This window comes from Aphanothece microscopica RSMan92, assembly GCF_046613545.2.
Classification (GTDB): domain Bacteria; phylum Cyanobacteriota; class Cyanobacteriia; order PCC-6307; family Cyanobiaceae; genus NIES-981.
Map to the genome: position 1 here is coordinate 1 of NZ_JBKKKY020000014.1, position 53,097 is coordinate 53,097.

Annotated in this window: 60 protein-coding genes, 1 other RNA gene and 3 pseudogenes (1 of these 64 only partly in view); 43 read left to right on the plus strand and 21 right to left on the minus strand. The window is 69.4% G+C overall.

The window, feature by feature from the left end:
- Both ACLD7X_RS05800 and ACLD7X_RS05805 read left to right on the plus strand, forming a co-directional pair.
- Positions 1-632 (plus strand): DUF3376 domain-containing protein (locus tag ACLD7X_RS05800; protein WP_411422563.1); only part of this gene is annotated, 632 nt, incomplete at its 5' end.
- A 147-nt stretch (positions 633-779) separates the two neighbouring features.
- Positions 780-1,298: an HPP family protein gene (locus ACLD7X_RS05805; protein ID WP_412007016.1), complete on the plus strand. Its 519-nt coding sequence runs from the start codon at positions 780-782 to the stop codon at positions 1,296-1,298.
- 17 nt (positions 1,299-1,315) lie between these two features.
- Here ACLD7X_RS05805 and ACLD7X_RS05810 read toward each other — a convergent pair whose 3' ends face one another.
- Positions 1,316-2,362, minus strand: a complete 1,047-nt coding sequence (locus ACLD7X_RS05810) for a ligase-associated DNA damage response exonuclease (protein ID WP_412007017.1) — start codon at positions 2,360-2,362, stop codon at positions 1,316-1,318.
- 113 nt (positions 2,363-2,475) lie between these two features.
- On the opposite strand from ACLD7X_RS05810, the gene ACLD7X_RS05815 reads away from it, so the two are divergent.
- The 10 genes and pseudogenes from ACLD7X_RS05815 (at position 2,476) to ACLD7X_RS05860 (ending at position 8,162) form a co-directional block, all read left to right on the plus strand.
- Positions 2,476-3,558, plus strand: a complete 1,083-nt coding sequence (locus ACLD7X_RS05815; protein ID WP_412007018.1) for a class I fructose-bisphosphate aldolase — start codon at positions 2,476-2,478, stop codon at positions 3,556-3,558.
- Positions 3,559-3,783: 225 nt separating this feature from the next.
- Positions 3,784-4,338 (plus strand): manganese efflux pump MntP, encoded by a 555-nt coding sequence (locus ACLD7X_RS05820; protein WP_411422565.1) that lies wholly within the window; start codon positions 3,784-3,786, stop codon positions 4,336-4,338.
- Positions 4,339-4,786: 448 nt separating this feature from the next.
- The gene (locus ACLD7X_RS05825; protein WP_411422566.1) at positions 4,787-5,680 is read left to right on the plus strand and encodes a Tim44 domain-containing protein; all 894 of its coding nucleotides are present in this window, start codon (positions 4,787-4,789) and stop codon (positions 5,678-5,680) included.
- Between the two features lie 217 nt (positions 5,681-5,897).
- Positions 5,898-6,068 carry a nucleotidyltransferase domain-containing protein gene (locus ACLD7X_RS05830; RefSeq protein WP_411422568.1) on the plus strand — a complete coding sequence of 57 codons (171 nt, stop codon included), beginning with the start codon at positions 5,898-5,900 and terminating at the stop codon, positions 6,066-6,068.
- Between the two features lie 166 nt (positions 6,069-6,234).
- On the plus strand, positions 6,235-6,474 hold the full coding sequence (locus ACLD7X_RS05835; protein ID WP_411422569.1) for a HEPN domain-containing protein: 240 nt from the start codon (positions 6,235-6,237) through the stop codon (positions 6,472-6,474).
- Positions 6,465-6,779 (plus strand): annotated as a pseudogene (locus ACLD7X_RS05840) (DUF4145 domain-containing protein); the annotation flags it as partial. The gene ACLD7X_RS05835 and the pseudogene ACLD7X_RS05840, both read left to right, overlap by 10 nt.
- Positions 6,780-6,852: 73 nt before the next feature.
- Positions 6,853-7,050: a hypothetical protein gene (locus tag ACLD7X_RS05845; protein ID WP_412007387.1), complete on the plus strand. Its 198-nt coding sequence runs from the start codon at positions 6,853-6,855 to the stop codon at positions 7,048-7,050.
- Positions 7,051-7,096: 46 nt separating this feature from the next.
- Entirely contained in the window at positions 7,097-7,249 is a 153-nt protein-coding gene (locus tag ACLD7X_RS05850; protein WP_412007383.1) for a DEAD/DEAH box helicase family protein, read from the plus strand.
- On the plus strand, positions 7,246-7,371 hold the full coding sequence (locus ACLD7X_RS05855; RefSeq protein ID WP_411422571.1) for a DEAD/DEAH box helicase family protein: 126 nt from the start codon (positions 7,246-7,248) through the stop codon (positions 7,369-7,371). The genes ACLD7X_RS05850 and ACLD7X_RS05855 overlap by 4 nt, the downstream gene beginning before the upstream one ends.
- Before the next feature lie 110 nt (positions 7,372-7,481).
- The gene (locus ACLD7X_RS05860) at positions 7,482-8,162 is read left to right on the plus strand and encodes a hypothetical protein (protein ID WP_412007384.1); all 681 of its coding nucleotides are present in this window, start codon (positions 7,482-7,484) and stop codon (positions 8,160-8,162) included.
- Between the two features lie 84 nt (positions 8,163-8,246).
- Here ACLD7X_RS05860 and nadA read toward each other — a convergent pair whose 3' ends face one another.
- Positions 8,247-9,185, minus strand: a complete 939-nt coding sequence (nadA, locus tag ACLD7X_RS05865; RefSeq protein WP_411422630.1) for a quinolinate synthase NadA — start codon at positions 9,183-9,185, stop codon at positions 8,247-8,249.
- Between the two features lie 99 nt (positions 9,186-9,284).
- Between nadA and ACLD7X_RS05870 the strand changes: the two genes are divergently transcribed.
- From ACLD7X_RS05870 to ACLD7X_RS05880, 3 genes are all read left to right on the plus strand, one after another.
- Positions 9,285-10,172: a TIGR04168 family protein gene (locus ACLD7X_RS05870; protein ID WP_411422573.1), complete on the plus strand. Its 888-nt coding sequence runs from the start codon at positions 9,285-9,287 to the stop codon at positions 10,170-10,172.
- A 39-nt stretch (positions 10,173-10,211) separates the two neighbouring features.
- Positions 10,212-11,288: a hypothetical protein gene (locus ACLD7X_RS05875; protein WP_411422574.1), complete on the plus strand. Its 1,077-nt coding sequence runs from the start codon at positions 10,212-10,214 to the stop codon at positions 11,286-11,288.
- A 199-nt stretch (positions 11,289-11,487) separates the two neighbouring features.
- Complete coding sequence (locus ACLD7X_RS05880; RefSeq protein ID WP_412007385.1) at positions 11,488-12,363, plus strand: hypothetical protein; 876 nt, start codon at positions 11,488-11,490, stop codon at positions 12,361-12,363.
- 19 nt (positions 12,364-12,382) lie between these two features.
- Here ACLD7X_RS05880 and ACLD7X_RS05885 read toward each other — a convergent pair whose 3' ends face one another.
- Positions 12,383-13,201: a TPM domain-containing protein gene (locus tag ACLD7X_RS05885; RefSeq protein WP_411422576.1), complete on the minus strand. Its 819-nt coding sequence runs from the start codon at positions 13,199-13,201 to the stop codon at positions 12,383-12,385.
- Between the two features lie 95 nt (positions 13,202-13,296).
- Between ACLD7X_RS05885 and ACLD7X_RS05890 the strand changes: the two genes are divergently transcribed.
- Complete coding sequence (locus ACLD7X_RS05890) at positions 13,297-14,535, plus strand: class I SAM-dependent methyltransferase (protein WP_411422577.1); 1,239 nt, start codon at positions 13,297-13,299, stop codon at positions 14,533-14,535.
- Here the strand turns inward: ACLD7X_RS05890 and ACLD7X_RS05895 are convergent.
- Entirely contained in the window at positions 14,477-16,084 is a 1,608-nt protein-coding gene (locus ACLD7X_RS05895) for a glycosyltransferase family 39 protein (protein ID WP_412007386.1), read from the minus strand. The two genes, ACLD7X_RS05890 and ACLD7X_RS05895, sit on opposite strands and share 59 nt — an antisense overlap.
- 184 nt (positions 16,085-16,268) lie before the next feature.
- Between ACLD7X_RS05895 and ACLD7X_RS05900 the strand changes: the two genes are divergently transcribed.
- From ACLD7X_RS05900 to ACLD7X_RS05930, 7 genes are read left to right on the plus strand one after another with little or no spacing between them, the layout of a single operon-like run.
- Complete coding sequence (locus ACLD7X_RS05900) at positions 16,269-16,688, plus strand: cation:proton antiporter subunit C (protein ID WP_411422579.1); 420 nt, start codon at positions 16,269-16,271, stop codon at positions 16,686-16,688.
- 10 nt (positions 16,689-16,698) lie between these two features.
- On the plus strand, positions 16,699-18,198 hold the full coding sequence (locus ACLD7X_RS05905) for a proton-conducting transporter transmembrane domain-containing protein (RefSeq protein WP_411422580.1): 1,500 nt from the start codon (positions 16,699-16,701) through the stop codon (positions 18,196-18,198).
- Positions 18,186-18,614: a Na+/H+ antiporter subunit E gene (locus ACLD7X_RS05910; RefSeq protein WP_411422581.1), complete on the plus strand. Its 429-nt coding sequence runs from the start codon at positions 18,186-18,188 to the stop codon at positions 18,612-18,614. The genes ACLD7X_RS05905 and ACLD7X_RS05910 overlap by 13 nt, the downstream gene beginning before the upstream one ends.
- Entirely contained in the window at positions 18,611-18,859 is a 249-nt protein-coding gene (locus tag ACLD7X_RS05915) for a hypothetical protein (protein ID WP_411422582.1), read from the plus strand. The genes ACLD7X_RS05910 and ACLD7X_RS05915 overlap by 4 nt, the downstream gene beginning before the upstream one ends.
- Positions 18,856-19,182 carry a monovalent cation/H(+) antiporter subunit G gene (locus ACLD7X_RS05920; RefSeq protein WP_411422583.1) on the plus strand — a complete coding sequence of 109 codons (327 nt, stop codon included), beginning with the start codon at positions 18,856-18,858 and terminating at the stop codon, positions 19,180-19,182. Before ACLD7X_RS05915 ends, ACLD7X_RS05920 begins: the two co-directional genes overlap by 4 nt.
- Entirely contained in the window at positions 19,179-19,730 is a 552-nt protein-coding gene (locus ACLD7X_RS05925) for a hydrogenase subunit MbhD domain-containing protein (RefSeq protein WP_411422584.1), read from the plus strand. Before ACLD7X_RS05920 ends, ACLD7X_RS05925 begins: the two co-directional genes overlap by 4 nt.
- Positions 19,727-20,389: an MnhB domain-containing protein gene (locus tag ACLD7X_RS05930; protein ID WP_411422585.1), complete on the plus strand. Its 663-nt coding sequence runs from the start codon at positions 19,727-19,729 to the stop codon at positions 20,387-20,389. The genes ACLD7X_RS05925 and ACLD7X_RS05930 overlap by 4 nt, the downstream gene beginning before the upstream one ends.
- A 5-nt stretch (positions 20,390-20,394) precedes the next feature.
- Here ACLD7X_RS05930 and ACLD7X_RS05935 read toward each other — a convergent pair whose 3' ends face one another.
- Positions 20,395-21,084, minus strand: coding sequence for an SDR family oxidoreductase (locus ACLD7X_RS05935; RefSeq protein ID WP_411422586.1), 690 nt, complete (start codon positions 21,082-21,084; stop codon positions 20,395-20,397).
- A gap of 143 nt (positions 21,085-21,227) precedes the next feature.
- Between ACLD7X_RS05935 and ACLD7X_RS05940 the strand changes: the two genes are divergently transcribed.
- Both ACLD7X_RS05940 and ACLD7X_RS05945 read left to right on the plus strand, forming a co-directional pair.
- Positions 21,228-22,049: a hypothetical protein gene (locus ACLD7X_RS05940; protein ID WP_411422587.1), complete on the plus strand. Its 822-nt coding sequence runs from the start codon at positions 21,228-21,230 to the stop codon at positions 22,047-22,049.
- On the plus strand, positions 22,042-23,070 hold the full coding sequence (locus tag ACLD7X_RS05945) for a multicopper oxidase domain-containing protein (RefSeq protein ID WP_411422588.1): 1,029 nt from the start codon (positions 22,042-22,044) through the stop codon (positions 23,068-23,070). The genes ACLD7X_RS05940 and ACLD7X_RS05945 overlap by 8 nt, the downstream gene beginning before the upstream one ends.
- Before the next feature lie 29 nt (positions 23,071-23,099).
- Here the strand turns inward: ACLD7X_RS05945 and ACLD7X_RS05950 are convergent, their stop codons facing one another.
- Positions 23,100-24,566, minus strand: a complete 1,467-nt coding sequence (locus ACLD7X_RS05950) for an iron uptake porin (protein WP_411422589.1) — start codon at positions 24,564-24,566, stop codon at positions 23,100-23,102.
- A 246-nt stretch (positions 24,567-24,812) separates the two neighbouring features.
- On the opposite strand from ACLD7X_RS05950, the gene ACLD7X_RS05955 reads away from it, so the two are divergent.
- Positions 24,813-26,270: an aromatic ring-hydroxylating dioxygenase subunit alpha gene (locus ACLD7X_RS05955; protein ID WP_411422590.1), complete on the plus strand. Its 1,458-nt coding sequence runs from the start codon at positions 24,813-24,815 to the stop codon at positions 26,268-26,270.
- Between the two features lie 7 nt (positions 26,271-26,277).
- On the opposite strand, the pseudogene ACLD7X_RS05960 reads toward ACLD7X_RS05955, so the two are convergent.
- Positions 26,278-26,397 (minus strand): annotated as a pseudogene (locus ACLD7X_RS05960) (Nif11-like leader peptide family natural product precursor); the annotation flags it as partial.
- A gap of 169 nt (positions 26,398-26,566) precedes the next feature.
- Between ACLD7X_RS05960 and ACLD7X_RS05965 the strand changes: the two are divergent.
- On the plus strand, positions 26,567-26,905 hold the full coding sequence (locus tag ACLD7X_RS05965; RefSeq protein ID WP_411422591.1) for a hypothetical protein: 339 nt from the start codon (positions 26,567-26,569) through the stop codon (positions 26,903-26,905).
- A gap of 36 nt (positions 26,906-26,941) precedes the next feature.
- Here the strand turns inward: ACLD7X_RS05965 and aroB are convergent, their stop codons facing one another.
- A complete protein-coding gene (gene aroB / locus ACLD7X_RS05970) occupies positions 26,942-28,075 on the minus strand; it encodes a 3-dehydroquinate synthase (protein ID WP_411422592.1) in 1,134 nt (377 codons plus the stop codon).
- A 57-nt stretch (positions 28,076-28,132) separates the two neighbouring features.
- On the opposite strand from aroB, the gene ACLD7X_RS05975 reads away from it, so the two are divergent.
- Together ACLD7X_RS05975 and ACLD7X_RS05980 are read left to right on the plus strand one after the other, a co-directional pair.
- Positions 28,133-28,942, plus strand: coding sequence for a prohibitin family protein (locus ACLD7X_RS05975; protein ID WP_411422593.1), 810 nt, complete (start codon positions 28,133-28,135; stop codon positions 28,940-28,942).
- A 116-nt stretch (positions 28,943-29,058) separates the two neighbouring features.
- Complete coding sequence (locus ACLD7X_RS05980; RefSeq protein WP_412007249.1) at positions 29,059-29,406, plus strand: hypothetical protein; 348 nt, start codon at positions 29,059-29,061, stop codon at positions 29,404-29,406.
- A 329-nt stretch (positions 29,407-29,735) separates the two neighbouring features.
- Here the strand turns inward: ACLD7X_RS05980 and ACLD7X_RS05985 are convergent, their stop codons facing one another.
- The gene (locus ACLD7X_RS05985) at positions 29,736-30,620 is read right to left on the minus strand and encodes an MlaD family protein (RefSeq protein WP_411422595.1); all 885 of its coding nucleotides are present in this window, start codon (positions 30,618-30,620) and stop codon (positions 29,736-29,738) included.
- A gap of 11 nt (positions 30,621-30,631) precedes the next feature.
- On the minus strand, positions 30,632-31,279 hold the full coding sequence (locus ACLD7X_RS05990; RefSeq protein WP_411422596.1) for an ABC transporter permease: 648 nt from the start codon (positions 31,277-31,279) through the stop codon (positions 30,632-30,634).
- A gap of 172 nt (positions 31,280-31,451) precedes the next feature.
- On the opposite strand from ACLD7X_RS05990, the gene ACLD7X_RS05995 reads away from it, so the two are divergent.
- Positions 31,452-32,270, plus strand: a complete 819-nt coding sequence (locus ACLD7X_RS05995) for a hypothetical protein (protein WP_412007250.1) — start codon at positions 31,452-31,454, stop codon at positions 32,268-32,270.
- A 41-nt stretch (positions 32,271-32,311) separates the two neighbouring features.
- Positions 32,312-32,563, plus strand: coding sequence for a hypothetical protein (locus ACLD7X_RS06000; RefSeq protein WP_411422598.1), 252 nt, complete (start codon positions 32,312-32,314; stop codon positions 32,561-32,563).
- Here the strand turns inward: ACLD7X_RS06000 and recQ are convergent.
- Positions 32,560-34,479, minus strand: coding sequence for a DNA helicase RecQ (gene recQ, locus ACLD7X_RS06005; protein ID WP_411422599.1), 1,920 nt, complete (start codon positions 34,477-34,479; stop codon positions 32,560-32,562). The genes ACLD7X_RS06000 and recQ overlap by 4 nt on opposite strands.
- Positions 34,480-34,503: 24 nt before the next feature.
- On the opposite strand from recQ, the gene ACLD7X_RS06010 reads away from it, so the two are divergent.
- The 5 genes from ACLD7X_RS06010 to ACLD7X_RS06030 all read left to right on the plus strand — a co-directional run bounded on the left by ACLD7X_RS06010 (position 34,504) and on the right by ACLD7X_RS06030 (position 39,053).
- Complete coding sequence (locus ACLD7X_RS06010) at positions 34,504-35,388, plus strand: carbohydrate ABC transporter permease (protein ID WP_411422600.1); 885 nt, start codon at positions 34,504-34,506, stop codon at positions 35,386-35,388.
- 82 nt (positions 35,389-35,470) lie between these two features.
- On the plus strand, positions 35,471-36,934 hold the full coding sequence (locus tag ACLD7X_RS06015; protein ID WP_411422601.1) for a hypothetical protein: 1,464 nt from the start codon (positions 35,471-35,473) through the stop codon (positions 36,932-36,934).
- A 59-nt stretch (positions 36,935-36,993) separates the two neighbouring features.
- The gene (locus ACLD7X_RS06020; RefSeq protein WP_411422602.1) at positions 36,994-38,244 is read left to right on the plus strand and encodes a 5-(carboxyamino)imidazole ribonucleotide synthase; all 1,251 of its coding nucleotides are present in this window, start codon (positions 36,994-36,996) and stop codon (positions 38,242-38,244) included.
- Between the two features lie 64 nt (positions 38,245-38,308).
- A non-coding RNA gene (gene ssrS / locus ACLD7X_RS06025) (6S RNA) lies at positions 38,309-38,492 on the plus strand.
- 120 nt (positions 38,493-38,612) lie between these two features.
- Positions 38,613-39,053: a hypothetical protein gene (locus tag ACLD7X_RS06030; protein WP_411422603.1), complete on the plus strand. Its 441-nt coding sequence runs from the start codon at positions 38,613-38,615 to the stop codon at positions 39,051-39,053.
- Here the strand turns inward: ACLD7X_RS06030 and ACLD7X_RS06035 are convergent.
- Complete coding sequence (locus tag ACLD7X_RS06035) at positions 39,035-39,313, minus strand: DUF2103 domain-containing protein (RefSeq protein WP_411422604.1); 279 nt, start codon at positions 39,311-39,313, stop codon at positions 39,035-39,037. The genes ACLD7X_RS06030 and ACLD7X_RS06035 overlap by 19 nt on opposite strands.
- Positions 39,313-39,603: an ATP-dependent Clp protease adapter ClpS gene (gene clpS / locus ACLD7X_RS06040; RefSeq protein WP_412007257.1), complete on the minus strand. Its 291-nt coding sequence runs from the start codon at positions 39,601-39,603 to the stop codon at positions 39,313-39,315. The genes ACLD7X_RS06035 and clpS overlap by 1 nt, the downstream gene beginning before the upstream one ends.
- A gap of 64 nt (positions 39,604-39,667) precedes the next feature.
- Here clpS and petN point away from each other — a divergent pair, with 64 nt between their 5' ends.
- The 4 genes from petN to ACLD7X_RS06060 are packed head-to-tail and all read left to right on the plus strand — an operon-like array spanning position 39,668 to position 42,757.
- Entirely contained in the window at positions 39,668-39,769 is a 102-nt protein-coding gene (gene petN / locus ACLD7X_RS06045) for a cytochrome b6-f complex subunit PetN (protein WP_213204940.1), read from the plus strand.
- A 23-nt stretch (positions 39,770-39,792) separates the two neighbouring features.
- Positions 39,793-40,053 (plus strand): hypothetical protein, encoded by a 261-nt coding sequence (locus tag ACLD7X_RS06050; protein ID WP_412007251.1) that lies wholly within the window; start codon positions 39,793-39,795, stop codon positions 40,051-40,053.
- Positions 40,050-41,366 (plus strand): CofH family radical SAM protein, encoded by a 1,317-nt coding sequence (locus ACLD7X_RS06055; RefSeq protein WP_411422606.1) that lies wholly within the window; start codon positions 40,050-40,052, stop codon positions 41,364-41,366. Before ACLD7X_RS06050 ends, ACLD7X_RS06055 begins: the two co-directional genes overlap by 4 nt.
- Positions 41,363-42,757, plus strand: a complete 1,395-nt coding sequence (locus tag ACLD7X_RS06060; RefSeq protein ID WP_411422607.1) for a hypothetical protein — start codon at positions 41,363-41,365, stop codon at positions 42,755-42,757. The genes ACLD7X_RS06055 and ACLD7X_RS06060 overlap by 4 nt, the downstream gene beginning before the upstream one ends.
- Here ACLD7X_RS06060 and psb29 read toward each other — a convergent pair.
- Entirely contained in the window at positions 42,681-43,421 is a 741-nt protein-coding gene (gene psb29 / locus ACLD7X_RS06065; RefSeq protein WP_411422608.1) for a photosystem II biogenesis protein Psp29, read from the minus strand. The two genes, ACLD7X_RS06060 and psb29, sit on opposite strands and share 77 nt — an antisense overlap.
- A 75-nt stretch (positions 43,422-43,496) precedes the next feature.
- Between psb29 and clpP the strand changes: the two genes are divergently transcribed.
- On the plus strand, positions 43,497-44,087 hold the full coding sequence (clpP, locus tag ACLD7X_RS06070; protein ID WP_411422609.1) for an ATP-dependent Clp endopeptidase proteolytic subunit ClpP: 591 nt from the start codon (positions 43,497-43,499) through the stop codon (positions 44,085-44,087).
- A 186-nt stretch (positions 44,088-44,273) separates the two neighbouring features.
- On the opposite strand, the gene ftsH is transcribed toward clpP, so the two are convergent.
- From ftsH to pyk, 4 genes are all read right to left on the minus strand, one after another.
- On the minus strand, positions 44,274-46,208 hold the full coding sequence (gene ftsH / locus ACLD7X_RS06075) for an ATP-dependent zinc metalloprotease FtsH (protein ID WP_411422610.1): 1,935 nt from the start codon (positions 46,206-46,208) through the stop codon (positions 44,274-44,276).
- A 61-nt stretch (positions 46,209-46,269) separates the two neighbouring features.
- Entirely contained in the window at positions 46,270-46,569 is a 300-nt protein-coding gene (locus tag ACLD7X_RS06080) for a DUF1830 domain-containing protein (protein WP_412007253.1), read from the minus strand.
- A 170-nt stretch (positions 46,570-46,739) separates the two neighbouring features.
- Entirely contained in the window at positions 46,740-47,969 is a 1,230-nt protein-coding gene (locus ACLD7X_RS06085) for an ABC transporter permease (RefSeq protein ID WP_411422612.1), read from the minus strand.
- An 18-nt stretch (positions 47,970-47,987) separates the two neighbouring features.
- Positions 47,988-49,772 (minus strand): pyruvate kinase, encoded by a 1,785-nt coding sequence (gene pyk / locus ACLD7X_RS06090; protein WP_411422613.1) that lies wholly within the window; start codon positions 49,770-49,772, stop codon positions 47,988-47,990.
- 56 nt (positions 49,773-49,828) lie between these two features.
- On the opposite strand from pyk, the gene ACLD7X_RS06095 reads away from it, so the two are divergent.
- Positions 49,829-50,158 (plus strand): nucleoside triphosphate pyrophosphohydrolase family protein, encoded by a 330-nt coding sequence (locus ACLD7X_RS06095; RefSeq protein WP_411422614.1) that lies wholly within the window; start codon positions 49,829-49,831, stop codon positions 50,156-50,158.
- An 81-nt stretch (positions 50,159-50,239) separates the two neighbouring features.
- Positions 50,240-50,752, plus strand: coding sequence for a hypothetical protein (locus ACLD7X_RS06100; protein WP_411422615.1), 513 nt, complete (start codon positions 50,240-50,242; stop codon positions 50,750-50,752).
- Here ACLD7X_RS06100 and ACLD7X_RS06105 read toward each other — a convergent pair.
- The 3 genes and pseudogenes from ACLD7X_RS06105 to ilvA form a co-directional block, all read right to left on the minus strand.
- Positions 50,746-51,033, minus strand: a complete 288-nt coding sequence (locus ACLD7X_RS06105; protein WP_411422616.1) for a YggT family protein — start codon at positions 51,031-51,033, stop codon at positions 50,746-50,748. The two genes, ACLD7X_RS06100 and ACLD7X_RS06105, sit on opposite strands and share 7 nt — an antisense overlap.
- A 24-nt stretch (positions 51,034-51,057) precedes the next feature.
- Positions 51,058-51,636: an SMC-Scp complex subunit ScpB gene (gene scpB, locus ACLD7X_RS06110; RefSeq protein WP_411422617.1), complete on the minus strand. Its 579-nt coding sequence runs from the start codon at positions 51,634-51,636 to the stop codon at positions 51,058-51,060.
- 99 nt (positions 51,637-51,735) lie between these two features.
- Positions 51,736-53,097 (minus strand): annotated as a pseudogene (gene ilvA / locus ACLD7X_RS06115) (threonine ammonia-lyase, biosynthetic); its annotated part runs 225 nt beyond the window's last position; the annotation flags it as partial.

The following is a 53,097-nucleotide window of genomic DNA, read 5'->3' on the forward strand; positions in this document are numbered from 1 at the left end:
GTGAGGGGGATCGGCCGGAGGGCTCCCGTGCCTCAGCCCCGTCCGACCGTCAGCCTCCGGCCGATGACGCGGAGGCTCTGGTGCGTTTCGAAACGCTGCTGGGCAGGCCCCGCCCGGGCCAGGACCGGCCGAGCTCCCCGCTCTCGCCGGCCGATCTTCTGGCCAGCGACCTGCTCGGGGCCTTCGGGGGCTTCTTCGATGAGCGCTACCGCCGCCACGACTACCTGATCGGTCGCCTCTCGGGGCTGGCCTGGCTGCTGGAGGAAGGACCCCGCGGGGAGCCGGCCCTGCTGCAGCCGGAGGACCTGCGCGACGCGCTGAAGGATCTGGTGCGGCAGGCCCGCAGCGCCTACCTCCCGGAGAAGCAGCGCAGCAGGTTGCCCTGGAGACACGGGCTCCGGGTGTTGCCCCTGCTGGCCGTACGGCTGCCCTATGTGCTGCTGAGCGACCTGCTGGCGTCCCCCGACAGGCCGCATCAGCCCCTGCCGGCTGGGTTGCGACGCCTGCTCCGCCTGGTGATCGCGCCGCTGCTGGGGGTGCTGGTGCTGCTGCTGGTGCCGCCGCTGCTGGCGCTGGTGGCGGTGCTGGCGTGGTGGCTGGGGGGACTCCTCACCAGAGCGGAGGGTCGCTGAGCCAGGGCAGGCGGCTGAGGCAGGGCAGGCAGCTGAGGCGAGCCGGCCGTCGCAGCAGGGGGCTCCGTGGACCGCCGCAATCGGGCACGCCATGGCGACCCAGCGCTGTCGGGCCTCAGGACTGTTGCGGTTGATACAGTTGCTTCCATGCTGGTGCGGCGGCTGCAGGCGCAACGGGAGCGAGGACGGGCCTTTCAGCCACGCTTCGCCAACGACGAGGTCCTGGCCGCGTGGCTCGGGGGAGCCCTGGCCATCAGCCTGCTGGGCTTGATCAGCGCCTGGAGCCACTACCCGCTGGTGGTGGCCCCGTTCGGCGCCTCCACAGTGCTGCTGTTCGGGGCTCCCACCAGCCCCCTCGCCCAGCCGCGCAACCTGGTGCTCGGCAACACGCTCGGGGCTGTGGTCAGCGTCGCCTGCGTGGACTGGTTCGGGTCGGCCTTCTGGGTGATGGGTCTGGCCGTGGGCCTGACCATTGGCCTGGGGCAGCGGCTGCGCTGCCTGCACCCTCCCGCCGGGGCGGTCGCCCTGCTGGGGGTGCTGCTCCACGCCAGGCCCGGCTTCGTGCTGAGCCCGATCCTGTCCGGCTCGCTGGTGCTGGTTCTGATCGCGGTGCTGTTCCACCGACTCCGCCCAACCGGGAGCGCCTACCCCCACCACTGGCTCTGAGCTCCAGCCATGCCTGCTCAGGGGGCGGTGGGAGTCGCCTCCGGCTCCGCCTCTTCCTGGCCCCGTTCCGCCTGGAAGCGGCCATCGAGCGGTTCGGCGCTGATCCCTTCCACCTCCCGCAGGTAGCGGGCCAGGCCGTCGCTGTTGCCGTGGGTCACGTAGACCTGCCGGGCGCCGCTCTGCTTCACGGTGCGCACCAGCCCCTCCCAGTCGGCGTGGTCGCTCATCACGAACCCCCGCTCGTAGCCGCGCCGGCGGCGGGCGCCGCGTACCGCCATCCAGCCGCTCACGAAGGCCGTCTGCGGCAGCCTGAAACGCTTCATCCAGGGCGAGCGATGGGCCGAGGGCGGGGTGATCACGAGCCGGCCGGCCAGGGATTCGCCCTTCGCCACGGTGCTCACGGGTCGGGTGGGAGGCATGGCCACCCCCGCCTCCCGGTAGGCGGGCATGAGGGCCTCCACGGCGCCGTGCAGCAGCACCTCATCGGCGACACCGATGGCGTGCAGCTCCGCCAGCAGCCGCTGCGCCTTGCCGAAGGCATAGGCGAACAGCAGCGACGGCCGCTCCGGCGCCGCCTGCCACCAGCGGCGGATCTGCGCTGCCACCTCGGATCCCGGCTGCCAGCGGTAGAGCGGCAGGCCGAAGGTGGCCTCGGTGATGAACACGTCGGCCTGCACGGGCTCGAAGGGGATGCAGCTGGGATCGGCGCAGCGCTTGTAATCGCCGCTCACCAGCCAGCTCTCGCCGCCGGCCTCGAGCCTGATCTGGGCCGAGCCGAGCACATGGCCGGCGCTGTGGAACGACATCCGCACCCCGCCGAGCCGCAGGATCTGGCCGTAGTCCACCGGCAGCAGGTTGATGCCGTGACCGAGCCTCTGGCGCAGGATCGTCTCGCTCGCCCCGATTGCCCAGTATTCGCCGCAGCCGGGCCGGGCGTGGTCGGCGTGGGCATGGGTGATCAGGGCCCGGCTCACCGGCCGCCAGGGATCGATCCAGGCCCCGGCCGCTGGACAGTGGAGCCCCTCGGGCGTGAGCTGCAGCAGGCTGCCGGCTGGGAGGGGCATCGGAGCGAAGGCGGCGGGGCCATCCTGGCGAGGGGCGGCATTGACAAGACCAGCGGGTCTGCCTAGCCAGAGGCTGGAGCCATGCGGTTCCGCTGTTACCCGCGCCGGGATCGATGGGCCTCGAGAACTTCCGCGACGAACTGGCGGCCACCGCCTGTGCCCTCGCCGCAGCGGGCAAAGGGCTGCTGGCGGCCGATGAGTCCACCGGCACGGTGGGCAAACGCTTCGCGGCCATCGGCGTGGAGAACAGCGAAGAGCACCGCCGCGCCTACCGCAGCCTGCTGGCCACGGCCCCCGGCCTCGAGGAGCACATCAGCGGCGTGATTCTCTACGAGGAAACCCTGTTTCAGGACAGTGTGGACGCCGACGGCCAGCCCGGCCCGCCGATCCTCGCGCTGTTCCAGGAGCGGGGCATCGTGCCGGGGATCAAGGTGGACCAGGGCGTGGAACCCCTGCCCGGCGGTCTGCCGGGGGAGAGCTGGTGCACGGGGCTGAAGGGGCTGCAGGAGCGGGCGGCCCGCTACTACGCCCGCGGTGCCCGCTTCGCCAAATGGCGCGCTGTGCTCAAGATCTCGCCGGAGGGCGCCCCTTCCGAACTGTGCGTGCGGGAAAACGCCTGGGGTCTGGCCCGCTATGCCCGCACCGTGCAGGAGGAGGGGCTGGTGCCGATCGTGGAGCCTGAGATTCTCATGGACGGCGACCACGACATCGAAACCACTGCCGCCGTGCAGGAGTGGGTGCTGCGCACGGTGTACCAGGCCCTCGCCCACAACGGCGTGTTCCTGGAAGGGACCCTGCTCAAACCCTCGATGACCCTTCCCGGCATGGACTGCTCCACCCCGCCCAGCCCGGATCTGGTGGCGGAGTTCACCCTGCGCACCCTGGAGCGCACGGTGCCGGTGAGCGTGCCGGCGATTCTCTTTCTCTCCGGAGGCCTGAGCGAGGAGGAGGCCAGCGTGTATCTCAATGGCATCAACCGGGCGATCTCCCCGGCGCCCTGGCATCTGGGCTTCTCCTACGGTCGGGCCCTGCAGCAGTCGTGCCTGAAGCACTGGGCCGGCCACGATCTGGCGGCGGGCCAGCAGGCGCTGCTGGCACGGGCGCGCGCCAATGGCCAGGCCGCCCAGGGGTTCTATGTGGCCGGCTCGGAACCCTCCGATGGCTCGCCGCTGTTCGAGGCCAACTACAGCTATTGAGGCGCTTCGGGTGTGAGGGGCGCCAATGGCGGAGACTCCTGGGTGCAACGTGGGTTGCGAACATCTGGGAGGGCACGGCTGCCCTTGCTCGTTGGAATGGAAAGGGTCGCAGGCTGTGGCTGATCGAACTTTCCACGGCCCGTTGCGTGGCTTGCTCTTCGCGGGTCATTGGTGAAGGCCACTCCCGTTATTCGCTAGCCTTAAGTCTCCGGGTCCCGGACTGGAATGATAGCCATCGAGCTGCTGCTCTTTACTCTGGTTTTGAGCATTGATTCATTTTCTGCCGCTATTGCGCTGGGACTTCGCCACTTCTCGGCTCGCCGCGCTTTCTTTTTTGCCTTGAGTTCAGGTTTGTCAGAAGGACTGGCAATCGCACTCGGTTTTCTGCTGGGGCATTTTGCTCAAAGTCTGATCACCCAATACGATCACTGGCTTGCCTTTGCGCTGCTGGTCCTGGTGGGAGGTCATATGTGTTATCGAGCTTGCATGGATATGAAATCCAGAGGCGATCGCGGAGACGAGGTGAAGGTCCATGGCCTCTTGAAGATATTGTTTGTCTCGAGTGTCACAAGTATCGACTCTCTGGGGGTGGGAATATCCCTTGGACTGGTCAATAAGCCCATTGCGCTCTATTCGCTGGTGGTGGGAATCGGAGCTTTTGCCGCGACTTATTCAGGGCTATTTCTTGCCAAAAAGCTTTCGTCTAGATTCGGAGAAAAAATCGAGTTCATGGGCGGGGCTGTGCTGATTGCTCTGGGAATCAAGATGCTATCGATTTAGGTTTTCTGTGCTCAACGGCCTTGCCTTGCAGTCTCCTGCTGGTACGCCCCATCGGGTTCATGGGGGGGCAGCCTGGGGTGTCTTCTTGGGTTTTCCATCCCCAGGTGCAGGGTCAGCGGAGACGGCACGCCTTCAATGTCACGCAAACATTCCGGGCGCGATCTTGTTGCTCGCCTCCCTCACATTCGCTGGATCGCGCCTCTAACTTCTGACGCAGCTTCTGACGCAGTGGATTCGGGAAGGCCTGGATAAGCTAGGTTCTCGGCCATGCCACGTGCTGGGTCTCAAGTCGCAGGCTTGAGGGCAGATGGGCCTCGCCGGTTGTCCGGAACTGTTGCAAGGTAGCCATGGAAAGCCTCATCTAGTCCTGTTACAGAAATGCTGTCATTGCAGCAGCAAGTCTAGGTTGATAGTAGTCAACGCGCCGAATCACTGCTGGACGTCTAAGATGAATATTAAGAAGGCGGGTCTCATCTTCATCTTGACATTGGCGTTGCTATGCCCGTTTGAAGCTTTTGGCCGAGCTGGTGGCGGTGGCGGTGGCGGTGGCGGTGGAGGCGGTGGTGGTGGCTATAGCAGTGGTTACAGCGGCGGTTATAGCGGCGGTTATAGCGGCGGTTATAGCGGCGGTTATAGCGGCGGTTACGGCGGCTCTAGCGGCGGCGGCATCGAATTCCCCAGTATTCCGATCTGGATTCAGCATGCTTCGGTTGCGATTGTGTTCTCGATTCTTCTGGCCGCTTTATTTATTGGAGCAAATACAGTAAGAGCTTCCGAGACCAAACTAAGTAAACAGCAGAAAGAGGAGCGTGATCTCTGTTTGCGGCTGTCTAAAGAGGCGAGCGATCTCTGCTTTGAGCTATCTCAGTATTCCCCGGTCTGGAGCAAGGATCATATAGACAAGCGCATTAGAGACGTGTATTTCCGTGTACAGCAAGCCTGGACGGATCGCAACCAGTACCCTGCCAGGGAGTATATGAGCGGCCAGCTCTACTGGCGGCACAAAATGCTGACTGATCAGATGAGATCAAACAATGAAAGAAATATACTTGAGCAAATTGAGCTGCTTGAGGCAATAGTTATTGAAGCCAAGGCCGTGAATCCCGATGGCGAATCAAATTGCAGGGGCAGCTTGCAGGTATGGATCAAAGGTCGAATGGTTGATTATATGGAGAGACAGGAGCAAGGCGTCAGTCGTGTGGTCAAGGGTGACCGATTGTTGCCAAGGGCATTTACAGAGCTTTGGAAGTTTATTCTGGTCGACAATGATTGGGTTCTCGACAAGATCGAGCCAGAGGAGACGGTGGCAGATCTGATTAAGATTAGATCTGCTTCATTGTGATCTTCGCGTGGAGAAGCATCTTGTGGACGAATAACGGGGACTCGATTTGTGCGTCGGCAGTAGCACTGTATGTTGGCTCTGGGTGGAATCAACTTGGGCGAGGTGGAACTGGCTGTAGCCATGCTGGAGGATGTGCCCTGCGCCATCGGGCTGATCCGCCAGTCGCTGGAGCGGCAGCTGGATGACAACACAGTGCAGGTTTGAGCAGAATGCTCCCATGGCGGACCCTGCCACCGCCACTCCCCTGGATCCCCGCATTCCCCGAATCGCTGCAGAGATCCGCAAGCAGATCCCTGACTGCGAGGTGCGCCTCTTCGGCTCCCACGCCCGTGGCACGGCCCGAGCTGATTCCGATGCCGACCTGCTGATCACGGTGCCGGATGACTGACTGGCAAACCACGATCGCCTGCAGGTACTGGGTGGGCTCTGGCGCAAGCTGGCCAGTCATCACCTGCCGCTCGATCTCCTCCTCTATTCCCGTTCGGAGGTGCGCGAGCGAGCCCAGTACCGCAGCGCCGTCACCACGCAGGCCTACCAGGAGGGAATCCTGCTGAATGGCTGATCCGGATGCCGTTCGCTACCTGCGGATTGCCCGCTCGGATCTGCAGGAAGCCCAGCGCATGCTGGAGCTCTCGGGCTTTCGCGACAGCAGCATCGGCTTTCTGTTGCCGAAGGCCTGCGAGAAGGCCTTCAAGAGCTGGATCCACTGCGCTGGAGGTCTGGCACCATTCACCCACGACATGGTGGGAACGGCCTCATCCCTGCTGGATGAGGTGGAACAGCGATGGCAGTGACGGACTTCCCATCCCAGTACGCCCTCATAGCTGGCCAGTGGCCCGAGTTGCCCGAAGAGGCCGTGCGGGTGGAGCGCTTTGCCCTGGCTGATCCACGCACCGCCTGCTTCTACGCCCGTCGCACCATCGAACTGCTGGTGGAGTGGGTCTACGCCAACGACAGCCCGCTGCAGCGGCCCTGGGGGGAGCCCTCCCTGTCGCGGCTGTTCCATGCCTGCGACTTTCGCCAGCTCGTGGGTCCCCAGCTGCTGGGTCGCTTCAAGCTGCTCAAGGACCTCGGCAACGACGCTGTCCATCGGGCTGAACCCATCCGCACGGGCTCGTCCGTGCTGGCGGCCACGGAGCTCCTTCAGGTTCTCCGCTGGCTGGTCCTCGCCTATGGCCACGATCCCGATGCAGGGCCAGCAGCAGGGCAAGCTCTGCGCCGATGGCCTGGACGCACAGTATGGGCAGCGGCCCCTGATCTTCCTCTCCAACGGCTACCGCCATTGCCTCTGGGACGATCTCCGCTACTCGCCCCGAGAGGTGCAGGGCTTCTACCGGAAGGCCGAGCTGGAAAAGCTGATCCGCCGCTGAGCTCAGCGACAGAGGCTGGCATCGGTGATGGTGGACCCCCCAGATCGTGGAGCGCTACTACCAGCAGCGGGCGATCCGGGCGATCGGCGAATCCTTCGAACGGGGCCGCCGCAAGGTGCTGCTCGTGATGGCCACCGGCACCGGCAGGACCCGCACCGTGATTGCGCTTGCCGATCTGCTCACCGTTGCCACTGGGTGAAGCGGGTGCTGTTCCTCGCCGATCGCAATGCCCTTGTGCTCCAGGCCGAGCGTGCCTTCCGTCGTTTCCTGCCCGACTGCTCACCGGTGAATCTGGTGACCAACCGTGGTGGTGGTGGATGAGGCCCCAACCGCAGCGTCTACCAGAAATACGGCGCCATCTTCGCCTACTTCGATTCCTTGCTCTGGGGCCTCACCACTACTCCCACCTCGCCATCGCCATCTCGGTGGACATGCTCGACACCGGCATCGACATCCCCGAGATCGTGAATCTGGTGTTCTTCAAGCCGTTGCGATCCTGTACCAAGTTCTGGCAGATGGTGGGCCGGGGTACTCGCCTGTGCCCAGACCTGTTCGGACCGGGCCAGGACAAGGCGTGCTTCTGGATCTTCGACTGTTGCCAGAACCTGGAGTTCTTCCATGGCCAGGGCGGCAGCGATCGTGCCGCTGCTCCTGAATCTCTCAGCGCCCGCCTGTTCCGTGCCCGGCTCGCGCCCGTGACGGGGGTGGATGAGCTCATCACTGCGGCGGACGGAGACCGATCAGCCGAACTGCAGCCCCACCGTGAGCTCCTGGCGGAGTCCTTGCGCCGCCATGTGGCCGCCTGCCCCAGCAACAACTTCCTGGTGCGCCCTCACCTGGAGCTCGTCGAGCGCTTCGGCCAGCCTGGTGCCTGGAGCCAGCTCGATGCCGACGCAAGGGCAATGCTTCGACCTGCTGCCCTACATGCTGCAGTTGGCGCTGCTGCGAGGCGCTGCAGACTTTCCCAGGCGGCAGGGACAGGTGGCTTCCAGCCCCTGCCGATCAGCCAGGCCCACCTGGATCGGTTGGCGATGGAGCACATGGCCAGCAGGAGTGGAGCGTTGCAGGAACCCCGCCGACTGGCGCGGCCAAGGAGTCTGATCAGCTCCTGAGCCACCAGACCTCTGCTGCAGCCCCGCCGATGAGGTTCAAGAAGGCACCTGGCCAGAACAACCCGGCCAGCTCAGCCGCCGGGATCAGCGGCTCATCGCCAGCATCTTCTCGATCGGGGCCAGGGCCCGCAGCCGCAGCTCCTCCTCCAGCTCGATCGCCGGGGCCATCTCCGCGAGACAGCGCCACAGCTTCTCCAGCGTGTTGAGCCGCATGTAGGGGCAGGCGTTGCAGCTGCAGCCGTCGGCGCCGGGCACCTCATGGAACGCCTTGCCCGGCACCCGCTGGCGCATCTGGTGCAGGATTCCCGGCTCGGTGAGCACGATGAAGGCGGGCGCCTCACTCTCCGCCGCCCGGGCCAGCAGCCTGCTGGTGGAACCGATGAAGTCGGCCAGATCGAGCAGGTGCTGCTGGCATTCCGGGTGGGCCAGCACTTCGGCGTCCGGGTGCTCCAGCTTCAGCTGCAGCAGGGCCTGTTCGCTGAACGTCTCATGCACCTGGCAGCTGCCGGGCCAGAGGGTGAGATCCCGGCCGCTCTGGTTCTGCACCCAGCGGCCCAGGTTCTGATCCGGCGCGAACAGGATCGGCCGGTTCTCCGGCAGCTGCCGCACCAGATCCACGGCGTTGCTGCTGGTGCAGATCAGATCGCTTTGGGCCTTCACCGCCGCCGAGCAGTTGATGTAGCTCACCACGATGTGCTCGGGGTGCTCGGCCCGGAAGGCGGCGAAGCGATCCGCCGGGCAGGCATCGGCCAGGGAGCAGCCGGCCTCCAGATCCGGCAGCAGCACCGTCTTGCCGGGGTTGAGGATCTTGGCGGTCTCGGCCATGAAGTGCACGCCGCAGAACACGATCACGTCGGCCTCGGTGGCGGCGGCCTTGCGGGCCAGCTCCAGCGAGTCGCCGATGAAGTCGGCGATGTCCTGAATCGCGTCGTCCTGGTAGTAGTGGGCCAGGATCACGGCGTTGCGCTCGCGGCGCAGGGCCCCAATCGCCGCCGGCAGATCCGATGGCGGAGGTGGGCTCACGGCGCTGTGCTGCGGAGCACGGGCCGGAGTGGTCTGGGCGGCTGCGAAAACCAACCGGGATCCCCAACGGGCAGGATGTTCCAGCCTAGATAGTGGTGGATGGGTCTCCTGCGCCTGGCCGTGGTGGGGGATCCGCACGGCGCCTGGGATGGCAGCGACCATCACCTCCTGGACCGTGTCCGGCCCGATGCGGTGCTCGTGGTGGGTGACCTCAGCGACGGCCTGCCCCAGGTGCCGGCCCTGCTGCGCCGCCTCCCCCTGCCGGTGGCCTGCATCCTCGGCAACCATGACGCCGGCCGGGATGCCTCCGGCCGCACCCTGCAGCGCCAGCTCGCCACCCTCGGCGAGATCCACTGCGGCTGGGGCCTGAGGGAACTGCGGCCGCCCGGCCTGGCCGTGGTGGGGGGGCGGCCCGGCACCGCCGGTGGAGGCTTCCATCTCTCCCGCGCCGTGATCGCCGCCTTCGGGCCCCTCACCCTGCAGGAATCGGCGGATCGGATCACCGCGGCGGCGTTGGCGGCGGATCCCGCCCTGCCCCTGGTGCTGCTGGCCCACTGCGGCCCGGCGGGGCTGGGCAGCGACGCGGCCGACCCCTGCGGCCGCGACTGGAAGAAGCCAGCCTGCGACTGGGGCGACCAGGACCTCGCCCTCGCCATCCGCCAGATCCGCGAGCACCGCCCCGTTCCCCTGGTGGTGTTCGGTCACATGCACCACGCCCTGCGCCGGGGGCAGGGGGAGCGCCGCACCGTCGCCGTCGACCGGCAGGGCACCCTCTATCTCAATGCGGCCTTCGTGGCCCGCCACGGGCGCGATCTGGGCGGGCGGGAGCTGCGTCACTTCACCTGGGTGGAGCTCGACACCGACGGGCGGGCCGGAGCGGTGGTGCGGCGGGCCAGCCACCGCTGGTATGGCCTGGAGGGTCAGCTCCTCTATGAAGAAGTCGTCCACCAGCCGGGTCTGACCCGGTCGGTCTGTGCCCCCCGCTGACGGCGCCCCCCTGATGGCTCCTCGTTCCCTGGTCGTGCCGTGCTGATCTGTGCCTGCATCAGCGCCCATGGTTTCGGCCATGGATCCCGCAGCGCCGCGGTGCTCTCGGCCCTCCACCGGTTGCGACCCGACTGGCGCCTGGTGGTCTCCACCGCCCTGCCGGCTGACTTCGTCGCCACCGCCTTCGGGCCGCAGCCCCTCGAGCTGCGGCCCTGCCAATGGGATGTGGGGGTGCTTCAGGCGGACGCGCTCGGTTCCGATCCCGCCGCCACCCTCGTGGCGCTGGAGGAGCTCGAGGCCCGCCTGCCAGGCCAGGTCGAACGGGAGGCGGCCTGGCTGCGGGCCCAGGGTGAGCCGCTGCTCGTGCTGGGGGATGTGCCGCCGGCAGCCGCCCTGCTGGCCGGTCGGGTCGGCGCGCCGCTGATCTGGCTGGCCAGTTTCGGCTGGGAGACCATCTACCGCCCCTTCGGCCCGGCCTTCGCGCCCTGGGCCGAGAGCTGTCTGGCGCTCTACCGCCGCGGCGATCTGCTGCTGGAGTGCCCCCTGGGGCTGCCGATGGACTGGGGCCTGCCCCGCCAGCCGATCGGTCTCACCGCCGGGGAGCCCCGGCTGGACGCCGACGGGCTCGCACGCCAGCTGCGGCTGCCCGCCGATCGGGAGCGCTGCGTGCTGGTGTCCTTCGGGGGGCTCGGTCTGCGGCTGGATCCCGCCCTGCTGCGCCGCTGGCCGCAGTGGGTCTTCCTCGGCCATGACCCCCGCCTCGGCGAGGCCCCCAACGGGCGGGTGCTGCCGGCATCGGTGCGCCCCCTCGAGCTGATGCGCCACTGCGCCCGCCTGATCACCAAGCCGGGCTACAGCAGCTTCTGTGAAGCCCTCAGCCAGGACGTCGGCATCCACCTGGTGCACCGCGAGGGGTTCGCCGAGGCGCCGGTGCTGGAGGCTGCCCTGCAGCGCCACGGCTGGCACAGGCTGCTCAGCCAGGCCGATCTGCAGGCCGGCGACTGGCAGCTCGATCAACCGCTGCTGGGGCCCACCGATCAACCCCTGCCACGGCAGGGCGCGGCCGCTGCGGCCCAGGCGATCGCGGCCTTCGCCGCGGGCCTGGAGCTGGGGTGATCAGCAAAACGAATCGTTGACCCCGCCATGATCGGGGTTCCTGTTGTGCAAAACAGGCTGAATTCTGGCCCTGACAGTGATCTGAACCGTTCACGGTCGCCGTTGACACCAGTGGACGCTTGTTCGATTGGCACTGATGCCAACTGGCAATAGCGGTTCGATCGCCAAATTGCTGCGCATCCATTTGTTGTTTTCGCTTTTGGTTTCCCCTTTCGCCAAAACAACGCTCTGCGGACTCGGCGCCTGTCTCGCCAGCCTGGCCTCTCCCCTGGCCGTGTCCGCTGCCCAGCCCCCGACCCGGGCTGAGCTCCTCTCGCCGGCCCTGACGCTGCCCCATCAGGCCCCCGCTCGCCTCGGGGCTCCCCAGGTCCGGCAGGTGCGGCTTCTGCCCCAGCAACCGTCTGCCGCGGCTCGATCCACGGCGGTTGCCCTCTCGGTGCCCCTGCCGCCTCCCGCCCCCCGCATCTACGCCATCACGCCCGAGCGTCGCGCCCTGCTCAACACCATCCGCTTTGCGGAGGGCACCTGGGCCGGCGGCGAGGACATCGGCTACCGCATCATCTTCGGCGGCGGCCTGATGCCCTCCCTCGACCGCCATCCCAACCGGGTGGTGCGCACGGCCCGTTACGCCAGTGCCGCCGCCGGGGCGTACCAGTTCATGCCACCCACCTGGGCGATGGTGTCCAGGAAGCTCGGCTTCCAGCTCCAGGGTCCCGAGGCCTTCGGTCCCCAGGTGCAGGACCAGGCTGCCCTGTTCCTGATCCAGCGTCGGGGCGCCCTCCACCTGGCAGACCAGGGGGCCTTCACCCCCGACCTCGCCCATCGGCTGGCTCCCGAATGGGCCTCGTTCCCCACCCTCGCCGGCCGCAGCTACTACGGCCAGCCGGTGAAGCGCTACAACGAACTGCGCCAGTTCTACGAGCAGAACCTGGCCTATCTGCGGCGTCAGCTCGAGCTCAACACGCTCGCTGCCGCTCCCGAGCCCCCGCCCAAGCCTCCCTGCCTTCCGGAAGACTCGCTGCGCTGCCAACTGGAGGCCCTCGACGCGGTCGGGCCCCGCAGCAGCGGCGTCTGACCCTGGGTTACCGCGGGGCTCAGTCCTGCTCGGCCTTGATCCGGCTGCGCCCCACCGTGTTCTGGGCGATCAGGTAGGCGGCGGCGATCGCGCCTGAAAAGCCCAGGGCATTGCGGATCAGGGGCAGCAGGTCGTCGGTGCGGGTGACGATCGGAGCCACGCCGAAGACCCCGAACAGAATCACCCACAACGGCGAGAGCAGCAGCACCCAGGCCCACTCCACCGTGCGCCCCTCCTCGCGCGGATAGGCGGCGAAACCCACGATCAGTCCCCCCAGGATCGAGGTGGCCAGGGTCAGCACCCACTGTTCGGTCGGCAGGCCCGGCACGACCTGGCAGCCACCCCGTTCCAGGCAGGTCTCCACGGCGGCCAGGGCGTCGACGATGGCGCCGTCCTCACCGTGGTCACGCACGTAGTACTGGTTGCCGAAGCGGGTCTGCAGCTCCACCCAGTAGGTGCGCGGCATCAGCGCGAACAGGGCATCGCCGACGTTGAAGTTCAGCAGGTTGCCGCCGCGGGGGTCCGCCACCAGCAGCAGGCTCCGCTCATCGAGGTTCCAGAAGTCCCGAACCGCCAGGCCCGGGGTGCGCTCGTACTGGGTAAGGACCCGCAGCTTCCAGCCGGTGTCGGCCTCGAAGGCTGTCAGATGGGCCTCCAGCTCGGCCCGCTCCCCGTCGGTCAGCGCCTTGGCCAGGTCGATCACCGGGGTGGGGTGATCGGGCAGCAGGTCGGGGTTGTCGTAGGCGCTGGCGGGAGCGCCCCCCAGACCCAGTGCGGCACCCAGCAGCACCACGGCGGCCGCCAGGGTCACCAGGGCCCGCCCCAGGCGTCGAACCACGTGCCCCCGCCCGGTCGGAGTCCCGCCAGCCCTTGCCTCTGCAGCCATGCGCCTCACTCCGAGAAGATGCATTCTCCCCGAGCTGCGCTCCGGCCGTGACCGATCGCCTCGAGCCCCCCTCGTCGCGCCCCTGCGCCTGTCCGGACTGGCTGGCGGGGCGCCTGCGGGAGGCGGGCGGTGCCGTGCCGTTCGCCTCCTACATGGCCTGGGTGCTGCACGATCCCACCCATGGGGCCTACGGCGCCGGTCGGCTGCGCATCGGCCCGAGGGGGGACTTCGCCACCGCCCCTTCCCTCGGCCCCGAGTTCGCCTCCCTGCTCGCCCCCCAGCTCTGGGACTGGCTGGAGAGCCTCGGCCCCGGGCCCCTGGCCCTGGTGGAGACCGGCCCCGGCGAGGGCTCCCTCGCCCTGCAGCTGGCCCGGCACCTCGCCGCCCAGCGGCCCGATCTGGCCAACCGCACCACCCTGGTGCTCGTGGAGCCCAATGCCGGCATGGCCGAGCGCCAGCGGCGGCTGTTGCAGGCCTCCCCTCTGCCCTGCCGCTGGGCGAGCTGGCAGGAGCTGGCTGCCGCTCCCGTGCAGGGCGTGGTGCTGGCCCATGAGGTGCTCGATGCCCTGGCGGTCGAGCGCATCGTCTGGGACGGGGCGCGCTGGCGCCGTCAGCTGGTGAGCCTCGACGAGGCCGATCCGGCCCGGCCCCTGCTGCGGCTCGAGCCCGGAGAGCCCCTGGCGCCCCAGGCCCTGGCGCAACTCGATGCCCTGGGCCTGGCGCCTGGCACCCAGCCGCGCCCGCCGGGCTGGAGCACCGAGCTCCACCCCGGGCTGGGTCCCTGGCTGGCCGCCTGCGGTCAGGCCCTCAGGGCCGGTTACCTGCTGGTGATCGACTACGCCCTGGAGGCCCGGCGCTACTACGCGTCCCAGCGGGCTGCCGGCACCCTGATGGCCTACCGCGCCCAGCGTGCCAGCGCCGATCCGCTCCGCGAGCCCGGCCGCTGGGACCTCACCGCCCATCTCTGCATCGAGACGCTGCAGGCCGAGGCCGCCGCCACCGGCTGGCAGGTGCTGGGCCAGACCCGCCAGGGTGAGGCCCTGCTGGCCTTGGGGCTGGCGGAGCGGCTCTATGGCCTCCAGGGGGGCTCCGCGGCGGACCTGGCCGACCTGATGGCCCGGCGGGAGGCGCTGCTGCGTCTGGTGGATCCCCATGCCCTGGGGGATTTCCGCTGGCTGGCCTTCGGCCGCTCCCTCCCCCCGGGCCAGGCCCCTGACCCGTTGGCGCTCAGGCCCCGGTTCCTGCGGGAGCCGGCGGGGGCTGGTCCGCAGGACGGGCAGGGCTGAGCCCTGCTGGGCTTGCGCCCGAGCCATGGCTTGCCCCGGAGACATGGCTTGTCCCGGAGCCATGGCTTGCCTCGGCGAAGGCCCATCCCAGGGCATAGCGCTCCTTGGTGGAGCGTCGGTAGAGGGCGGTGAGGGGCTGCTGGCTCACCGCCTCGGGATAGGCCTGCCCCAGCTCCGTGGGCGGCCCCGGGCCCCGGTCAGGCCCTGCGTCCCACACGAGCACCGCCCGGGGGTAGGTCGCCATCAGCCGCCGCTGCTCGGCGGTGGGTTCCTCCCGCACGATCACGTACCCCCCGAACGAGGAGAGCTTCAGCAGGTTCGCGGCCAGCAGGGGTGTGCGCGTCACCAGCAGGGTCTGGGCGGGATTCCAGCCGTGGGCGGCGATGCGCGTCTCCAGCTGGGTGCTGAGGTGGTCGTAGGGAATCAGCTCCCGCGGCCCGCTGCCGGTGATGTCCGGTGCAAATCCGGGCAGGGCCCGCGCGCCCAGCACCAGGACCCCCACCAGGGCGACACCGCGACCGAAGGGAGCACGGCGCCGGAGCAGCAGGTCCCTTCGCGTCAGCGAGAACACGGCCAGCGGCAGCAGCAGCATCGATGCGGTGAGCCACTTGGCCTTGAAGAAGCCCAGCAGCCCCGAGGCGATCGCGACCATGGGCAGCCCCAGGGCCAGCAGTCCGGCCCGTCGGATCAGCGGATGGAGTCCAGCAGCGTCGCCTGCGAGCTCGTCCGGCTGCCCCAACCGACAGCCGAAGCAGAGCCCGACGACCAGCGCATACAGGGCGCAGGGCCAGTAGCTGGAGACCAGGATCTTGCCGGCACCGGCGAGGCCGAGTCCGCCCACCCTGCCGCGGGCCATGGCGTAGCCCAGGGGCTGGAAGGACTCCTGCCACAGCCACACCAGGTGGGGCAGGAGCACCGCCAGGCCGATCAGGATCGCGAGGAGAAAGCGCGGATTGAGGACGGCCCCGCGATGCTGCCGCGACAGCAGCGCCGAGCCGGTCAGGGCCGCTGCCGGAATCAGGTAGTTGTATTTCGAGAGCATCCCCAGGCCGAACAGCAGGCCCAGGACCCCATAGTCGCGAAGCCGCCGGGACGCCATCACCCGCAGGAAGGCCCAGGTTGTCCAGGCCGTCACCGCCAGCATCAGGACGGTGTGGGTGAGATCCTCGATGATCTTGGCGGAGAACTGGGGGATCAGCAGGGCCGATCCCGCCACGACCAGAGCGATGTCGGGCCCCCTCGGGTTGGTGGAGAGGGGGAACAGGCAGCGGGCTGAGGCGTACAGCCCGGCGTACATCAGCAGCAGGCAGGCGTACTTCACCAGCACGATGGCGGGGAGTCCCATGCCGATCAGCCGGGAGACCGCATGGACGCCCCAGTAGAACAGCGGTGGCTGGTTGGGATAGCCGGGCCTCAGATCCTCGGCGACGAGATACTGCTCGGCCTCGTCATACAGAAAGCTGTCGGACATGCCCAGCCGGAGCAGCATCGCTCCGAGCGGGAACAGCGCGAGCAGGGCGAGGGATCGTGCCGTTGTGAAGCGCGTCACGCCCATGGTTCTGCTGCCGCCCCGGAGGCTCCTCGCCTGAACACCATGCTGACCGACCGCTGGCTGACCGGCCGGATGGTGAGCTGCCGGATGGATAGCTGCCGGATGGATAGCTGCCGCAGCCGCGCTGTTGGCGTTTCAGGGCCGCGCCGATGGCGTTCCGGGGAGATTTTATTCAAGCCCGATGCCGCTACTGTCAGGCCTGCTCTGGGCCATCGCTCTGTTCGACACCTTCCGCCTGCTGGAAGCTCTGGTCCTGGGGGCCCTGCTGGCGGGGCTGTTCGGTCTGATCGCCCGCCGCAATCTCTTCCTCAAGGCCCTCGCCATGGATGTGATGGGCACGGCGTCCGTGGCCCTGTTCGTGCTGGTGGCCGCCCGCAGCGGCCTGCGGACCCCGATCGTCCCCCGGGCCGACGCCCTCGCCGGCGCTGGCCCCTGGGCGGATCCGATCCCCCAGGCCGTGATCCTCACCGCCATCGTGATCGGTCTTTCGATCCAGGCCCTGCTGCTGGTGGTGATCACCCGTCTGGCTGCCGTCGATCCCCTGCTCGAGACCGGCAGTTTCGAGCAGCTCCAGCCCCCTGGGCCCGCCGCCACACCCTGAGCGGCCCGTCATGACCCTCATCGTCGCCTGGCTGCTGCTGCCGTTCCTGGGAGCCTTCCTGGCGGCCCTGCTCCCGTCCACCGCCCGGCCCCTGGCCCTCGGCGCCACGCTGGCCACCCTGGCCATGGGGCTGGTGCTCCTGCGCGCCACCTGCCCCTGGAGCCTCGAGCTCACCGGCCCGCTGGGGGTGCTGCTGCAGGCCGATGCCCATGCCGCCCCCTTCCTGCTGCTCAACGCCCTGGTGGTGCTGGCGGTGCTGCTCGACACCTGGGGCCGTGCCGTACCCGGCCCCTTCCTGCTGCTGGTGATGGTGCTGCTGGGCGGCCTCAACTCCGCGTTCCTGGCCGTGGACCTGGTCAGCCTCTACGTCGCCCTTGAGGTGGTGGGGGTGACCGCCTTTCTGCTGATCCTGCAGAAGCGCGAGCCCCAGCAGCTCTGGATCGCCCTGCGCTACCTCCTTGTCGGCAACAGCGTCATGACGCTGTATCTGGTGGGCGTCGCCCTTCTCTACCTGCGCACGGGCAGTTTCCGCATCGTGGCGCTGGCCGATCCAGCGCTCGGAAGCCAGGGGCAGGCGGTGGTGCTGGCGCTGGTCCTGGTCGGGCTGCTTACCAAGTCGGGGGTGTTCCTCTCGGGGCTCTGGCTCCCCCGCACCCATGCCGAAGCCCCCGCCGAGGTCTCCGCCCTCCTCTCGGGCGTGGTGGTGGCGGGGGGCCTGTGCCCCCTGCTGCGGTTGGCGGGCCTGGTGCCGTCCCTCCGGTCGGTGCTGCTGGTGATCGGCCTGGCCAGTGCCCTGCTGGGCGTCTGCTATGCCCTCGCCGACCGCGACCTCAAGCGACTGCTGGCCTGGAGCACCCTCTCCCAGACCGGACTGGTGCTGATCAGTCCCGCCAGCGGGGCCTTCTACGCCCTCGCCCACGGGGTGGCCAAGGCCGCCCTCTTTCTGGTGGCCGCCCGGGTGCCCAGCCGGGATCTCAGCCAGTGGAGCCAGCAGCCCCTGCCGATGGCCCTGGCCGCCCCCCTGCTGCTGGGGTCCCTCTCGATCGCCGGAGCGCCGTTGCTGTTCGGCTTCTGGACCAAGGACCAGCTGGGCGAGGCGGTGGCGAGCCTGGGATCACCGCCCGCCGAACTGGCGCTGCTGGTCGCGATGGTGGGCACCGCGGCCGTCTACACCCGTCTGTGCTGGCGGCCGCTCGCCTGGGACTGGCGTGACCCCTCCATCGGTGCGCTGCTTCTGGCGCTGCTGCTGCTTGCTGCCGGCCTGCTGCTGCCGGGTCGGCTGCCGGCCGCCAGCGCGGTGGTCAAGTCGGTGGGCGTGCTCGCCTTCGGTGTGGCCATTCAGGCGGGCTGCCGCCTCCTGGCCCTGGGGTGGGCCCGCTGGCGGTCCGCGCCACGGCTGCCCGGTCTGCCGAACCTCGAGCGCCTGCAGGATTTGCTGGGTTGCATGGCCCTGGTGGGTGTGGCCGTCTGGCTGACCCTGCTCCCCCTGGAGGCGCCATGGCTCGGCTGATCACCATCGCCCTGCGGCTGCTGATCTGGTGCCTGCTCAGCGCCGATGTCAGCACCACGAATGTGGCCATCGGCCTGGCGGTGGCCCAGGCCCTCCCCCAGGCCCGCACCACCCGCCACCTGCCCCTCTCCGAGCTGATGCGGCTGCTGGGGGCGAGTCTGCGGGCCATCCCCGTGGCCTATGCCGAGGCGGTGCGTCTGCTGCTGTTCGGCCGGCGGATGCAGGGGCGGCTCGAACCGATGCCCGTCACCGCCCGTGGCTCGGCGCTGCTCACCTTCCTGGAGGTCTTCCGGATCACCCTCACGCCCCTCACCATCGCCCTGGGGGTGGAACGGGGCGGCCGCGCCTACCGCGTGCATCGGCTGGCCCCACCGGATCCGGCAGAGCCCGCCACTCCCCCTGACCCCACCCCATGACCCTGATCCTCTTCGGCATGGTTCTGGCCCTGCTGCTGCCGATCCTGGTGGCGTGCCGATCGACCGATGTCTGGCACCGCCTCGCGGCCTTCGCCAGCGTGTCCACGAAGGTGGCCATCCTGATGCTGGCGGTCTCGGTGCTTCGCGACGACTGGATGCTTGGTTTCGTCGGGGTGATCGTGCTCAGCGTGGGCAATTCCGCCGTGATGCTGCTCGCCAATCTGCTGCGGGGGCTCGACCGGTGAAGGAATCGCTCAGCTTGCTGCTGCTGCTGGTAGGCCTGCTGTTCTGGTTCGCAGGCACCTGGCCCCTGCTGGGCCGGGGCAGTTTCCTGCGCAAGCTCCACTACCTCGGCATCGCCGACACGCTCGGATCGGCCCTCATGCTGGTGGGCCTGCTGCTGCGCCTCAACCCCGAATGGCCCCTGCTGCTGCTGGCGCTGTTGTCGCTGGTGGTGTGGAACACGATCTTCGGCTATGTGCTCGCCAGCTGCTCCCAGCCGCTGCGTGCCCAGGGCCCTGGTGCTGAGCGCCCTGGTGGTGAGCGGCCTGGGGGTGAGCGCCCGTGACCCTCAGCATCGAGGCACCGCTGCTGATCCCGATCACGGCCCTGCTGCCCCTGACGGCGCTGTTGCTGGTCGGCCAGGCCAATCCCTACCAGACCCTGGTGATGCGGGGCATCCTCGGCGCCGTCGCCGCCCTGATCTATGCCCTGCTCGGCGCGGCCGACGTGGCCCTCACCGAAGCCCTGGTGGGCACCCTGCTCTCCACCACCCTCTACGCCGTGGCGCTGCGCTCCTCGATGGTGCTGCGCCTGGCCGCCCCCCGGGGGTTGCCGCCCGAGTCGGTGATCCTGCGCCTGAGGGCCTGGCTGGAGCCCCTGCACCTTCGCCTCGAGCTGATCCCCGAGCTCCAGCCCGGTGAGCCGGCACTCCACGGCGTGCTGGCTCCCGCCGATGCCCCGGATCTCTACATCCTGCAGCTGCATCGGGCTCTGCTCCACGAGCGGCTCGCCGCCCTTCCCGGCGCCGACCTCTGGCAGGGCGAAGGCCATGGCCTGGAGCTCGTGCAACAGGCCACGGGCGTCGGGGGCCGCACCCCGGAGGCCCGGCCGTGACGCTGCTCTATCTGGCCGCTGCGGTGCTGCTCTGTCTGGCTCCGCTCACCCTGGCGCTGCCCAATCCCCCCCAGCTCAGTGCGGTCCTGGCGGAGCTGCTGCGGGCCGGTGAGGTGCCCAACCTGGTGTCCACCGTCATCCTCAAGACCCGCCTCTACGACACCATCGCGGAGGTCGTGGTGTTCACCCTGGCCTCGATCGGCGTGCGCTGGATCTTCAGCGGGGAGCCCAGCCAGCGGCGGATCCGCGGCCTGCAGGACGCTCCCTCGGTGGTGCTCTGCCAGCTGGGGGCGACGGTCTGCGCCCTGGTGGCCGTGGAGCTGGCCCTGCGGGGCCACCTCTCTCCGGGCGGCGGCTTTGCCGCCGGGGTGGCCGGCGGCACGGCGATCGGTCTGCTGCTGATCAGCGGCTCGGTGCGGCTGGCCGATCGCCTCTACCAGCGCTACCGGGCCGATCTGTGGGAAAAGGGGGCCGTGGTCGCCTTCCTGCTGGTGGCCCTGCTCAGCCTGGAGGGCCTCGTTCCCGCAGGCCAGGGCGTCTTCGGCAGCATCGACAGCGGCGGCTGGATTCCGCTGCTCAACATGCTGGTGGCCGTCAAGGTCACCCTGGGCTCCTGGGCCATGGTGCAGCTGCTGGTGCGTTACCGGGGCCTGCTCTGAGCCGCTCAGCTCGCCGCGCCCGCCGCTGACGGCCGGCTCGCCAGCCATGCGGCCAGCGGCTGGGGAGGCTGATCCGGGCTGCTGGTGATCTCCACGATCTGCCCCACGGCCGCCGGAGTCTCGAGCGCATCCAGGCACACCCGTGCGACCAGGCGCCTGGGAATGCTGCTGCTCTCCTGTTGGTCCGCGGCACTGAACACGATCCCCTCGGCGTCGAGGTGCTCCTCCCGTTCACTCAGTCCGCCCGGCCGCACGATCGTCCAGGCCAGGCCGCTCTGCTCCAGCCAGCGTTCGCCCAGCCTCTTCCACACCAGGATCAGGCCGAACAGGTTGAGCGGGTGCAACCAGCGACCGGCACACAGGGAACTGACCAGCACCACCCGCGGCACCCCCACCGCCCGGCAGGCGCGGATCTGGTCGCGCACCCCGAAGGCATCCACCTGGAGGGGGCCGCTCAGATCCACCGACGGTCGGGCTCCCGTGGCGATCACCAGGGCGTCACAGCCGCTCAGGGCGGCGTGAAGGGCTTCGGGGCTGCCGAGGCTGAGCCGCACCACCGCGGCGCCCTCGAGGCCCGCCGGCAGCACCGAACCGGGCCGGACCAGCGCCCTCACCTGATGGCCCCGGCTCAGGGCCTCCTGCACCACCCGCCAGCCCGTCTTGCCGGAGGCTCCGCTCACCGCGATCGTTGCCATGGCCTCACCGGTCTGGGTCGCTGAAGCTAGACAATCCCTGGGTCATCGGTCTCCTGTGCCATCGGTCACCTGCACCTGTGGCATCCATCGCTCCTGGCTGGACAGCACCCCATCAGGCTTGGGGGAGCTGAGCGATGGCTTCGATGACGGTTCCCCCGCGCCGGGTTGTCGCGCTCTTCCTGGCGGTATCCGCCAGCGCCGTCCTGGCGGCAGGGTGTGAACCGGGCGAGCCGGGTGCTCCATCGGCCCAGGGCATGGCCACTCACCCGGGCGCGATGCACACCGAGGGAGGGGAGGGTGGAGAGGGAGCTGAGGGAGGTGAGGGCGCCGGAGGCGGCGGTTTCGGCGTCAGGAGCCCCGAGGGTTACGCCACCACCCTGCAGCTGATGCGCGGCCACCTGGCGGCTGGTCGGCAACTGCTGGCCCGGGGGATGGCCGCCGAGGCCCAGCCCCACATCGCCCACCCCATCGATGAGCTCTACGGGGATCTGGAGCCGGAAGTCCAGCGCCGCGGTGCCAGGCCCTTCCTCGATCAGCTGACCGAGCTCAAGACCCGCCTCCAGGCCGCCCCCGCCGCTCCGGAGACGAGCGCGGCGCTCGAGGCGGTGGAGGCCTCGATCGACCAGGCGATGGCTGGGGTGCCGCCGCAGCAGCGTGAGGATCCGGCCTTCGTGGTGGCGGTGATCCGCGAGCTGATCCGCACCGCCGCGGAGGAATATGACGCGGCCGTGGCCGGCGACAGGTTCGTGGAGGTTCTGGAGTATCAGGACTCGCTTGGTTTCCTGCTGGTGGCGGAGCAGCTGCTCGAGCCGATCGCCCCAGCCCTGAAGCGCACCAACCCGGAGCAGGCCGCCAAGCTGCAGAAGACCCTGGCCGAGCTCAAGCGGGCCTGGCCTTCGATCCTGCCGCCGGCCAGGCCCGTGCTCACCCCCGGCCAGGTCACGGCCCTGGCCCTGGGTGCCTGAGTCGTTCCCGCCCCTGCAGCCACGGCTCTGGCGACGCCGCGGTGCCCTGGCGGCCCTGGCGGCCGGCACCGGAGGATTGGTGCTGGCCGGCGTGGGGGCCCGGCGCTGGCTGGCGGGGGCCCAGGGCGAACCACTGTGGAGCCCCTGGGGTGCTCCCCTGGCCCCGCCCCTGCCGGCAGAGCCGCTGCGCCTCGGATCGATGCAGCCGCTGCGCCTGCTGCGCCAGTTCGACTGGGGCCAGGTGGTTCACGAGGGTGGCCGCCGCGTGCGGGAGTTCACCCTCACGGCCGACAGCATCGACCTGCCCCTCAATGCGGTGGTGACGACCACCGCCTGGGCCGTGAACGGGCGCGTGCCCGGCCCCACCCTGCGCTGCCGGGCGGGCGAGCGGCTGCGCATCCGCTTCCGCAACGCCGATGGCACCTCCCACAGCCTCCACTTCCACGGCAGCCACCCGGCGGCGATGGATGGGATCCGCCCGGTGCGCAGCCGCCGCAGCATGGTCTACGAATTCGACGCCGATCCCGTCGGGGTTCACCCCTACCACTGCCATGTGGAGCCGGTGACGCGCCACGTGAGCAAGGGCCTCTATGGCCTGCTGGTGGTGGATCCACCGCAGCCCAGGCCGCCCGCCGATGAACTGGTGCTGGTGATGGGGGGCTGGGATCTGCGCAACCAGGGCCGCAACGATTACTGCGCCTTCAACGGCATTCCGGATGTGTATCACCATCACCCGATTGCGATCTATCAGCACCAGCTGGTGCGGGTCTATCTGCTCAACATGGTGGAGTGGGAAGGACCCCTGACCTTTCACCTGCACGCCAACACCTTCCAGCTCCAGCCGATGGGTCTGCCCGGCAATCCCCTGCAGATCACCGATTCGGTGACCATGGGCGTGGGGGAGCGCCACATTCTCGAATTCCGTTACCGCTGGCCCGGCCGCTACATGTTCCATCCCCATCAGGACCAGGTGGCCGCCAAGGGACTGATGGGGTTCTTCGATGTGATCCCGAGAACTTGAGGACCAGGGCTTGATGGTTAACTTGATGGTTAAAACGTGAAGGTGGTTTTCAGCATGCCGCCGAAGCTGTCGTCGGCACCGGTGTTCGCGATGTAGAAGAAGGCCGGTGTCACCGCGATGTTGTCGGTGACCTGCCAGTTGTACCAGAGTTCATAGGCCAGATTGTCATCGCCGGCGGCCCCATCCACCCACAGGCTGCCGCTGCAGGTGGCTGTGATTGGATTCCCGGCGCACTTGCCTGGATCGAGCTGGCCCACGCTGCCGAGGGCCATGCCCAGGGTGCTGCCCTGGATGAACATGTCAGCCCAGGTGAGGCCCACCATCCAGCTCCAGGCCTCGTCGTTGGAGCGGCGGTCGAGGTCCGACCAGCCGAACCCCGCGCTGATCGATGGCACCCAACCGGCCTCCATCGGCTGCCAGTAGCCGCTGAGCGCCACGTTGTTGCTGGAGCTGGTGGGGAAGACCTCGAAAGGGTCCCAGTCGGAATAGGTGTAGGTGATGGCTCCACCCCAGGTCTCGGCGATGTAGCCGCCCTGGGCGGTCACGATGAAGTCGCGGCCACTGCCGACCGTGGAGTTCGAGGCTGCCGCCAGGTCGGACACGTAGGCCACGGTGAAGGCCCAGCCGTCCTTCTGCCACTGGAGCCCGGCACCGGCTCCCTGGTTCTTGTTGAACGTGGCCTGGGCGCCCACATAGTTGAACAGGTCGAGGCCCATGTCCACCGGGTAGGCCGTGGGCCAGAGCACGATGTCGTCCTGCGCCACCACGGCGCCAACGGTGGCGGTGAAGGCGTCGCCCAGCGGGAACTGATAGAAGAGCCGGTCGATCGTCACGGAGTCGGCCGAGCCCTCCTCCCCGTAGCTGATCCCGAGGGCGGTGTTGCCGTTGCCGAACACCGAGTTGGCGAAGTTGCCGGCCCGCAGGGTGGTGCGCAGCAGATCCTTGCCCGTGAAGCTCGTGTCCAGGGCGAGCTGCACGTCGTAGTTGGCGGTGACGTTGTCACCGAAACCGGTGTTGCCGGCCCCGCCCAGAACCATCGTGGCCTGGCCGCTGAGCTTGGTGGTGGTGGAGAACTGGCTGGCCTCCAGCTCGCCCACCTTGGCCTCGAGGCCATCCACACGGCCCTTGAGCACGGCGAGTTCCTTCTCGAACTCGGCCATCAGGCGCTTGAGCTCGTCGGTCACCTCGGTGACGCGGTCGAGGCAGGCGTTGAGCAGGGCCGCCGCTTCAAAGCGGATCATGGCCTTCTGGCCGCGGTAGGTGCCGTCGGGATAGCCGGCCACGCAGCCGTAGCGCTCGATCAGGTTGGAGAGCGCCTGGTAGGCCCAGTCGGTCGGCTGCACGTCCGAGAACTGGGAGATGCTGGTGACCTGCTCCTGGGAGGCGTAGCGGTTCACGCCGTCCAGGTCCAGCTCGGCGCTGCGGGCCGGCGGTAGGGGCAGGGCGATCCCCAGGCTCATCGCCACGGCGGAGAGGACGGGCTTGACGCGCGGCATGGGCGTGAGAGGCCTCCCCACGTGGTCGCGGGCAGAGCAGGCTGCTGCCGTTCCACGACGGGGCACGGCGGTAGGGAGTAGCACCAGAGGATCGGCGGACCGTGCCGATGCTGGTTCGCCTTCCTGGTCGGTGCCCGACGGCGCTCACCGCGGCGCGTGCCATGGATCACCTCTGGCTGTGACGGGATCGTCCCGCTGCGATGGTGAGCTCCGCCGCGCCATCATCCGGCCAGGATTGCGCAGTGCATGGCCCTCTCCAGCCCGGCTCCGGCCCCCAGCCAGTCCCCCCGGCCTTGCGAGCAGGGCTGGCGGCGGCATTGGCTCCACCAGTGGTACGCCGTGGCCTACCTCGACGATCTGGACCGGGCCCGTCCCACGGCCTTCACGCTGCTGGAGCAGGACCTGGTGCTCTGGTGGGACGGGGCGCACTCCGCCTGGTGCGCCTTCGCCGACGTCTGCCCCCACCGGCTCGTGCCCCTCAGCGAGGGGCGCCTCAACGACCGCGGCCAGCTGGAGTGTCCCTACCACGGCTGGAGCTTCGACGGCACCGGCACCTGCACCGCCATCCCCCAGGCCGATCCGGACCAGGCCGCCTTCGCCTGCGCCAGTGGCCGCTCCGCCTGCCGGGTCTATCCCACCGCCACAGCGCAGGGACTGCTGTTCGTCTTCGCCGGTGACCCCGAGCGGGCGGCGGGCTGTCCCCTGCCGATCGTCCCGACCCTGGAGGAGCCCGGCTGGCTGGTGCAGGACACCTTCCGCGACCTGCCGATGGATGCGCTCACCCTGCTGGAGAACGTGCTCGATGTGAGCCATGTGCCGTTCACCCACCACCGCACGGTGGGGCGCCGCGAGAACGCCGCTCCGGTGGAAGCCGAGATCACCAGCTCGGGCCCGGAGGGCTTCACGGCCCGCTGGCAGGAGGGGCCCCGCAGGGGGAAGCTCGGCAGCCAGTTCACGACCTATGCGGCGCCGTCCCTGATGTGGCACGACCTGACCGCCCAGGGATTTGCGCGCATCCTCACGGTCGTCTACGCGACGCCCATCCGCCCCGGGGAATGCCGCCTGTTCGCCCGTTTCCCCTTCCAGTTCCGTTCCGCGATCCCGCGGCTGCTGCTCCCCCTGCGTCCGCGCTGGTTGCAGCACCTCGGCAACCACATCGTGCTGGAGGACGACCAGGTGTTCCTGCACTGGCAGGAACGGGCCCTGGAGCGCTCGGGCGGTCGCCCCGCCTTCAGCCGCGCCTGCTACCTCCCCACCACCTCCGACATCTACGTTCGCGCTCTGCACGACTGGGTGGACCGCCATGGTGGGGAGCCCTTCCCGGGTCGGCCCCTGCCGCCGCGGCAGGGGCCTGACCAGCTGATGGAGCGTGATCACGCCCACACCCGCCACTGCCGTGCCTGCTCCGGCGCCCAGCGGCGGCTGCGCCAGGCGCGGCCGTGGGTGGAGGCTGCCCTGGGGCTGAGCCTGGTGGCGCTGGCGCTTGGGTCAGCGTGGGGCTGGCCCCTGAGGATCGGCCTGGCCGCGCTGGCGGCCGTGCTTTGGGCCGTTCGGGGACGGATGGGGCGCTGGGAACAGCAGCTCAGCCGTGGGGATGGCCTGCCGCCTCGGAATGCTCCCTCCGGCGATCCCCGTCGCTCCCATGGCTCCCCGCCAGCTCCTGCTGGTGCGCCGTCCACGCCCGCGCCAGATCCACCCGGGTGATGCGGAAGCCCAGCCGCCGGGCCGCCAGCACCAGTTCATGGCGGCTGCGGCAGTGACCGAGGGCCCGCCGCAGCGCCGGATCGGCCTCAGCCGACTCCACCAGTCGTTCCAGTTCGCTCCAGCTCATCCCAGCTCATCCCACTGACGTGCTGTCGTTTCACCATGCCCATGGGGGGGAGCGGCGGCAAGGTTCCGTGCGCTACCCCGGGGCCATGGATCAGGTCTGCTGATCGTCAGCCTGGGAACCTTGGCAAGGGCGGTCGGCCCACCTAGCAGAAAGGTGTGGGGAGGGCCGGATGGAGCGTCGATTCGAGGGAATGGGGGAGGACCGGCCGATCACTCCCCATGCGGCGCCGATCCTGGATGGCGACGGACACCTCACCTATGTGGGGGACGACGGTCGGCGCTATGTGGTGGGTCTGCCACCGGAAGCCGATGAGGAGAGTGTCGAGCGGGTGATGGCCACCCTGCGCCGGGGCGGCAGTCTGTTCCAGCAGATCGAGCAGCTCTGTCACCGCTGGATCGGCGAGGTCAGCGGGCCCGACCTCGAAGCCCGGGCGGCCCTGGTGCTGCTGCTCACCACCCTGGAGACCGCCCTCGAGGACCGCTATCCCGAGCAGGACCCCGACCCCTGAACCCATGGCCGCCAGCGGCGCTCCGGGGAGCGGGACTCAGGGGAGACGCTCCAGGGCCGCCAGGATCGTCTCCGCGCTGACGTCGCTGCGGATCTCCACGCTGCCGATGGCGGTGGGCAGGACGAAGCGCACCTGGCCATCGCGCACCTTCTTGTCACCCTGCAGGCAGGCCAGCACCGCGGCGCCGTCCAGATCGGGCCAGCGCTGGGGCAACCCTGCCGCCACCACCAGAGCCCGTTGCCGTGCCTGGTCTGCGGGGGTCCACAGACCCATGGCCAGGGCGATTTCCCCAGCGGCCACCATGCCGATCGCCACGGCTTCGCCGTGCAGAAAGGTGCCGTAGCCGCAGAGGGTCTCGACCACGTGGCCGAGGGTGTGGCCGTAGTTGAGGATCGCCCGCAGGCCGCCCTCGCGTTCATCGGCCGCCACCACCCGGGCCTTGGCGGCGGCGGAGCGCTCCAGCAGGGTCTGGAGCAGTGCCGGCCCCACCGCCTCGATCGTGGACAGGTCGCCCGCCGCCTCCAGGGCTGAGAACAGCTCGGGATCGCCGATCACGCCGTACTTGATCACCTCGGCCATGCCGGCCCGGAACTCCCGCTGCGGCAGCGTCGCCAGGGTGGCTGGATCGATCAGCACCAGCCGTGGCTGATGGAAGGCCCCGATCAGGTTCTTGCCGCCGGGGTGGTTCACGCCGGTCTTGCCGCCGATCGCCGCATCCACCATTGCCAGCAGGGTGGTGGGCACCTGCACCACGGCGATCCCCCGCAGCCAGGTGGCGGCGGCGAAGCCCGCCATGTCCCCCACCACGCCGCCGCCGAGGGCCACGATCAGGGAGCCCCGCTCCAGCCGCTGCCGGAAGGCCGCCTCGTGGATCAGCGCCACGGTGGCGGGTGTTTTCTGGTCTTCGCCGGCCTCGATCACCAGCTGCTCGGCCGCCAGCCCGGCTGTGCGCAGGCTGGCCAGCACGACGTCTCCGTAGTGGGTGTCCACGTCCGGGTTGGTCACCACCAGCACCTTGGTACCGGCCTTGAAGCCCAGCTCCCGCACCTGCTCGCCCAGCCGGGCCAGCACCCCCTCGCCGATCACCACCGGGTAGGGGTTGGCGCTCAGCTCCACCTGGATGGTGCGTGGGCTGCACGCGCTGCCTGCAGCGGTGGTGGCGGCGGACATGGGGCCTGGGGAGCAATGGGCTGAGGCTAGGGTCTGGCTTCGGCCCGGGTTCCAGCCATGCAATCGCCACTCCGCTCCGCCAACGCTCCGGAGGGGCCGGGAGCCGGTCTCAGCCTGATCCTGGCGGTGGTGCTGGGCCTGGTGATCCTGCTGAGTCAGACGCTGTTCATCGTGCCGGCCGGCAGCGTGGCGGTGATCACCACCCTGGGGCGGGTCACGGGGGTGCCCCGCACGCCGGGCGCCAATTTCAAGGCCCCCCTGGTCCAGGCCACCTCCCTGTTCGACGTGCGCACCCAGGTGCGCCCCGAGCAGTTCTCCACCCTCACCAAGGATCTGCAGGTGATCCAGGCCACGGCCACGGTGAAGTACGCCGTGAAGCCCGGCGAGGCCGGCCGCATCTTCGAGACGATCGCCACCGACGATCAGCAGATCTATCCCCGGGTGATCCAGCCCTCCCTGCTGAAGGCGCTCAAGTCGGTGTTCTCCCAGTACGAGCTGGTGACCATCGCCACCGAGTGGAACTCCATCTCGGAACTGGTGCAGGAGAAGGTGGCCGAGGAACTGCGCAAGTTCGACTACGTGACCGTGCAGAGCCTCGATCTCACCGGTCTGCAGATCGCCGAGGAATACCGGGCCGCGATCGAACAGAAGCAGATCGCCGAGCAGCAGCTGCTGCGGGCCCAGACCGAGGTGCTGATCGCCGAGCAGGAGGCCAGGCGCTACCAGACCCTCAATTCCAGCCTCGACGACCAGGTGCTCTACAAGCTCTTCCTCGACAAGTGGGACGGCCAGACGTCGGTGGTGCCGGCTCTGCCCGGTACGGCGGGATCGGGCACGCCGGCGGTGATCGTGAACGGGCGGCGCTGACGCGCAGGCCAACAGGGAGGCTCAACCAGCCGCCAGCGGGCTGGATCAGCACCCTGCTGGATCAGCACCGGGATGCCCTCGGGGCGACGTTCGGTATGGACGGCAGGACGGTGTTGATGCCTGGCCTGTGCCCCCATCCTGGGAGGGTGATCGTGGAGCGGGTGGTGGCGATGACGAATCTTCTGGCCCACCCGATGGCCCACCTGATCGGACGCCCGCTTTGGATCCTGGGCGTGGGTCTGCTGTTCGCCCTGGCCGCGGGAGCCCTGTCCCGCAGTCGCCTCGCGCTGCTCACGAATGCCATGGCCTGGCTGCTCTTCGCCATCTGGGAAGCCCTGGTGCTGGCCATCACACCCGAGGCGAACATCCGGGTGGATCTGCTGCTGATCGGGCCGCTGCGCGCCGGCCTGGGGCTCTGGGCACTGTTGGCCGTGCTCCTGCCGCTGAGGCGCTTGAGGCGCTGAGCCGCCCCCGTTCCATGGGCCACGCGGCCACCCTTCACAGGCCGGGCCCTTGCACCACGGCTGCTGCCTTGATTGCCGATCATGGGGCCCCGAAGGGGCCACAGATGGTTGCCGAGCTCGCCGCGACGGGACCCAGCGGCCAGGGATCCGTCGTCTTCAGCATCGATTCGCCAGGTGGGCGACGGGGGCCAGACCGACACGGACACGGACACAGATACCGACAGATCGGCTCCGGCGTTTGGCTCGGCGGGCCCCCCAGGTGCTCAGCGCCGACACCACCACCGTTCTGGCGGGAGGCTTCCTGCTCGCTGCGGGCAGTCGGTGTCGCGTCAGTTCGCTGCTTCTCGCTGCCCTGGAGCCTCCTCAGGTTCGGCCCCGGCCGGCGCCGCGTTCTCCTGCGGCTCCTGCAGGTCGAACAGGAGCGTGCCTGAGAGCGCCTTCAGCAGGCGATTGGTGGTGGCCGACGCCGCCCGGATCTGTCCCAGGGTTTCCACGAGCACCGGGGAGGTGGTTTTCATCACGTCGGTGGCTTGCACGGAGGCCGTCCCGACCTCCCTGCCGGTCTGCTGGTAGAGCCTGAGCGTGTCCCGTGTTGCGGCGGCGGTGGCGCCAGACTCCCGCTCCAGGGTGCCTGCCAGGCGACGCACATCCTTCAGGGTGCCATCGACCTGGCCGGCCACCGAGGGCAGATCCTTCTCCACCACCGCCACAATCGCCTGCAAGGTGCGATCGATCTGCAGCCGTGTCTCCGCCAGATCGCTCAGCAGTTCCGCAGGGCTCTTCGAGGGCTGAAAGCCGATGGCCAGCTCAGGGGGCGGCAGCGCAGATTGGGGCGGGGTGATGTCTGGGGTGAGCGCCACCACGGTGTCGCCGATCAACCCCTCCTGAACGGCTGTGGCAGAGCTTTTCGGGCCCACGAGGCGGCGGTGGCGGGAGAGGATCCGCAGGGTCACATCCACCCGACCATCGCTGGCCAGCTCCACGGATTCCACCTTGCCGATGCGGTACCCGGAGAGGGTCACATTCACCCCCGGCCAGATGCCCGTGGCGTTGGCGGCGCGGAACGTCACCACGGCGCTGTCCCGCCAGCGCAACCGCTCCTGCAGCAGGTTGACGCCCACCCAGCCGCTCAGCAGCAGCGAACCCGCCAGGAACAGCATCCCCAGCCGGCTGACCCCTGGACCGCCGTTGCCCCCTGGCGTGCCGCCTGCCATGTCACCGGACCTCATGCGTAGGTGCCATGCAGGGGGACCAGGAGGGTGAGCCAGATCACCTCCAGCCCCATCACGACCAGAAGGGATTGGGGCAGGGCATCGGCCAGCAGGCGCGCCAGCTCCCCTTCGGTGCCCTTCACCTGAGCTGCCTTGCGCAGGCACACCCACTGGGCGGCCGCGGTGAACACCGCCGTCCGCAGAAAGCACCGCAGCAGGTCCGAGACGGGCATCAGGTGGGTCAGTTCCTGCAGTTCGCTGGAGAAGCCGAGGCCGGCGCGGGGGGAGGCCAGCAGCCCGCCCAGCAGCAGGCCCATCTCAAACCAGGGCACCAGTAGCAGCGCGCTGCAGGCGGCCCCAGCCACCTCTGCCCCCTGGCACCTCCAGGAGTCCGAGGCTTGGGTTGGCCTTGGTGTGGGATTCAGATGGCGCCGCACCGCCACCGCAAGACGCAGGGGCGCGCAGCGACAGATCCAGATCAGGCTCACCCCCAGGGGCGTGACCACCTGCAGTGATCCCAGCACGAGCACCTCGAGGCTCTCGTTGCTGCTCTCCCCCACGGTGCCGGTGAGCAGCCCCACCATGGCCACGCCGATCGCCGCACCCACCAGCAGGGCCAGCGGGGCGGTTTCGGCAAGTTCCTGAAGAATCCGGCGCAGCATCCGTTGCCGATCGCTGGGCAGCGGCGCCCACCCTATGGGTCAGGGTCCCAGGCAGCCGCTTGCCGCCGCCGCCAAGCAGGAGATCAGTTCAGAAGTCGGCCGGGCCAGGCTGGCTTGCGGCTGGTTCGAGGGGTACGTTCAAAAAGCACCCTTTCCTGTTCCATCAGAACCTGTGCCTCTCTCCAGCGTCACAACGAAAGCCATCACGAAGAAAGCCGTCACGAAGAATGCCGTCACAGCGAAAGCCCTTCACCAGCGCACTGCGTCACTGATCGGCCCTGGCCTTCTTCTGCTCATCGCGGCGGCGCCGTTCCAGCAGGCGGCCCAGGCTGAAGTGCTCGTGCGGGCGCAGGGACGTTGCAAGCTCACGAGTGACGGCTATGTGGCCTTCGACGGTCATTGCACCTTCAAGCACAAGGCCGCCGGCGGCCAGGACGCCTATGTGGTGAAGCTGGACGACGGCAACGACTTCATCTTCTCCGGCCCCAATCCCCAGGCCCTGCAGCTGCAGACCTACAGCGGCATCAAGAATGTGCGCCACAACGAGAAGCCTGACCACGATGTGTTCCTCTGGAACGACGGCGGAAAGCGGCGTCTCGCGGTGAAGCTCGATCAGGTGCAGAACCCGGATGCCACGTTTGACGACTCCTCCAGCAAGGCCACTGGTGGTGCCCTGCTGGGGGCTGGCTTGGGGGCCCTGATCGGCGGTCTGATCGCCGGCAACAGCCAGAGCAGCGCCCAGAGCACCCCCCAGGAAACCGCCCGGGTCGGTGCTCCGGTGAGCTCGCTGCAGTCGCTGGTGGGCGTGAAGGGTGCCAGCGCCGAGCGAGAGCTCACCGCCAAGGGCTACACCTACCGGGGTGGCGACCAGATCGGTGACAGCGCCTTCAGCTACTGGGAGCAGCCCCGCACCGACAACTGCGTGGCCGTGCGCACCAGCGACGGTCGCTATCAGGCGATCACCTACATCGAGCCCACCAGGTGCCGGTGATGGCAGCCGCCCTCTAGGTTCTCCGCAGTGCGGCCGATCCCATGAACCCGACCCTCAAAGGCGTGACCTACGTGAGCGTGTGGGTGCTGCTCTGGGGAACGGCCGCCTCGATCGCCGATTTCGTGCTGCTGGAGCGGGGGGCCTATGAGGCCGGCACCGGCGGCCAGGCGATCACCTTCGTGTCCTACGGGATCGCCGCGGTGGTGCTGGGGGTACGGCTCTCGGGGCGCTTCCTGAGCCCCGCCACGCAGCAGGCCGAGGGCCAGGCCCTGGAGCAGGAGGAGAAGGGTTAGCCCTTCCCCGCTGATCCCAGCACCGCGAGCAGCGCCTCCCCGTAGCGCTCCAGCTTGGCGGCGCCGATGCCGCTCACGCCGGCCAGCTCCTCCAGATCAGCGGGGCGCCGGGCTGCCAGTTCCAGCAGGGTGCGGTCGTGGAACACCACATAGGGCGGTACCCCCTGCTCGCGCGCCTGGTCCCGCCGCCAGGTCCTGAGGGCGGCCACCAGGGCGTCGTCGAGCTCGCCCAGCTCGCCCCCGCTGCTGGCCGGGCTCCAGCCCGCACCCGCTCCACTGGCACCCCCGCCGGCGCGGCTGCGGCGCCGCTCCTTCTGGGGCGGCGGCAGCGGCAGCTCCAGGCGGGTTTCCCCCCGCAGCAACGGTTTCACCAGGGCCTCGGCGCCGAAGCGCAGGCCGCCATGGCCTTCGGGCACGGGCTGCAGATAGCCGGCGCTGGTGAGCTGGCGCAGCAGCGTGCGCCACTGGCTGCGGTCGAGCTCCCCGCCGATGCCGTACACGCTCAGGCCGTCGTGGCCGAGGCTGCGGATGCGTTCGGTGTTGCCCCCCAGCAGCACGTCCACCACGTGGGCCGCTCCGAAGCGCTGGCCGGTGCGATACACCGCAGAGAGGGCCTTGCGAGCGGGCTCGGTCACATCCACCCGGGCCTGGGGTTCCAGGCAGCCATCGCAGTTGCCGCAGGGCTCGGCGAGGTCCTCGCCGAAGTGGCGCAGCAGCACCTGGCGGCGGCAACCCGCTGCTTCGGTGAAGCCGATCAGGGCCTCGAGCTTGCCGTGTTCGATCCGCTTCTGGGCTTCAGGGGCCTCGGAGTCGTCGATGAAGCGGCGCAGTTGCGGAATGTCGCCCGGGCCATGCACCATCCAGGCCACGGCCGGCAGGCCGTCACGGCCCGCCCGGCCCGTTTCCTGGTAGTAGGCCTCCAGGCTCTTGGGCAGGTCCACGTGGGCCACGAAGCGCACGTCGGGCTTGTCGATGCCCATGCCGAAGGCGATCGTGGCCACCACCACCACGCCGCTGCCGTTGCGGAACCGCTGCAGCGTGGCGCTGCGCTGCTCCGCCTCCATGCCGGCGTGGTAGCCGAGGGCGTCGAAGCCCGCCGCCCGCAGGTCCGCCGCGAAGCGGTCCACCCGCGCCCGCGACCGGGCGTACACGATCCCCGCCTCGCCACGGTGCTGCTCCAGGAAGTGGAGCAGCTGGTCCCTGGCTTCCTCCTTGGCCCGCAGCAGGTAGCGGATGTTGGGGCGATCGAAGCTGGCCAGGAACACCCGGCCATCAGCAAGCTCCAGCCGCTGCACGATCTCCTCCCGGGTGCGGGGATCGGCCGTGGCGGTGAGGGCCAGCCGGGGGACCGCGGGGAACCGCTCGGCCAGCACCGCCAGCTGGATGTATTCCGGCCGGAAGTCGTGGCCCCACTGCGAGACGCAGTGCGCCTCATCGATGGCGAACAGGGCCAGGGGATGCTCCCCCAGGCGCTCCAGCAGATCGCCGCCCAGCAGCCGCTCGGGGGAGACATAGAGCAGATCGAGCTCGCCGGAGCCGATCGCACCCCAGATGCCGCTGGCCTGCTCCGCCGAGAGGGCGGAATGGAGGGCGGCGGCCCTGACGCCGGCCTGCAGCAGCCCCTCCACCTGATCCTCCATCAGGGCGATCAGCGGCGAGACCACCACCGCCAGACCGGGCCGGCACAGGGCTGGAATCTGATAGCAGAGGGATTTGCCGCCGCCGGTGGGCATCAGCACGAGGCCGGAGCCACCGCCGATCACGTGGCGCACGATCGCCTCCTGGGGCCCCCGGAAGCTGCGGTAACCGAATACCCGCCGCAGCACCTGCCGCGGATCCCGGGCCTCCGGGGCTGGCGGCTGGGCCGGACTCACCACGGCGGTCACGCTGCGGGCTGCTGCAAAAGGATCTCCCACAATGGCCCGATCCCGGTGGCCGCGATGTCCTCCTCTACCCCCCGTACTGCCGCCGCCTGGGGGTTCCTCGCCCCGGCCCTGCTGCTGATCGGCCTGTCGGTGCTGATCCCGGCGGCGATGGCGCTGCTGATGAGCTTCACCCAGGCCGGCCTGGACGTGAGCGAGCCGCTGCGCTTCGTGGGGCTGGCCAACGTGCGGCGCCTGCTGGCCGACCCGATGTTCTTCCGGGTCACCGGCACCACCTTTCTCTATCTGGTGGGTGTCGTGCCCCCGGTGGTGCTCGGTGCCCTGGCCCTGGCGGTGCTCGTCAACCGCCAGCTGCCGGGCATCCATTGGTTTCGGGCCGCCTATTACACACCGGTGCTGGTGTCGATCGTGGTGGCGGCCATCGCCTTCCGCTGGCTCTACGCGGAGAACGGGCTGATCAACGGCTGGCTGGGGGCCCTGCTGGGCGAGCGGTTCAGCCCGATCGGCTTCCTCACCTCGCCGCTGCTGGCCCTGCCCGCGGTGATGCTCGTCACCCTGTGGAAAGGCCTCGGCTACTACATGGTGATCTTCCTGGCGGGCCTGCAGGGGATCTCCGCCGACCTCTACGAGGCGGCCGCGCTCGATGGCAGCGAGGGCTGGCGCAAGCACCTCGACATCACCCTGCCGCTGCTGCGGCCCTACCTCACGCTGGTGGCGGTGATCTCGGCGATTGCGGCCACCAAGGTGTTCGAGGAGGTGTACCTGATGACCCAGGGGGGGCCTGCCGACTCCACCCGCACTTTGGTGTACTACGTGTACGATCAGGCCTTCGCCGAACTGGAGATCAGCTACGCCTGCACGGTGGGCCTGGCCCTCTTCCTGATCGTGCTGCTGCTGAGCCTGGTGCGCCTGGCCTTTGCGGGCGAGAAGGGGCTGACCTGAAGCCGCCGCGGGAACCTCGGCCGGATGGGTGGACCCGGCCCCAGGGGCTGCCTAGCCTGTTGCCAGCCCGGCCTTCCCACCCATGGCCCCCTCCGGCGGCAGACCGAGCGCCCCCCAGAACGACCGCCGCGTGCTCGGGCTGTTCAGCCTGGCGCTCGGCCTGGTGCTCTTCCTGCTGATCGTGGTGCGGGGCCAGCAGGCGGCCAAGGAGGGCAATCCGGAGCTGCGCAATGACAGCTACTGGGTGCTGGTCTCCCCCGCCGTCTTCTCCATCGTCGGGGTCATGCTGCTGCGGACGCCGCGGCGCTCCGCGGGGCGGAAGTCTCCCCTGCGCTACGGCGGCCGCGCTGGAGGACAGGGAGCGGTGGACCAGGCGCGGCAGGGTATCCAGCGTGCCACCAGCAAGGAACAGGGGGCCCGGGAGCTGGTCATGGCGGCCGACCGGGACGCGGAGCGCCAGCTCACCCGAGCCCGCGCCGAAGCCACCGCCGCCCGGGCCGCGGCCGAGGCCAGCCAGCGTGAGCTGGAGCAGGCCATGGCCCAGGCCGCGCAGAGCCTGGCGGCCCTGGAGGACCAGCTTCGTCAGTCGGAGCAACAGCGGCGTGAGGCGGAGGCCACCCTCCAGCGCGTGCTCGCCGGCCCGGCCACCGGCCCCGATGACGTCCCCGCGACGGCCCCCGATGCTGTCCTGGTGGCGGCCCAGGCGTCCCAGCGTCGGGCGGAGGAGCTGCTCGGCACCTACGGCGCCCAGCTGCAGGAGGTCCGCACCCTGCTCGAAGCCCTGCGCAGTGGCCAGCAGGGGGAGCTGGTGGAGCTTCGCCGTCAGGCCAAGGCGGCCCTGGAGGCGGCCCAGGCGGCCAGCCGGGATGCCGAAGCCCTGGCGGAGCACCAGGGAAGCCAGCTGGCCCAGGCCCGTGAGATCCTTGAGCGCTGCACCGCCCTCGAGGGCGGCGAACTGGCGGAGCTGCGGCGCCAGGCCGCCGATGTCCTGGCGGTGGCCTCCAGCGCTTCGACGCGCCTGGCCACCGTGGAACAGGAGATCCAGCAGGCCCAGCAGGCCCGGATGGCTGTGGAACAGGACATCGCCCAGGCGTTGCGGGGGGCTGCCCAGACCCGCGGCGAGGTGCTGGCCCGGACCGAGGCCAGTGAGCGGCGGCTGGAGGCGATCGAGTCGGGCGTGATCGAGCAGCTGCATCGGGCCCGGCAGGAAGCGGACAGCGCCCTCGAGGCCACCCAGGAGGCCCGCCAGCTGGTCGACCGTCTGGAGCAGGTCGTCTTCGCCCAGCCGCTGCAGCCCTCGGCGGCAGCGGAGGGCCTGATGCCTCCAGGAGGGGGCGCCCAGACCCTCGAGGCCAGCGCCTACCGCGAGGCCTGCGAGGAGCTGGGGGTGCTGCCCGGCAGCAGCTGGCAGCAGGTGCGCGCCACCTGGCGCCGTAACCTGATGCGCTGGCATCCGGATCAGGGTGGAGATCCCGGCCTCTGGCCCCGCCGCCAGACGGCCTACCAGCTGCTCGAAGCCTGGTACGCGTTCAACGCCTCCACCTGACGCCCTGGCCCGAGGGCCGTACCCGTCCGCCGCCTGCCCCCCAGCCCGTTCCCGTCGCAATGGCCGTGTCCCTGGCCGACTCTGCCGCTGCCCTGCCCTCCCGGATCGGCGTGGTGGGTGGGGGTCAGCTCGCCTGGATGCTGGCAGGGGCGGCCCGCGAGCTCAACATCGCCGTCAATGTCCAGACCCCCTCGACCGATGACCCTGCGGCCCGGCTGGCGGCCCGGCTGATCCAGGCCGATCTGCGGGACGTGGAGGCCACCCGCCGGCTTGCCGTCGGCTGCGCCGCGATCACCTTCGAGAACGAGTGGGTGGACCTGGTCGCCCTGGAGGCCCTGCAGCTGGAGGGGATCCGGTTCCTGCCCAGCCTCCAGGCGCTCGAACCCCTGGTCAACAAGCGCCGCCAGCGGGAGCTGCTCGAGCGTCTCCACGTGCCGGCCCCCCCCTGGCTGCCCCTCGAGGCCCTGATCCCTGCTTCGGCCCCTTCGCCCGATTCCGCGGCGGACCCGGTGGTGTCCACCCCGCCAGCTCCAGCCGCACCCCAGCTGCCCGAGGGGTGGAGCTTCCCGGTGATGGCCAAGGCCGCCACCGGCGGGTATGACGGCAAGGCCACCCTGCTGCTGCGCGAGGCCATCGACCTCGAGGCCCTGGTGGAGAGTGTCGATCCGGCCGACTGGATCGTCGAGGCCTTCGTGGCCTTCAGCTGCGAGTTGTCCCAGCTGGTCTGCCGGGATCAGCAGGGCAATGTCCGCTGCTATCCCCTGGTCGAGACCCACCAGCACCGCCGGGTGTGTGAGTGGGTGCTGGCCCCGGCGGCGGTTCCCCACGCCGTGGAGGCCTTCGCCCGCAACGTCGCGACCTCGCTGCTCACGGCGATCGACTACGTGGGGGTGCTCTCGATCGAGTTCTTCTACGGGCCTGCCGGCCTGCAGGTGAATGAGATCGCACCCCGCACCCACAATTCCGGCCATGTCACGATCGAGGCCGCCCGCACCAGCCAGTTCGCCCAGCAGGCCAGGATCGCGGCGGGGCTGCCGATGGGGCCGGTGGATCTGAAGGTGCCGGGAGCGCTGATGGTCAATCTGCTCGGCTACGAGAGCTCGACGGACAGCTACGACCCGCAGCGCCGGGCCCTGGCCGAGCTTCCCGCTGCCAGCGTCCACTGGTACGGCAAGACGACGGCCACGCCCGGACGCAAGCTGGGCCATGTGACCCTGCTGCTGCAGGGGGGCACGGCCGAGGAGCGCCGCCGCGAGGCCATGCAGCGGCTCGCCCAGGTGCGCCGGACCTGGCCGCTGCCGCCGGCCTGAGACCGCCACCACCGGGCGGCTGTGACGGTTGAGCCACGCCAAGCGCGATCAGGCTTAGAGTGATCCCGGACTGCCGTGTTGGTGACTGCCTTCTACAGTTTTCTGATCTGACTCCTCTTTCGACATGGGGGGTCTGCAGCGGAAGTGACGTAGACCGGCCTTGCAGCCGGAAACGGAGCCCCGTCCTTGATCCCCCTTCTGGTTCCACCAGGTCGAACACTGGGGCAAAACGGCACGGCGGTCCAACCTTTTGAGCCCAGCGCAACCCAGCCCAGCCGATCGGAGCTGGGCTGCGCTGCCGCCATGGGCATCATCCCCGTCGGGGGGGCATTCTGGGGGCAGCGCTTCCGGCCCAGGACCGTTGCCGCATGGACAGCTTCCAACAGGCCTTCACGTCCCTGCTGGCCCTGGCACCCGGACCGGTCTTCCCGAAGGCCCGCCAGCTCTACCTGCGGAAATACCCCCTCGAGGGCAAGCCGGCCGACCTCGACGCCTCCCCCGAGGCGGCGCGCTTCCGCACCTTCCTGCTTCAGGAGGAGATTCAGGAGGCCAGTGATGGTCTCTACCGGGTGCGGGCCCTCGGCTTCGCCGTCGTCCACTGGCAGGCGCCCCAGACCAACCCGGCCGATTACCGCACCTATCTGCGCCAGCGCTGGCAACTCGAACCCGACGACCTCACCCTGGCGGAGGAGGCGTGGTTCCGCTCCGGAGGCGCCTACGCCCGCTTCACGGCCATGGCGGTCTACGAGCGCCACGGTGGCAGCGAGCTGCGGGTGAGCCTGGGTTCCACTCAGTTCTCCAGCAGCTGATCCACCAGCTCCTGGAGCCGTTCGCGTGACCAATCCGTCACCACGAACACCTCCTGGGCACTGGTGCCCCGGCGGGCCACCAGCTTGTGGCCACCGGTGATCGGCGTCGAGACCCGAAGCCGCAGGGCCGGACTGTGCCCCCGCACCCGGCTGATCACGGCGGGGGTGATGGTGCCGATCCCGGGAACCTGAGCCAGTCGCTTGAGCAGAGGGATCAGGCCCTCCACGTAGGTGCTGTGGGTGATCACCACCCGTCCCATCAGGCGGGCTCCAGCGGCGCCATCGTGAGTCCCTCGCCACCCAGCTGCTGGTGGTAGAGCTCCGCCTGCTCCTGGGGGCCGCACCAGACCACCGCTGCGCCCTCCCCATCGATCCGATGGGCCAGCTCCCAGGCCCGATCCGGCTGCATGCCCGGGATGTAGCGCACCAGGCAGTCCACCACATGCTGGAAGGTGTTCACGTCATCGTCCAGCACCACCACCTTGAAGTGGGGGTACGGCTGGCGCTGCAGCTGGCGCTCGCGGACGGCGGTGGGGGACGAACTGACCACGGTGGCGGGCTGTTCGGGATGCACGGAGCCTAGGTACAGTGCCGGCACGCTTCGTGAAACCGGCATGTTGATCACCCTGGGTTGGGCTTCCCTGGCCGCCCTGTTCAGCTTCTCGATCGCCATGGTGGTGTGGGGCCGTCATGGCGACGGCAGCATCAACTTCTGATCTCCTGCCCGTAGTCCTCGCCGGTGCCTGATCTGCCCTTCAGCAGCACCCAGCTCCTGGCTGGCGTCGCCTCTGTTCTGCTGCTGTTCGTCAGCGCCGGAGTCGTGTACCTCTCCGTCGTCGACTGGCGGGACCGGCGCCGCCGCCGTGCCGCTGAGGCGCCGGGTGGTGGATCGGGCAAGCCAGCCGCGCGCAAGCGCTCCGCCCGCCAGGCAGGCGCCCCCAGCCCTCCCGGCATCGGTGCCGGACTTTCCCCGTCTCGTCGCCGGTCCCCCCGTCCGTGACCCCCCTCAGGGCGTCCGCGCCCTCCCCTGAGTCCCTGGCTGCCTGGGCCTGGGAGGAGTCCGCCGGGCTGCTGGTCCACCCAGCGCTCCCCGTGACGGAGCAGCCGGACCCACCTGAGCTGGAGGACCTCTCCGCCCTGCCTGGCGACGCCCTGCTGGAGGCCCTGGCCCAGGCCCATCGGCAGGAGGGCCCATCCCCCGAGCGCGACCATGCGGCGGCTGTGACCCTGCGGTTGCGGCGGCTGGCCCTGGAGGTGCTGCGTCGTGCCTGGAGCGGCCCGGAGCGGGAGCTGATCCGCCAGCGGGCCGACGCCCTGCGCCGCGAGCTCGCCGGCGAGGTGGTGACCTATGTGGTCAACCGCAATCTCAACGTCTCCAACCACTGCGTCAAGCACTGCGCGTTCTGTGCTTTTCGGCGCGATGCCGGGGAGGCTGGGGCCTACTGGTTGGGCGTGGAGGAGCTGGAGCAACGGGCGGTCGAGGCCCAGCGGGCCGGAGCCACGGAGCTCTGCCTGCAGGGCGGTCTCAACCCGGCCGCCCGGATCGGGGGCAGCCAGCTGGCCTACGCGGCGGCCCTGCTGGAGCGGCTCCGCCGGGCCGCCCCCGGCATCCACCTGCATGCCTTCTCTCCCCAGGAACTGCTCTTCTTCGCCCAGCAGGATGGCCTGCCGCTGGACGCCGTGCTGGAGCGCCTGATCGCCGCCGGCCTGGGATCGGTGCCCGGAACGGCTGCCGAGGTGCTCAGCGAGCCCGTGCGGCGCGTGATCTGTCCGGAGAAGCTGTCGGCGCGGGAATGGGTGACGGTGATGCTGCAGGTCCAGCAGAGCGGCCTGGCCGCCACCAGCACGTTGATGGCCGGCCACATCGAGGCTCCGGCCGACCGGATGGCCCATCTCCTCACCCTGGTGGCCCTGCAGCGCAGGGCCCAGGCGCAGGGCCTGGCGGGTTTCACCGAATTCGTCCTGCTGCCCTTCGTCGGGGAGGCGGCGCCGGCCCCCCTGCGAGCCCGGGTCGGCAGGGATCAACCGGACCTCGCGGCGATGCTCCTGCTCACGGCCCAGGCGCGGCTGATCCTCGGCCCCTGGATCCCGAGGCACCAGCCCAGCTGGGTCAAGCTGACCCTGGCCGGCGCCCAGGAGGCCCTGCGCTGGGGCTGCAACGACCTGGGCGGCACGCTGATGGAAGAGCACATCACGACCATGGCCGGCGCCCGGGGGGGCACGGCCCAGTCCCCCGCCAGCCTGGGCCGGGCTGCCCGCCACCTCGACCGGCCGGCGCAGCAGCGCACCACGCTCTACGAGCCCGTGCCATGACCCGCCGCTTCTCCCTGCCTCGACTGCCGCTGCGGGTCACCGCCCTGACCACCGGCCTGCTGCTGATCGTGCCGGCGGTGGCCCTGCTGCGGCTCCCCCGCCCGCGGGCGGAGGGCCTGGCCAGGCTGCTGGCCCAGGCCGCTCTGCTCCAGAGTTTTCCCGCCGCGTCCCAGCGGCCGGTGCCGCAGCTGTGGCGGGAGCGCCTGGGTGAGGGGCCGTCCGAGCAGCTGTGGCGCCAGCAGCAGCGGGTGTGGTGGCAGTTCTGGGGACGCCATGGCGACGGTGGGGCCTACCTGGCGCTCCCCATGCCCCGTCCGATGCGGATGGGCACCATGGCGATGCCCCCCCACAGCCTCCGCGTCGATGACCTGGTGGTGGTGGCGGCCGATCCCCTCTCCCACCGGCTCCTCGCTGACCAGTTGAAGCAGCTGCCGCGGCAGCGGCGGGGCCTGGAGCAGCGCTGCCTGACCCGGCTGGAGCGGGAACAGGCCGCCTTCTGGAATCCCACGGCCTTCGGGGCGATGGGCGGCCCCGTGGCTCCCCTGCTGCAGAGCTTTCAGGAGGGCTGCGTCTCCCTGCGGCTGATCGGCGACAGCCTCGAGCTCGAGGGTGAGGCCGCTCCCACCACCGGCCTGCTCGCCCCGCCGCCACCCGCCGCCAGCGGCTCACTTCCCGGGCCGCTGGGCCGGGGCCTGCTGCTCGAACTGCAGGGCCGCTCGCTCGAACTTCTCCTCCAGGGACTGCTCAGTCGCCAGCTGATCCGCGATCCCCTGGCTTCCCGCTATGGCATCGGCCGCACTGAACTGGCCCTGCTGCGCCGCACCCCCTTTGTGCTGCGGCTGCGCCCGCTGGATTCGGGTCCGTTTCAGGCGGGCCTGGAACTCCAGCTGGCCCCGGGTGCGGACCGCCCGGACTGGGCCCGGTTGCTGAGCCGGCTGCGGCAGGCCCTGATCGAGCAGGGGTTCAACGAGGGCCCGGCCCCCGGGCAGGCGGCACCGCCACCCGGCAGCACCCAGGCGCTGCCCACCAGCACCTGGAGCCGCGAGGAGGCCGGCGTGGTGGGGGGGTGGCGCTGGACCAGCGTGCCCGGCCGTGACCCCGAGCTTCTGCTGTTTCTGGGCCCTGTGCCGCCCGTGCCGGACGCTGTCGGCTCCGCCGGGGCGCCCGCCAGGGCAACGTCGCTGCTGCAGCTGAGGCTGCGGCCCCAGGCCTTGACAGCCCTGGGACTGCTTCCCGACGCCTTGCCCCGCCCGCTGCTTCAGGCCGACCAGCTGACGGTTCTGGCCGAGCGAAGCAGGGCGGGGGGGGCGATGATCAGCCGGCTGAAGGGGCGTCTGCAGCTGGGGACGGGCTCTCCCCCGCCGGCTCCGCCAGCGCCTCCGCCGCGTTGACGGGGTTCTGCTGCCGCTCCCGCTTGCGGCGTTCCGCCGCGACGGTTTCCTGCATCAGCTCCACGGCCTGGGCGAGCTTTTCCAGGTTGGACACATAGAGGGTGAGGTCCTTGTCGACCCGCTCGCGCAGCAGTCCCATCGCAGCGCCCAGGTCATGGGCATAGCCGCGCAGGGTGGCCGGATCCATGGCATCGGCGCCCTGGGCCTTCTCCAGCAGGCTGAGCAGCCCGACCGCCATCAGCCGGGAGTAGTGGAAGTCCGGCCGACGAATGCTGGACAGGGCCGAGGCCAGGGGTTCGGGGGCCCCTTCGCCCTCGCGCTCGATCCACTGCTTCACCTCCTCCAGCGGGTGGGAGCCCATCGCGGCCAGGGCGGTTTCGGCCTGGCCGCGCAACTCCCCGGCGTCGAAGCCGGAGGCGCCGCAGAGGGCGGCGAGCAGGGCCGGCTTGTGCTCGTCGGGACGGTAGCCCCGGGCGAAGCCATCGAAGACCTGAATCAGGCCGCAGGCGAAGAGGGGGTTGCTCTGGAAGCCGCGTTGTCGGCTGAGAAGGTGGAGTTCCACCAGCAGTTCATCCACCATCCGCCGGTAGAGGGGCGCGATGACATGGGGGAAGGCGCTGTGGAAGGCGCGTTTGCTGTCGGAGACGGTGAGGGCGGCGCTCACGCTGCTCGTTCCTGGGATCCCGCGACCCTAGCCGCCCGGGCTCAGTAGGATCGCCCCAGTTGCGCCACCAGCCCCATGATCCCGATCGTGATTGAGGAGTCGGGCCGGGGAGAACGGGCATTCGACATCTATTCCCGCCTGCTGCGGGAACGGATCGTCTTTCTTGGCGAGCCCGTCACGGCGGAGTCGGCGAACCGGATCGTGGCCCAGTTGCTGTTCCTCGAGGCCGAGGATCCGGAGAAGGACATCTTCCTCTACATCAACTCGCCGGGGGGCTCCGTGTACGACGGCCTCGGCATCTTCGACACCATGCAGCACATCAAGCCCGATGTGCAGACCGTCTGCCTGGGCCTGGCGGCGTCGATGGGGGCCTTTCTGCTCTGTGCCGGCACCCGCGGCAAGCGCAGCAGCCTCACCCATTCGCGGATCATGATTCACCAGCCGCTCGGCGGTGCCCGCGGCCAGGCCAGCGACATCCGCATCCAGGCCGATGAGATTCTCTACCTGAAGAAGAAGCTCAACAACGAACTCGCGGAGCGCACCGGCCAACCCCTGCCCCGGATTGAGGAGGACACCGATCGGGATTTCTTCATGTCCCCTGCCGAAGCCGTGGCCTATGGCCTGATCGACAAGGTGATCGAGAAGCGCCCGGTCCACGCGGTCTGAACCACCGCCCGCGCATCGCATCCACAGGCAGCACCTCGCGCACCCCGTCCATCCCACGAAGGCCCTGCCCGGATCACCGGACAGGGCCTGTTTTTGTGATGGGCTGAGGCGGTGTGAAGGCCCCAGTTGTGGGGACTGGGGACATCCCCTGGGGCGTCAGGCCGTTGGACTTCAGACTGTTGGGCTTCAGACCGTGGGGAAGGCGGCTTCCGTGAGCAACGGGGAGAAGCGTTCCTTCTGGGGAATGGTGGTGAATTCGCTCACCAGCGCCCTGAACTCCTCGCCATCGAGGCTCTCCTTGTCGATCAGCAGCTCGACGACCCGATCCATGCAGGCACGGTGCTCCGCCACCAGCTTGACAGTGTCGGTGTAACACTGCTGCACGATCTGACGCACCGCGTCGTCGATGCGGCTGGCCATCCGATCGGAGGCATCGCTGCGGGTCATCAGGTCGCGGCCGAGAAACACCTCCTGGTTGCCCGCCTCCAGGGAGAACTGGCCCAGGTCGCTCATGCCGAAGCGGGTGACCATCTGGCGAGCGATCGAGGCCACCTGCTGGATGTCGCCGCCGGCGCCGGTGGTGACCTCGGCATGGCCGAAGACCACTTCCTCGGCCGCACGGCCGCCGAGGGCTCCCATGATCCGGGCGCGCAACTGGGCCTTGCTGACCAGCATCTGCTCCTCATCCGGCGAGAACCAGGTGAGGCCCTGGGCCTGGCCCCGGGGAATCAGGGTCACTTTCTGCACGGGGTCGTGGGCCTTGACCAGGGTGCCCACCAGGGCGTGGCCAACCTCGTGGTAGGCGATCAGCCGCTTGCTGCGTCCATCGGTGAGCGGTTTGCCCTCCATGCCGGCGATCACCCGGTCCACGGCGTCATCGATCTCCGCCAGCGACGTCGCCTCCTTGCGGCGCCGGGCGGTGAGGATGGCGGCCTCGTTGAGCAGGTTGGCGAGATCGGCGCCGGAAAAGCCCGGGGTGCGCCTGGCGATCATCTCGAGGCTCACGTCGTCAGCGAGCTTCTTGTTGCGTGAGTGCACCTTGAGGATCGAGAGGCGACCCTTGATGTCCGGCACGTCCACCTGCACCTGACGGTCGAAACGACCGGGTCGCAGCAGGGCCGAATCGAGCACGTCGGCCCGGTTGGTGGCCGCGATGATGATGATGCCGCTGTTGCCCTCGAAGCCGTCCATCTCGGTGAGCAGCTGATTGAGGGTCTGCTCCCGCTCGTCGTTGCCGCCGCCGACGCCGGCACCGCGCTGGCGGCCCACGGCGTCGATCTCGTCGATGAAGATCAGGCAGGGGCTGTTCTCCTTGGCGCGCTTGAACAGGTCACGCACCCGACTGGCGCCGACCCCCACGAACATCTCCACGAACTCCGAACCGGAGAGCGAGAAGAACGGCACACCGGCTTCCCCGGCGATCGCCTTGGCCAGCAGGGTCTTGCCGGTTCCAGGGGGGCCGACCAGCAGCACCCCCTTGGGGATGCGGGCGCCGACCGAGGTGAAGCGCTCCGGGGTCTTGAGGAAGGTCACCACTTCCTCGAGATCCTGCTTGGCCTCCTCGACCCCGGCGACATCATCGAACTTCACACCGGTTTCCGCTTCCATGGCGAAGCGGGCCTTGGTCTTGCCGAACTGCATCGCCTGGCCGGGCCCCCCGGGCATGCCGTTGGAGCGGCGGGCCAGGAAGATCAGCGAGCCGATCAGCAGCAGGGGGAAGAGCAGGTTGCCCAGGATGCCCAGCGCCGGCGGTGCCTGCTTGGGAGGGTGGATGTCAAAGCTGATGCCCTCGTCCTTGAGCCTGTTCACCAGCTCGGGAGCCAGGCCGGGAAGATCGACCCGCAGCCGCTGCACCCGGTTGTCCAGTTCGGGATCCACCGCCTCGATCACGGCACTGCGACCGCCATCGAAGATGTCCACGGCGGTGACACGGCCGGCATCGACGTAGTCGAGGAAGCGGCCGTAGCTCATGCGGGCCACGGCCGCATTGCGGGGCGCGGCTGTCGGGCCGCTGGGGCCGAGACGGTTGAGCCCGCCACTGCTGAGGATCTGCCAGCCGAGGAAGACCACCACCGCCAGCGGCAGGAGCCAGAGAACGATCAGACGCCAGCGCTGGTTCATAGCTGAGACACTTTCTTAACAAGTGTAACGGCGGACACCGGGGGTTGCCCCCGGCCCAGCTTCAGACAGCGCGGGCCCAGGAGTCCACCAGTTCGCCCTCGCCATCGCCGATCAACAGCTCGAGCGGACTGGGAACCGGCGTGCCGCTCACCACCAGGTCGGCGACGGCGACGGTCTCCAGCAGTTCAGGGCCTCCCAGCCCATGGGTCCAGATCTTCAGCTCCGATTGGGGGGGGCAGGCGAAGCTGAGCAGTTCGAACGGAAACACGACACGTTCCATGAAGAACTCCTCAGGGCCGATGCAGCGCGCGATCACCATCCGATCGCTGCTGTTCCGGTAGCCGCATTCCAGCCAGTTCAAGGTTGGTCCCAATGTCCTTACCGAACCATGAAGCCATCAAGTGTGTGAGCTTTTGGTGACGGTGGTCACGATTTCGACGGCTTAAGGCTTTTTTCGGGATTTCCGGTGTCCGTGGGGGCCTGCTCGGCCCGCCCCTCCTGCGTTGAGCCCCTCCTGCGTTGAGCCCCGCTTCAGAGGCTGCGCAGGGCGACGATCGGGTCGAGCCGGGCGGCCCGGCGGGCGGGCACGACGCCGAAGAACAGGCCGATCGAACCGGACAGCCCCACCGTGACCAGGACCGTGCCGGCCCCGATCGCCGCCGGCAGGGGGGTGAGCAGCGCCACCAGGCTCACGGTGCCGATCCCCACCACGGTGCCGATGGCTCCGCCCAGGCTCGCCAGCACCAGGGATTCCACCAGGAACTGGAGCAGCACGTCGCCGCTGCGGGCTCCGAGGGCCTTGCGCAGACCGATCTCGGCGGTGCGCTCGCTCACCGACACCAGCATGATGTTCATGATGCCGATGCCGCCCACCAGCAGCGACACCGCACCGATGGCGGCGAGCATCAGGGTGAGGCCACCGGTGATCGTGCTCACGATCGTGAGGGCATCCTGCTGGGAGCGCACGGCGAAGTCGTCCTCCCGCAGGATGCGGTGCCGCTGACGCAGCAGGTTGGTGATCTGGAAGGCGGCCGCCCCGGTGCTCTCGCCATCGCGGGCCTCCACGCTGATGAAGTTGAGGCTCACGCCATAGGTGGGGTCGCGGCCTGAGAGCTTGCTCACCATCGCGGTGAGGGGCACGTAGGCGTTTTCGTCCTGGTTCTGGCCGAACACCGCCCCCTTGGCCTCCAGAACGCCGATCACCTCGAAGGGCTGGTTGCGGATGCGCAGGGTCTGGCCGACGCTGACGCGACCCGGGAACATCTTCTTGGCCAGATCGGGACCGATCACGGCCACGCTGCGGGCCGAATCCAGATCGGAGGCCGTGAAGAAGCGCCCCCCGGCCATCTCGAACTGCCGCACCGGCAGGAAATCCGGCGTGACCCCATTCACCGAGGCCGTGCTGGAGAGCCCCCCGGCCTGCACCACTTCACTCAGGGTGACCTGGGGCACCACCCGTCTGACCGAGGGAACCTGCTCGGCGATCGCCTCGGCGTCCTCGAGCACCAGGGTCTTGGGGAAGTCGATGCCCTGCCGGCGGGTGTCGTTGTTGCCCGGCACCACGAACAGCACATTGGCGCCGAGGTTGCTGAGCTGACCCTCGGCGAGGTTCTGGGCGCCCTTGCCGACCCCGACCAGGGTGATCACGGAGGCGTTGCCGATCACGATGCCCAGCATCGTGAGCAGGCTGCGCAGCCGGTTGGCCTGCAGGGTCGACAGGGCCATCCCCACGGTTTCGCGCAGGGGCAGCTTGGAGGCCATGGGTGCGGGGTCGCCTGCCTAGACGATGGCGCCCGTGGGGTCGGCGTTGTGGCTGCGGGCCCCCCGATGCACCAGGCCGTGGTGCAGGTCGAGGGTCACGATCTCACCGGCCCGCAGGCTGGCGATGGCATCGGTGACACCCACGATCGCCGGTATGCCGGTGCGCTGGGCGATCACGGCGGCATGGCTGTCAGCACCGCCGACCTCGGCGATCACGGCCTTGGCCTTGCGGAAGGCCTCCACGTACTCCGCGCTGGTTTCGTGCACCACCAGGATTTCGCCGGTCTGAATGGCGGCGGCATCCTCCGGCCGCTCCACCAGCCGCACCCGCCCGCTGACCGAGCCGTTGCCGATGCCGAGTCCCTGGACCAGCACCGCCGTGACGATCCCCACCTTGATGAAATCGGTGGAGCCGCTGACCCCGGCCAGGGTGCCGGCCGTCTGCACGACCAGGTCGCCGTCCTGGAGGAAGCCCCGCTCCCGGGCCATGCCCATCGCCAGGCTGAAGGTGCTGGTCGTGGAGCTCTGCTCCGGCACCAGCAGGGGGTTCACACCCCAGACCAACTGCAGCTGGCGGGCCACCTGCTTTTCGCTGGTGATCGCCAGGATCGGGGTGCTGGGGCGGAACTTGCTGACGTTGCGGGCCGTGGCGCCACTCTTGGTGAGCGGCAGGATCGCCGCGGCGTTGAGGTTGCGGGCGATGGTGCTCACCGCCTGGCAGATCGCGTTGGGGATGGTGGTGGCCAGGCGGCAGTCGATCACCCGCATCGGGTAGTCGCGCTCGATGCGCTGGGCGATGGTGGCCATGGTGGCCACCGCTTCGACCGGGTAATCCCCCACGGCACTCTCGTTCGAGAGCATCACGGCGTCGGTGCCATCGAGGATCGCGTTGGCCACGTCGCTCACCTCGGCCCGGGTGGGCCGGGGGCAGCTCACCATCGAATCCAGCATCTGGGTGGCGGTGATCACCGGGATGCCGAGGCTGTTGGCCTTGCGGATCAGCTCCTTCTGCAGCAGCGGCACTTCCTCGGCCGGCATCTCCACGCCGAGATCACCGCGGGCGACCATCACCCCGTCGCAGAGCAGCAGGATGTCGTCGATCTGGTCGATCGCCTCGAACTTCTCGATCTTCGCCACCACCGGGGTGTCGTGACCCTGGCTGGCGATCAGCTCCTTGATCTCCTGCAGGTCGGACGGATTGCGCACGAAGCTGAGCGCCACCCAGTCGACGCCATGCTGCAGGCCGAAGGCCAGATCGGTGCGGTCCTTGTCGGTGAGGGCGCGGATCGAGAGCTGCACGTCCGGAAAATTGACGCCCTTGTTGTTGCTCAGAACTCCGCCGACGGTGACGCTGCAGTGGAGGGTCTGCTTGGCCACATCCACGACGTCGACGCGCATTTCCACCCGGCCGTCATCGAGCAGGATGCGGCTGCCGGCGAGCACCTCGTCGGCCAGCTTGTCGTAGGTGACGGTGGCGATCGTCTGGTCGCAGGCGACATCGCGGGAGGTGAGGCTGAAACGCGAGCCCTTGGCCAGGGTGATCGGCCCATCGGCAAACCGACCCAGCCGGATTTTCGGTCCCTGGAGATCCTGCAGGATGCCCACGTGGACGTCGAGTTCATTGGAAACCTGACGGATCGTGGCGATGCGGGCGGCGTGCTCGCTGTGGTCGCCGTGGGAGAAGTTGAGACGGAACGTGGTGGCCCCGGCGTGAATCAGTTCCTTGAGCCGCTCGGGTGATTCGGTGGCGGGCCCGATCGTGGCGACGATCTTGGTGCGACGCGTGAGATCGGGCTGGGGCATCGCGGTGCCGAAGGTGCGCCGAAACTACCATTGGCCCCCTCGCAGAGCTGCCACCGATGGACTTCCGCTCCTACCAGCAGCGCTCCCGTGAGACAGCCGTGTATCCCGATGCCGGCAGCAATCCCATCTATCCCACCCTGGGCCTCTGCGGCGAGTCGGGCGAGGTGGCCGACAAGGTGAAGAAGGTGCTGCGCGATCGCGGCGGCGTGTTCACCGATGAGGTGGTGCAGGCCCTGCGGCTGGAGCTGGGCGATGTGCTCTGGTACGTGGCCCAGCTGGCCACCGAGCTGGATCTGGATCTGGCGGACATCGCCGCCGCCAACCTGGAGAAGCTGGCCAGCCGGGCGGCGCGCCAGGTGATCGGCGGCGACGGCGACAACCGCTAGGGGCATCTTCCGTTAGGCGCGTCTTCCGTTCCCGCATGGGAGGCTGAAACGGCTGGGCCTTCCTTCGCTGGCGCGTCTCCCATGGACAACAACAGAGTGGTCTCGAGAGCTTCAGCGCTGGCCCTGCTGCGTCGAGCCGCCTGCATGGTGTTGCTGAGCCTGCTGGTGCTGCTGGTGCCGCCCCCCGCGCTGGCGGCCGATCTGCAGGTGCGCGATGTGACGCTGGAGCCCTGCCCGGCGGATGACATCGCGGCCCAGCCGGAGCTGCGGCGGCCGGCCGGGGCCAGTTGCTACGCCCTGAGGGGCACGGTGGTGAACGAGGGCCGCAAGGCGGTGGTCGACACCGACGTGTTTGCCCTGATCGTCGATTCCAGCGGCGAACCGGTGCTCCAGAACCGCACGCGGGTGGGCAGTATCGGTGATGTGCCGCCGGGAACCTCGAGCTTTGCGCTGCGCCTGGCCGTTCCGTCCGGGACGCCGGAGCCGATCCGGTTCCGCAATGTCAAGGCCCGGGGCTTCAGCGCTCCGGTGCGCAGCCGGGCCGGCGTGGACGACGAGCTCCTGCCCCTCGAGCAGGCGCTGGCGGATCAGTAGCTGGCGGCCAGCATGCTGACGCTGGCCGTGCCCAGGAGCTGCTGCCCGAGGCTCAGGGCCAGAAACGCCAGGATGGCGGACAGATCCAGGCCCCCGATCGGGGGAATCAGACCCCGGAAGGCATTGAGGTAGGGGTCGGTGATCGAACTCACGGTGCCGAGCACCGGATTGCTCCAGTCGAGGTTCGGGAACCAGCTCAGCAGCACCCGCACCAGCAGGATCAGCGAGTAGATCGAGAGGGTGCGGCTGAGCACGCTCAGCACCAGGGCGATGGCTTCCATGGAAACGGGAAGGATGCGCTGACTCTATGCAGCCTGGCGGGGCCGGGGCTGGAGTTCGTCCGCCCGCACGGCAAAGGTGCGGTGGAATTTCTCGCTCAGGGTGAGCCAGTGGGAGCGGCCCTCACTCTGGCGCCGGCGTTCGATGAAGTTCTGAGCCAGCAGCTCCTTGATGTGCTCGTAGGCCCCTGAGCCCCGCAGCTCCACCAGGTCGGACTGCAGGATCCGCTTCTTCAGGGCAATGGTGGCCAGGGTGCGCAGGGCGGCGGTGGAGAGGTCGACGGGCAGCAGGTTCTGGACCAGATCGCCGAGGCTCTCGCGCAGCTGGAGCCCGTAGCGCTGCCCCTCCTGGCGGATTTCCAGGGCCGTGTCCCGGTGGGCATAGTCGGCCATCAGGGTGATCAGACCCAGCTCCGCCTCCTCCCGCGTGGTGCCGGCGATCTCGGCCAGCTCCCCGAGGCTGAGGGGCCGGCCCTTGAGGTAGAGGATCGCTTCGAGGCGTGCCGGCAGCGACAGGCCGACGCCGCTGCAATGGGCGGTGTTCCCTGGGCCGCCAGTCTCTGGGGCGCCACTGTCCGGGGAGCTGATCACGGGGGCGCTGGTCATGGCGATGCCGCGCTCAGAGCCCGCAAGGTACCGCAACTAGGCCAGGGCGGGCAGGGGGTCCGCACCGACGGCGGCCCCTTCGACGCCAGGGGGCATGGCACCGAGAAACAGCTGGTAGGCGGGGTTCGCGCTCTCATCCACATAGTGGTAGTGGAGGCCGTCGAGGAAGTCCTGCCAGGCGGCCATCTCCGCTTCCGGCACCTGCACGCCCACCACGATCCGTCCCACATCGGCGCCGTGGTTGCGGTAGTGAAAGATGCTGATGTTCCAGTTGGGATGGAGGCTGGTGAGGAACCGCATCAGCGCCCCGGGCCGCTCCGGAAACTCGAAGCGGTAGAGCAGCTCCTGCACCCCGGGGGTCAGCGCGGCCGCCGGCAGCCGACCGCCCACCATGTGGCGCAGGTGCAGCTTGGCCAGCTCGTCGTTGGAGAGATCCAGGCAGGCGAAGCCGGCGCCGCGCAGGTCGTGGATCAGGTCCTGCTCGTCGCGGCTGCCGCTGGTCTGCACCCCCACGAAGATGTGGGCCCGGCTGGGGTCGGCCAGGCGGTAGCTGAACTCGGTGAGGTTGCGGGTGCCCAGCAGGGTGCAGAACTCCCGCAGGCTGCCGGGCCGTTCGGGGATCTCCACCGCCAGCATGGCCTCGCGGTCCTCGCCGATCTCCGTGCGCTCGGCCACGAAGCGCAGCCGATCGAAGTTCATGTTGGCGCCGCAGGCCACCGCCACCAGGGTCCGGCCCTGCAGGCCGCGCTCGGCCACGTCCGCCTTCATCCCCGCCACCGCCAGAGCACCGGCGGGCTCCAGGATCGAGCGGGTGTCTTCGAACACGTCCTTGATCGCGGCGCAGATGGCGTCGGTGTCCACGGTCACCATGCGATCCACCAGCCGCTGGGCCAGGGCAAAGGTGTGGATGCCCACCTGGCGCACGGCCACGCCGTCGGCGAAGAGCCCCACCTGCTCCAGCCGCACCAGCTCACCCTTGGCCAGCGACTGGGCCATGGCGTCGGCATCCACCGGCTCCACCCCCACGATCTGCACCTGGGGCCACACGCTCTTGACGAAGGCGGCCACCCCGGCGATCAGGCCGCCGCCGCCCACGGCCAGATAGATCGCATCCGGCGGCGCCGAGCACTGGCGCAGGATCTCCATGCCGATCGTGCCCTGGCCGGCGATCACGTCGGGATCGTCGAAGGGATGGATGAAGGTGAGGCCGCGCTCCCCGGCGAGGCGGGTGGCCTCGGCACAGGCGTCGTCGTAGTTGTCGCCATGCAGCACCACCTCGGCGCCGCGGGCCGCCACGGCCCTGACCTTCATCTCCGGGGTGGTGACGGGCATCACGATCACCGCCCGGCAGCCGAGCTTCTGGGCGCCCAGGGCCACCCCCTGGGCATGGTTGCCGGCGCTGGCGGCGATCACGCCCCGCTCCAGTTCGGCGGGGGAGAGGCCGGCCATCTTGTTGTAGGC

Bases quoted from the DNA above. Each gene is read 5' to 3' on its own strand.
- ACLD7X_RS06020 (WP_411422602.1), top strand. From the start codon at position 36,994: ATGGCCGTGTCCCTGGCCGACTCTGCCGCTGCCCTGCCCTCCCGGATC.
- ACLD7X_RS05915 (WP_411422582.1), top strand. From the start codon at position 18,611: ATGACCCTGATCCTCTTCGGCATGGTTCTGGCCCTGCTGCTGCCGATC.
- ACLD7X_RS05870 (WP_411422573.1), top strand. From the start codon at position 9,285: ATGGGTCTCCTGCGCCTGGCCGTGGTGGGGGATCCGCACGGCGCCTGG.
- ACLD7X_RS05955 (WP_411422590.1), top strand. From the start codon at position 24,813: ATGGCCCTCTCCAGCCCGGCTCCGGCCCCCAGCCAGTCCCCCCGGCCT.
- ACLD7X_RS05975 (WP_411422593.1), top strand. From the start codon at position 28,133: ATGCAATCGCCACTCCGCTCCGCCAACGCTCCGGAGGGGCCGGGAGCC.
- ACLD7X_RS05910 (WP_411422581.1), top strand. From the start codon at position 18,186: ATGGCTCGGCTGATCACCATCGCCCTGCGGCTGCTGATCTGGTGCCTG.
- ACLD7X_RS05845 (WP_412007387.1), top strand. From the start codon at position 6,853: ATGGCCACGATCCCGATGCAGGGCCAGCAGCAGGGCAAGCTCTGCGCC.
- ACLD7X_RS05935 (WP_411422586.1), bottom strand. From the start codon at position 21,084: ATGGCAACGATCGCGGTGAGCGGAGCCTCCGGCAAGACGGGCTGGCGG.
- ACLD7X_RS05940 (WP_411422587.1), top strand. From the start codon at position 21,228: ATGACGGTTCCCCCGCGCCGGGTTGTCGCGCTCTTCCTGGCGGTATCC.
- ACLD7X_RS05980 (WP_412007249.1), top strand. From the start codon at position 29,059: ATGCCTGGCCTGTGCCCCCATCCTGGGAGGGTGATCGTGGAGCGGGTG.
- ACLD7X_RS05830 (WP_411422568.1), top strand. From the start codon at position 5,898: ATGGCGGACCCTGCCACCGCCACTCCCCTGGATCCCCGCATTCCCCGA.
- ACLD7X_RS05905 (WP_411422580.1), top strand. From the start codon at position 16,699: ATGACCCTCATCGTCGCCTGGCTGCTGCTGCCGTTCCTGGGAGCCTTC.
- ACLD7X_RS06000 (WP_411422598.1), top strand. From the start codon at position 32,312: ATGAACCCGACCCTCAAAGGCGTGACCTACGTGAGCGTGTGGGTGCTG.
- ACLD7X_RS06095 (WP_411422614.1), top strand. From the start codon at position 49,829: ATGGACTTCCGCTCCTACCAGCAGCGCTCCCGTGAGACAGCCGTGTAT.
- ACLD7X_RS05860 (WP_412007384.1), top strand. From the start codon at position 7,482: ATGCTCGACACCGGCATCGACATCCCCGAGATCGTGAATCTGGTGTTC.
- ACLD7X_RS06105 (WP_411422616.1), bottom strand. From the start codon at position 51,033: ATGGAAGCCATCGCCCTGGTGCTGAGCGTGCTCAGCCGCACCCTCTCG.
- petN (WP_213204940.1), top strand. From the start codon at position 39,668: ATGTTGATCACCCTGGGTTGGGCTTCCCTGGCCGCCCTGTTCAGCTTC.
- pyk (WP_411422613.1), bottom strand. From the start codon at position 49,772: ATGCCCCAGCCCGATCTCACGCGTCGCACCAAGATCGTCGCCACGATC.
- ACLD7X_RS06060 (WP_411422607.1), top strand. From the start codon at position 41,363: ATGACCCGCCGCTTCTCCCTGCCTCGACTGCCGCTGCGGGTCACCGCC.
- scpB (WP_411422617.1), bottom strand. From the start codon at position 51,636: ATGACCAGCGCCCCCGTGATCAGCTCCCCGGACAGTGGCGCCCCAGAG.
- ACLD7X_RS06085 (WP_411422612.1), bottom strand. From the start codon at position 47,969: ATGGCCTCCAAGCTGCCCCTGCGCGAAACCGTGGGGATGGCCCTGTCG.
- ACLD7X_RS05835 (WP_411422569.1), top strand. From the start codon at position 6,235: ATGGCTGATCCGGATGCCGTTCGCTACCTGCGGATTGCCCGCTCGGAT.
- ACLD7X_RS05950 (WP_411422589.1), bottom strand. From the start codon at position 24,566: ATGCCGCGCGTCAAGCCCGTCCTCTCCGCCGTGGCGATGAGCCTGGGG.
- ACLD7X_RS05900 (WP_411422579.1), top strand. From the start codon at position 16,269: ATGCCGCTACTGTCAGGCCTGCTCTGGGCCATCGCTCTGTTCGACACC.
- ACLD7X_RS06030 (WP_411422603.1), top strand. From the start codon at position 38,613: ATGGACAGCTTCCAACAGGCCTTCACGTCCCTGCTGGCCCTGGCACCC.
- ACLD7X_RS05820 (WP_411422565.1), top strand. From the start codon at position 3,784: ATGATAGCCATCGAGCTGCTGCTCTTTACTCTGGTTTTGAGCATTGAT.
- ACLD7X_RS05965 (WP_411422591.1), top strand. From the start codon at position 26,567: ATGGAGCGTCGATTCGAGGGAATGGGGGAGGACCGGCCGATCACTCCC.
- ACLD7X_RS05985 (WP_411422595.1), bottom strand. From the start codon at position 30,620: ATGGCAGGCGGCACGCCAGGGGGCAACGGCGGTCCAGGGGTCAGCCGG.
- ACLD7X_RS06010 (WP_411422600.1), top strand. From the start codon at position 34,504: ATGTCCTCCTCTACCCCCCGTACTGCCGCCGCCTGGGGGTTCCTCGCC.
- ACLD7X_RS06015 (WP_411422601.1), top strand. From the start codon at position 35,471: ATGGCCCCCTCCGGCGGCAGACCGAGCGCCCCCCAGAACGACCGCCGC.
- clpP (WP_411422609.1), top strand. From the start codon at position 43,497: ATGATCCCGATCGTGATTGAGGAGTCGGGCCGGGGAGAACGGGCATTC.
- ACLD7X_RS06035 (WP_411422604.1), bottom strand. From the start codon at position 39,313: ATGGGACGGGTGGTGATCACCCACAGCACCTACGTGGAGGGCCTGATC.
- aroB (WP_411422592.1), bottom strand. From the start codon at position 28,075: ATGTCCGCCGCCACCACCGCTGCAGGCAGCGCGTGCAGCCCACGCACC.
- ACLD7X_RS05825 (WP_411422566.1), top strand. From the start codon at position 4,787: ATGAATATTAAGAAGGCGGGTCTCATCTTCATCTTGACATTGGCGTTG.
- ACLD7X_RS06100 (WP_411422615.1), top strand. From the start codon at position 50,240: ATGGACAACAACAGAGTGGTCTCGAGAGCTTCAGCGCTGGCCCTGCTG.
- ACLD7X_RS05815 (WP_412007018.1), top strand. From the start codon at position 2,476: ATGGGCCTCGAGAACTTCCGCGACGAACTGGCGGCCACCGCCTGTGCC.
- ACLD7X_RS05810 (WP_412007017.1), bottom strand. From the start codon at position 2,362: ATGCCCCTCCCAGCCGGCAGCCTGCTGCAGCTCACGCCCGAGGGGCTC.
- ACLD7X_RS05990 (WP_411422596.1), bottom strand. From the start codon at position 31,279: ATGCTGCGCCGGATTCTTCAGGAACTTGCCGAAACCGCCCCGCTGGCC.
- ACLD7X_RS05805 (WP_412007016.1), top strand. From the start codon at position 780: ATGCTGGTGCGGCGGCTGCAGGCGCAACGGGAGCGAGGACGGGCCTTT.
- ftsH (WP_411422610.1), bottom strand. From the start codon at position 46,208: ATGAACCAGCGCTGGCGTCTGATCGTTCTCTGGCTCCTGCCGCTGGCG.